The 55,611-nt window shown below is 67.5% G+C and carries 55 protein-coding genes and 1 tRNA gene (2 of these 56 only partly in view); 29 read left to right on the top strand and 27 right to left on the bottom strand.

The annotated features are described in order from the left end of the window. Together ACFVVI_RS21385 and ACFVVI_RS21380 are read left to right on the top strand one after the other, a co-directional pair. Nucleotides 1-998, top strand: partial view of an NAD(P)H-dependent flavin oxidoreductase gene (locus tag ACFVVI_RS21385; RefSeq protein ID WP_387446450.1) — the 3' portion only. Its footprint begins 49 nt before the window's first position; the window shows 998 of its 1,047 coding nt (coding positions 50-1,047); its start codon lies off the left edge, out of view; the stop codon is at nt 996-998. Nucleotides 999-1,067: 69 nt separating this feature from the next. After that, nucleotides 1,068-1,460 (top strand): SCO5389 family protein, encoded by a 393-nt coding sequence (locus tag ACFVVI_RS21380; protein ID WP_378632123.1) that lies wholly within the window; start codon nt 1,068-1,070, stop codon nt 1,458-1,460. A 53-nt stretch (nt 1,461-1,513) separates the two neighbouring features. Here ACFVVI_RS21380 and ACFVVI_RS21375 read toward each other — a convergent pair whose 3' ends face one another. The 3 genes from ACFVVI_RS21375 to ACFVVI_RS21365 all read right to left on the bottom strand — a co-directional run bounded on the left by ACFVVI_RS21375 (nt 1,514) and on the right by ACFVVI_RS21365 (nt 4,351). After that, on the bottom strand, nt 1,514-3,148 hold the full coding sequence (locus ACFVVI_RS21375) for a long-chain fatty acid--CoA ligase (RefSeq protein WP_378990437.1): 1,635 nt from the start codon (nt 3,146-3,148) through the stop codon (nt 1,514-1,516). 114 nt (nt 3,149-3,262) lie between these two features. Continuing rightward, a complete protein-coding gene (locus ACFVVI_RS21370) occupies nt 3,263-3,640 on the bottom strand; it encodes an ArsR/SmtB family transcription factor (RefSeq protein WP_387446449.1) in 378 nt (125 codons plus the stop codon). A 111-nt stretch (nt 3,641-3,751) separates the two neighbouring features. Further along, nucleotides 3,752-4,351: a TetR/AcrR family transcriptional regulator gene (locus ACFVVI_RS21365; protein WP_387446447.1), complete on the bottom strand. Its 600-nt coding sequence runs from the start codon at nt 4,349-4,351 to the stop codon at nt 3,752-3,754. 71 nt (nt 4,352-4,422) lie between these two features. Here ACFVVI_RS21365 and ACFVVI_RS21360 point away from each other — a divergent pair, with 71 nt between their 5' ends. The 3 genes from ACFVVI_RS21360 to ACFVVI_RS21350 all read left to right on the top strand — a co-directional run bounded on the left by ACFVVI_RS21360 (nt 4,423) and on the right by ACFVVI_RS21350 (nt 6,582). Next, entirely contained in the window at nt 4,423-5,565 is a 1,143-nt protein-coding gene (locus ACFVVI_RS21360) for an acyl-CoA dehydrogenase family protein (RefSeq protein WP_378990440.1), read from the top strand. Nucleotides 5,566-5,659: 94 nt separating this feature from the next. Next, nucleotides 5,660-6,436: a DUF1542 domain-containing protein gene (locus ACFVVI_RS21355; protein WP_387446445.1), complete on the top strand. Its 777-nt coding sequence runs from the start codon at nt 5,660-5,662 to the stop codon at nt 6,434-6,436. Between the two features lie 73 nt (nt 6,437-6,509). Then, nucleotides 6,510-6,582, top strand: a tRNA-Arg gene (locus ACFVVI_RS21350). A gap of 627 nt (nt 6,583-7,209) precedes the next feature. Here ACFVVI_RS21350 and ACFVVI_RS21345 read toward each other — a convergent pair. Both ACFVVI_RS21345 and ACFVVI_RS21340 read right to left on the bottom strand, forming a co-directional pair. Then, nucleotides 7,210-7,872, bottom strand: coding sequence for a pentapeptide repeat-containing protein (locus ACFVVI_RS21345; RefSeq protein ID WP_387446443.1), 663 nt, complete (start codon nt 7,870-7,872; stop codon nt 7,210-7,212). A gap of 12 nt (nt 7,873-7,884) precedes the next feature. Beyond that, nucleotides 7,885-8,772, bottom strand: a complete 888-nt coding sequence (locus ACFVVI_RS21340; RefSeq protein WP_387446442.1) for an exodeoxyribonuclease III — start codon at nt 8,770-8,772, stop codon at nt 7,885-7,887. A gap of 651 nt (nt 8,773-9,423) precedes the next feature. On the opposite strand from ACFVVI_RS21340, the gene ACFVVI_RS21335 reads away from it, so the two are divergent. The 3 genes from ACFVVI_RS21335 (at nt 9,424) to ACFVVI_RS21325 (ending at nt 15,404) form a co-directional block, all read left to right on the top strand. Continuing rightward, complete coding sequence (locus ACFVVI_RS21335; RefSeq protein WP_387446441.1) at nt 9,424-10,794, top strand: toll/interleukin-1 receptor domain-containing protein; 1,371 nt, start codon at nt 9,424-9,426, stop codon at nt 10,792-10,794. Next, complete coding sequence (locus ACFVVI_RS21330) at nt 10,791-14,414, top strand: hypothetical protein (protein WP_387446440.1); 3,624 nt, start codon at nt 10,791-10,793, stop codon at nt 14,412-14,414. The genes ACFVVI_RS21335 and ACFVVI_RS21330 overlap by 4 nt, the downstream gene beginning before the upstream one ends. A 66-nt stretch (nt 14,415-14,480) precedes the next feature. Then, nucleotides 14,481-15,404 (top strand): esterase/lipase family protein, encoded by a 924-nt coding sequence (locus ACFVVI_RS21325; RefSeq protein ID WP_387446438.1) that lies wholly within the window; start codon nt 14,481-14,483, stop codon nt 15,402-15,404. Between the two features lie 20 nt (nt 15,405-15,424). Here ACFVVI_RS21325 and ACFVVI_RS21320 read toward each other — a convergent pair whose 3' ends face one another. Then, on the bottom strand, nt 15,425-16,567 hold the full coding sequence (locus tag ACFVVI_RS21320) for a serine hydrolase domain-containing protein (protein WP_387446436.1): 1,143 nt from the start codon (nt 16,565-16,567) through the stop codon (nt 15,425-15,427). A 378-nt stretch (nt 16,568-16,945) separates the two neighbouring features. Between ACFVVI_RS21320 and ACFVVI_RS21315 the strand changes: the two genes are divergently transcribed. The 3 genes from ACFVVI_RS21315 (at nt 16,946) to ACFVVI_RS21305 (ending at nt 18,652) form a co-directional block, all read left to right on the top strand. Further along, complete coding sequence (locus ACFVVI_RS21315; protein WP_387446435.1) at nt 16,946-17,413, top strand: DUF4232 domain-containing protein; 468 nt, start codon at nt 16,946-16,948, stop codon at nt 17,411-17,413. Nucleotides 17,414-17,451: 38 nt separating this feature from the next. Beyond that, entirely contained in the window at nt 17,452-17,880 is a 429-nt protein-coding gene (locus ACFVVI_RS21310) for a hypothetical protein (protein WP_378990452.1), read from the top strand. A 61-nt stretch (nt 17,881-17,941) separates the two neighbouring features. Next, nucleotides 17,942-18,652 (top strand): helix-turn-helix domain-containing protein, encoded by a 711-nt coding sequence (locus ACFVVI_RS21305; protein ID WP_387446434.1) that lies wholly within the window; start codon nt 17,942-17,944, stop codon nt 18,650-18,652. On the opposite strand, the gene ACFVVI_RS21300 is transcribed toward ACFVVI_RS21305, so the two are convergent. Further along, nucleotides 18,634-19,209 (bottom strand): dihydrofolate reductase family protein, encoded by a 576-nt coding sequence (locus ACFVVI_RS21300; protein ID WP_378990454.1) that lies wholly within the window; start codon nt 19,207-19,209, stop codon nt 18,634-18,636. The genes ACFVVI_RS21305 and ACFVVI_RS21300 overlap by 19 nt on opposite strands. 184 nt (nt 19,210-19,393) lie before the next feature. On the opposite strand from ACFVVI_RS21300, the gene ACFVVI_RS21295 reads away from it, so the two are divergent. Continuing rightward, on the top strand, nt 19,394-19,957 hold the full coding sequence (locus ACFVVI_RS21295) for a chloramphenicol phosphotransferase CPT family protein (protein ID WP_387446432.1): 564 nt from the start codon (nt 19,394-19,396) through the stop codon (nt 19,955-19,957). 142 nt (nt 19,958-20,099) lie between these two features. Here ACFVVI_RS21295 and ACFVVI_RS21290 read toward each other — a convergent pair whose 3' ends face one another. The 4 genes from ACFVVI_RS21290 to ACFVVI_RS21275 all read right to left on the bottom strand — a co-directional run bounded on the left by ACFVVI_RS21290 (nt 20,100) and on the right by ACFVVI_RS21275 (nt 22,039). Continuing rightward, nucleotides 20,100-20,267, bottom strand: a complete 168-nt coding sequence (locus tag ACFVVI_RS21290; RefSeq protein ID WP_082843603.1) for a DUF4236 domain-containing protein — start codon at nt 20,265-20,267, stop codon at nt 20,100-20,102. A 39-nt stretch (nt 20,268-20,306) separates the two neighbouring features. Continuing rightward, nucleotides 20,307-20,603 carry a hypothetical protein gene (locus ACFVVI_RS21285; RefSeq protein ID WP_387446430.1) on the bottom strand — a complete coding sequence of 99 codons (297 nt, stop codon included), beginning with the start codon at nt 20,601-20,603 and terminating at the stop codon, nt 20,307-20,309. A 117-nt stretch (nt 20,604-20,720) separates the two neighbouring features. After that, nucleotides 20,721-21,158 carry a DUF6194 family protein gene (locus ACFVVI_RS21280; protein WP_387446429.1) on the bottom strand — a complete coding sequence of 146 codons (438 nt, stop codon included), beginning with the start codon at nt 21,156-21,158 and terminating at the stop codon, nt 20,721-20,723. Between the two features lie 56 nt (nt 21,159-21,214). Then, nucleotides 21,215-22,039, bottom strand: a complete 825-nt coding sequence (locus ACFVVI_RS21275) for a helix-turn-helix transcriptional regulator (protein ID WP_387446427.1) — start codon at nt 22,037-22,039, stop codon at nt 21,215-21,217. Nucleotides 22,040-22,167: 128 nt separating this feature from the next. Between ACFVVI_RS21275 and ACFVVI_RS21270 the strand changes: the two genes are divergently transcribed. Then, complete coding sequence (locus ACFVVI_RS21270) at nt 22,168-22,632, top strand: hypothetical protein (RefSeq protein WP_387446426.1); 465 nt, start codon at nt 22,168-22,170, stop codon at nt 22,630-22,632. On the opposite strand, the gene ACFVVI_RS21265 is transcribed toward ACFVVI_RS21270, so the two are convergent. Continuing rightward, nucleotides 22,614-23,597 (bottom strand): NAD(P)-dependent oxidoreductase, encoded by a 984-nt coding sequence (locus ACFVVI_RS21265; protein ID WP_387446543.1) that lies wholly within the window; start codon nt 23,595-23,597, stop codon nt 22,614-22,616. The genes ACFVVI_RS21270 and ACFVVI_RS21265 overlap by 19 nt on opposite strands. 138 nt (nt 23,598-23,735) lie before the next feature. Here ACFVVI_RS21265 and ACFVVI_RS21260 point away from each other — a divergent pair, with 138 nt between their 5' ends. Then, complete coding sequence (locus ACFVVI_RS21260) at nt 23,736-24,722, top strand: adenylate/guanylate cyclase domain-containing protein (protein WP_379313137.1); 987 nt, start codon at nt 23,736-23,738, stop codon at nt 24,720-24,722. Between the two features lie 97 nt (nt 24,723-24,819). Then, entirely contained in the window at nt 24,820-25,587 is a 768-nt protein-coding gene (locus tag ACFVVI_RS21255) for an RluA family pseudouridine synthase (protein ID WP_379313139.1), read from the top strand. 5 nt (nt 25,588-25,592) lie between these two features. Here ACFVVI_RS21255 and ACFVVI_RS21250 read toward each other — a convergent pair whose 3' ends face one another. After that, nucleotides 25,593-26,201, bottom strand: a complete 609-nt coding sequence (locus ACFVVI_RS21250; RefSeq protein ID WP_387446424.1) for a TIGR03086 family metal-binding protein — start codon at nt 26,199-26,201, stop codon at nt 25,593-25,595. Nucleotides 26,202-26,274: 73 nt separating this feature from the next. Here ACFVVI_RS21250 and ACFVVI_RS21245 point away from each other — a divergent pair, with 73 nt between their 5' ends. Both ACFVVI_RS21245 and ACFVVI_RS21240 read left to right on the top strand, forming a co-directional pair. After that, a complete protein-coding gene (locus ACFVVI_RS21245) occupies nt 26,275-26,718 on the top strand; it encodes a MarR family winged helix-turn-helix transcriptional regulator (RefSeq protein ID WP_387446422.1) in 444 nt (147 codons plus the stop codon). Between the two features lie 151 nt (nt 26,719-26,869). Then, entirely contained in the window at nt 26,870-27,649 is a 780-nt protein-coding gene (locus ACFVVI_RS21240; protein ID WP_387446421.1) for a phosphodiesterase, read from the top strand. Here ACFVVI_RS21240 and ACFVVI_RS21235 read toward each other — a convergent pair. Continuing rightward, nucleotides 27,595-28,542 (bottom strand): LysR family transcriptional regulator, encoded by a 948-nt coding sequence (locus tag ACFVVI_RS21235; RefSeq protein ID WP_378990464.1) that lies wholly within the window; start codon nt 28,540-28,542, stop codon nt 27,595-27,597. The genes ACFVVI_RS21240 and ACFVVI_RS21235 overlap by 55 nt on opposite strands. 84 nt (nt 28,543-28,626) lie before the next feature. Between ACFVVI_RS21235 and ACFVVI_RS21230 the strand changes: the two genes are divergently transcribed. The 5 genes from ACFVVI_RS21230 (at nt 28,627) to ACFVVI_RS21210 (ending at nt 34,004) form a co-directional block, all read left to right on the top strand. Next, nucleotides 28,627-29,547, top strand: a complete 921-nt coding sequence (locus tag ACFVVI_RS21230) for a DMT family transporter (RefSeq protein ID WP_387446420.1) — start codon at nt 28,627-28,629, stop codon at nt 29,545-29,547. A gap of 81 nt (nt 29,548-29,628) precedes the next feature. Then, on the top strand, nt 29,629-31,758 hold the full coding sequence (locus tag ACFVVI_RS21225; protein WP_387446419.1) for an ABC transporter ATP-binding protein: 2,130 nt from the start codon (nt 29,629-29,631) through the stop codon (nt 31,756-31,758). Continuing rightward, nucleotides 31,755-32,495 carry an energy-coupling factor transporter transmembrane component T family protein gene (locus tag ACFVVI_RS21220; RefSeq protein ID WP_379313145.1) on the top strand — a complete coding sequence of 247 codons (741 nt, stop codon included), beginning with the start codon at nt 31,755-31,757 and terminating at the stop codon, nt 32,493-32,495. The genes ACFVVI_RS21225 and ACFVVI_RS21220 overlap by 4 nt, the downstream gene beginning before the upstream one ends. A 159-nt stretch (nt 32,496-32,654) precedes the next feature. Next, entirely contained in the window at nt 32,655-33,311 is a 657-nt protein-coding gene (locus tag ACFVVI_RS21215) for an ammonium transporter (protein WP_387446416.1), read from the top strand. Nucleotides 33,312-33,362: 51 nt separating this feature from the next. Next, complete coding sequence (locus ACFVVI_RS21210; protein ID WP_379220223.1) at nt 33,363-34,004, top strand: cysteine hydrolase family protein; 642 nt, start codon at nt 33,363-33,365, stop codon at nt 34,002-34,004. Nucleotides 34,005-34,143: 139 nt separating this feature from the next. On the opposite strand, the gene ACFVVI_RS21205 is transcribed toward ACFVVI_RS21210, so the two are convergent. The 5 genes from ACFVVI_RS21205 to ACFVVI_RS21185 form a co-directional block, all read right to left on the bottom strand. Next, nucleotides 34,144-34,314 carry an antitoxin gene (locus ACFVVI_RS21205; protein ID WP_379318498.1) on the bottom strand — a complete coding sequence of 57 codons (171 nt, stop codon included), beginning with the start codon at nt 34,312-34,314 and terminating at the stop codon, nt 34,144-34,146. Between the two features lie 77 nt (nt 34,315-34,391). Then, on the bottom strand, nt 34,392-36,674 hold the full coding sequence (locus ACFVVI_RS21200; protein WP_387446415.1) for an ATP-dependent DNA ligase: 2,283 nt from the start codon (nt 36,672-36,674) through the stop codon (nt 34,392-34,394). 48 nt (nt 36,675-36,722) lie between these two features. After that, on the bottom strand, nt 36,723-36,968 hold the full coding sequence (locus ACFVVI_RS21195) for an antitoxin (protein ID WP_301904870.1): 246 nt from the start codon (nt 36,966-36,968) through the stop codon (nt 36,723-36,725). Between the two features lie 27 nt (nt 36,969-36,995). Further along, entirely contained in the window at nt 36,996-38,129 is a 1,134-nt protein-coding gene (locus ACFVVI_RS21190; RefSeq protein ID WP_379316791.1) for an MBL fold metallo-hydrolase, read from the bottom strand. Continuing rightward, a complete protein-coding gene (locus tag ACFVVI_RS21185; protein WP_387446412.1) occupies nt 38,129-38,857 on the bottom strand; it encodes an enoyl-CoA hydratase in 729 nt (242 codons plus the stop codon). The genes ACFVVI_RS21190 and ACFVVI_RS21185 overlap by 1 nt, the downstream gene beginning before the upstream one ends. Nucleotides 38,858-38,889: 32 nt before the next feature. Between ACFVVI_RS21185 and ACFVVI_RS21180 the strand changes: the two genes are divergently transcribed. Next, the gene (locus ACFVVI_RS21180) at nt 38,890-40,071 is read left to right on the top strand and encodes an NAD(P)-binding domain-containing protein (RefSeq protein WP_378990477.1); all 1,182 of its coding nucleotides are present in this window, start codon (nt 38,890-38,892) and stop codon (nt 40,069-40,071) included. Here the strand turns inward: ACFVVI_RS21180 and ACFVVI_RS21175 are convergent. Both ACFVVI_RS21175 and ACFVVI_RS21170 read right to left on the bottom strand, forming a co-directional pair. Further along, entirely contained in the window at nt 40,052-40,906 is an 855-nt protein-coding gene (locus tag ACFVVI_RS21175; RefSeq protein WP_378990478.1) for an aldo/keto reductase, read from the bottom strand. The two genes, ACFVVI_RS21180 and ACFVVI_RS21175, sit on opposite strands and share 20 nt — an antisense overlap. Before the next feature lie 101 nt (nt 40,907-41,007). After that, nucleotides 41,008-42,519, bottom strand: coding sequence for a carboxyl transferase domain-containing protein (locus ACFVVI_RS21170; RefSeq protein ID WP_378990480.1), 1,512 nt, complete (start codon nt 42,517-42,519; stop codon nt 41,008-41,010). Between the two features lie 106 nt (nt 42,520-42,625). Between ACFVVI_RS21170 and ACFVVI_RS21165 the strand changes: the two genes are divergently transcribed. Together ACFVVI_RS21165 and ACFVVI_RS21160 are read left to right on the top strand one after the other, a co-directional pair. Continuing rightward, on the top strand, nt 42,626-42,904 hold the full coding sequence (locus ACFVVI_RS21165; protein WP_364578900.1) for a helix-turn-helix transcriptional regulator: 279 nt from the start codon (nt 42,626-42,628) through the stop codon (nt 42,902-42,904). Then, the gene (locus ACFVVI_RS21160; protein ID WP_387446411.1) at nt 42,901-43,434 is read left to right on the top strand and encodes a hypothetical protein; all 534 of its coding nucleotides are present in this window, start codon (nt 42,901-42,903) and stop codon (nt 43,432-43,434) included. Before ACFVVI_RS21165 ends, ACFVVI_RS21160 begins: the two co-directional genes overlap by 4 nt. 76 nt (nt 43,435-43,510) lie before the next feature. On the opposite strand, the gene ACFVVI_RS21155 is transcribed toward ACFVVI_RS21160, so the two are convergent. From ACFVVI_RS21155 to ACFVVI_RS21140, 4 genes are read right to left on the bottom strand one after another with little or no spacing between them, the layout of a single operon-like run. Next, nucleotides 43,511-44,113, bottom strand: a complete 603-nt coding sequence (locus ACFVVI_RS21155; RefSeq protein ID WP_174551063.1) for an ATP/GTP-binding protein — start codon at nt 44,111-44,113, stop codon at nt 43,511-43,513. Next, entirely contained in the window at nt 44,094-44,468 is a 375-nt protein-coding gene (locus ACFVVI_RS21150; protein WP_056818578.1) for a DUF742 domain-containing protein, read from the bottom strand. The genes ACFVVI_RS21155 and ACFVVI_RS21150 overlap by 20 nt, the downstream gene beginning before the upstream one ends. 7 nt (nt 44,469-44,475) lie before the next feature. After that, nucleotides 44,476-44,889 (bottom strand): roadblock/LC7 domain-containing protein, encoded by a 414-nt coding sequence (locus ACFVVI_RS21145; protein ID WP_011207200.1) that lies wholly within the window; start codon nt 44,887-44,889, stop codon nt 44,476-44,478. Then, nucleotides 44,886-48,761, bottom strand: coding sequence for an ATP-binding protein (locus ACFVVI_RS21140; protein ID WP_378990483.1), 3,876 nt, complete (start codon nt 48,759-48,761; stop codon nt 44,886-44,888). The genes ACFVVI_RS21145 and ACFVVI_RS21140 overlap by 4 nt, the downstream gene beginning before the upstream one ends. Nucleotides 48,762-49,080: 319 nt before the next feature. On the opposite strand from ACFVVI_RS21140, the gene ACFVVI_RS21135 reads away from it, so the two are divergent. From ACFVVI_RS21135 to ACFVVI_RS21125, 3 genes are all read left to right on the top strand, one after another. Beyond that, a complete protein-coding gene (locus ACFVVI_RS21135; RefSeq protein WP_378990484.1) occupies nt 49,081-51,126 on the top strand; it encodes an AMP-binding protein in 2,046 nt (681 codons plus the stop codon). 157 nt (nt 51,127-51,283) lie between these two features. After that, on the top strand, nt 51,284-51,979 hold the full coding sequence (locus ACFVVI_RS21130) for a response regulator transcription factor (protein WP_101464499.1): 696 nt from the start codon (nt 51,284-51,286) through the stop codon (nt 51,977-51,979). Further along, nucleotides 51,976-53,346 (top strand): sensor histidine kinase, encoded by a 1,371-nt coding sequence (locus ACFVVI_RS21125; protein WP_387446410.1) that lies wholly within the window; start codon nt 51,976-51,978, stop codon nt 53,344-53,346. Before ACFVVI_RS21130 ends, ACFVVI_RS21125 begins: the two co-directional genes overlap by 4 nt. Before the next feature lie 51 nt (nt 53,347-53,397). Here the strand turns inward: ACFVVI_RS21125 and ACFVVI_RS21120 are convergent, their stop codons facing one another. Both ACFVVI_RS21120 and ACFVVI_RS21115 read right to left on the bottom strand, forming a co-directional pair. Continuing rightward, a complete protein-coding gene (locus tag ACFVVI_RS21120) occupies nt 53,398-53,544 on the bottom strand; it encodes a hypothetical protein (protein ID WP_378990486.1) in 147 nt (48 codons plus the stop codon). Nucleotides 53,545-53,641: 97 nt separating this feature from the next. Then, on the bottom strand, nt 53,642-54,304 hold the full coding sequence (locus ACFVVI_RS21115; protein ID WP_378632017.1) for a hypothetical protein: 663 nt from the start codon (nt 54,302-54,304) through the stop codon (nt 53,642-53,644). A gap of 276 nt (nt 54,305-54,580) precedes the next feature. Here ACFVVI_RS21115 and ACFVVI_RS21110 point away from each other — a divergent pair, with 276 nt between their 5' ends. Continuing rightward, nucleotides 54,581-55,611, top strand: partial view of a hypothetical protein gene (locus tag ACFVVI_RS21110; protein ID WP_387446409.1) — the 5' portion only. Its footprint extends 127 nt past the window's final position; 1,031 of the gene's 1,158 nt are visible here — the first part of the coding sequence; the start codon lies at nt 54,581-54,583; the stop codon falls past the right edge of the window.

Raw genomic sequence — 55,611 nt, 5'->3', positions numbered from 1 at the left:
GCGGCCCGTCCACACCCGAGTTGGTGGTCGCCGTCGCGGCCGCGGGCGGGTTCGGCCAGCTCGCCGCCGGATACCTCGGCACCGAGGCGGTGGCAGCGCAGATCGAGGCGACCAGAGCCGCCACCACGGCGCCGTTCGGGGTGAACCTGTTCGCGCCCGGCGCGGTGGCCGATCCGGCCGCCTACGCCACCTACCTCGCCGAACTCGGCGCCGAATTCCCGATCGGCACCCCTGAGCACGACACCGACGGATGGGACGACAAGCTCGATCTGCTGGTCGCCGATCCGGTCGCCGTGGTCTCGACGACCTTCGGCTGCCCCAGCGCGGTGGAGGTGGACCGGCTGCACGCGGTCGGCTCGGAGGTGTGGGTCACGGTCACCTCCCCCGCCGAGGCGCTGATCGCCGTCGAGGCGGGCGCCGACGTGCTGATCGCCCAGGGCGCCGAGGCGGGTGGGCACCGCGCGAGCTTCCTCGACGATCCCGCCGAGGACCCGATCGACCCGCCCGGCCTGCTCACCCTGATCCAGCTGCTCACCGCCGTCACCTCCCGCCCGCTCGTGGCGGCGGGCGGGATCGCCACCGGCGCAGGCGTGGCCGGGGTGCTGGCGGCCGGTGCGTCGGCGGCGCAGATCGGCACCGCGCTGCTGCGCTGCCCGGAAGCCGGCACCAACGCCGTGCATCGTGGTGCGATCGGGACGCCGGAACCGACGATGCTCACGCGCGCGTTCACCGGACGTCGCGCGCGCGGGATCCGCAACCGTTTCCTCGTCGACCACACCGCCGACGCGCCCGCCGCGTACCCCGAAATCCATTACGCCACTGCCCCCTTGCGGGCGGCCGCGCGGGCGGGTGGCAACACCGACGAAGTGAATCTGTGGGCGGGGCAAGCGCACTCGCTGAGCACCGGGCAACCGGCAAGCGAACTGGTCACCGATCTCGCCGCCGACGCGAAAAGCGCACTCCGGAAAGCACTTTCGGAACGAATTCAGGGTTATTGACAACGGATTTCGTTTAGACTCGGACCTGGCATCGCGTCCCGCCGACCACCCCCAAGCAGGAGGAGAGCCATGTCCCTCGATGTTCCCGCCGCATTACTCGAACGCGCAGAACAAGGCAATATCGACGACGCCGAATTCGTCGAATGTGTCCGTACCTCCCTGCCTTACGCGTGGGAGGTGGTGAGCCGGGTGGCCGAAGACCTGCGCACCGGCACCGACGAATACGCCGACAACCGGATCCCGCCGCCGGACGAGGTGGCTCGCGGGCAGCTGCTGCGCGCCCTGGCCTCCGACGCCATCCGCGGCGGCCTGGAACGGCATTTCGGTGTGAAGCTGGCCTTCCAGAACTGCCATCGGGTCGCGGCGTTCCCGCTGTCGGCCGTCGGCGGGGAGACCTACACCACCTACATCAGCCCTCGCGCCCAGCTCTTGAATCAGAGCCCCGAGCTGCGCAACTGCTGATCGACGAAAAAGGCGGGCGTGGAAGCAATTCCACGCCCGCCTTGTCGTTTTCGCTACACCGTGACGACGTCCAGCTCGCCCTCGGCGTACTGGGCGCGCAGGCGCTTCTTGTCGAACTTGCCGACGCTGGTCTTGGGCACCTCGGCGATGAAGGTCCAGCGCTCGGGCAGCTGCCACTTGGCGAACTTGTCGGCCAGGTAGTCGCGCAGCTCGGCCGCCTCGGCGGCAGCGCCCTCGGCGAGCACGATGGCGACCAGCGGGCGCTCGTCCCACTTCTCGTCGGGCACACCGATGACCGCGGCCTCGGCGACGGCCGCGTGGCCCATCACCGCGTTCTCGAGATCCACCGAGGAGATCCACTCACCACCGGACTTGATCACGTCCTTGGAGCGGTCGACCAGGGTGAGGTAGCCGTTGGCGCTGATCTTGCCGACATCGCCGGTACGCAGCCAGCCGTCGTCGAACTTGTCCGGGTCGATCTCCGCGCCGGTGGGCGAGTAGTAGGAGCCGGTGATCCACGCGCCGCGGACCTCGAGCTCGCCGAGCGACTCACCGTCGTTCGGGACGACCTTGCCGTCGTCGCCGACCAGCCGGGCCTCGACGTTGGCCGGGAAACGACCCTGCGTGTAGCGGTACTCCCAGGCATCGTCGTCGCTGACGCCCGCGGGCGCGTGCGCGACGCTGCCCAGCGGGGAGGTCTCGGTCATGCCCCACGCGTGCAGGATGCGCACGCCGTGCTTCTCCTCGAACGCGCGCATCATCGCGGGCGGCACCGCGGAGCCACCGACGACCGCGGTACGCAGGTGCGAGATGTCCTGCGGCGCGGCGGCCAGCGCGGCCAGCACGCCGCCCCAGATGGTGGGCACCGCGGCGGCGAAGGTCGGCTTCTCGGCCGCCATCATCTCCAGCAGCGGGCCGGGCTGCAGGAAGCGGTCCGGCATCAGGACGTTGGCGCCCGACATCAGCGCCGCGTACGGCAGGCCCCACGCGTTGGCGTGGAACAGCGGCACGATCGCCAGCACGTAGTCCGAGCCCTGGAAACCCATGCCGTTGGGCGAGTTCACCTGCATCGCGTGCAGCCAGTTGGAACGGTGCGAGTAGACGACGCCCTTCGGGTCGCCGGTGGTGCCGGAGGTGTAACACATCGCGGCGGCCGAACGCTCGTCGACGACCGGGAAGTCGAAGTCGGCGGACTGGGCGTCGAGCAGCTCGCGGTAGGAGTGCACGGTGACGCCTTCGGGCGCGGTGAGCGCGGCCGGATCGCCGTTGACGACGATCACGTGCTGCACGGTCTTCAGGTTCGGTAGGTACTGCGCGAACAGCGGCACCAGCGTGCCGTCCACGAGCACGACCTTGTCCTCGGCGTGGTTGGCGACGAAGACCAACTGCTCGGGGAACAGCCGGATGTTGAGCGCGTGCAGCACCGAGCCCATCGCGGGCACCGCGATGTAAGCGACCATGTGCTCGTTGTTGTTCCACATGAAGGTGCCGACGCGGTCGCCCTCTTCGATGCCGAGACCCCGCAGCGCGTTGGCCAGCCGGGCCGAATCGGCGCCGAGCTCACGGTAGGTCATGGTGCGAACACCGTCACCGGTCCATGTGGACACAGTCGAATCGCCCTGGAAAGTTGCGGCATAGTTGAGCAGTTTGGCCAGCGAGAGCTGGTCGTCCTGCATGGTGCTCAGCATCGGTGCTCCTTCAAGTCCCTGCCGTGGCATGAGCCACGTCACAACGGATGCTACCGAAAGGTTTGAGGCTCGCAATCGTTTCCTCCGACAACATTCCTGCAGGTCGGATCGTCATCACGCACCGGGCGGCAGCGCGTGCGGCGGCTGACCATCGGGCCCCCTATGGTGCGATGGCACTCCGGGACCGGCATGTTCGGCGTTGTGTACCGCGTCGACGACCAGGCTGCGGACATGGTCGTTGTCGAGGCTGTAGTAGATGGTGGTCCCCTCGCGACGAGTACGCACGAGCCTGGCCATCCGCAGTTTCGCCAGATGCTGGGACACCGAGGGGCCCGGCTTGCCCACCCGGCTCGCCAATTCGTTCACCGAGAGTTCTTGATCGGCCAGCGCCCAGAGGACTTGCACCCTCGTCGGATCGGCCAGCATTCGGAACACCTCGACCACCAACCCCACCTGATCCTCGGCCAGAGGCGAGCGGGCATCTGCATTCATGCGCAGATAATAGATCGCCGATGCCGGTTCCCCCGTAGGCGCCGCTCCGGACGTTGGTCAGGCCGACATCCGAGTGCCGAGGCAAGCGCCGGACCGAGGGCCGGAATCCGCTCAGCGCAACGCGATCTCGGCGAGCGCGGTCCAGTCGGCCAGCACCTTTTTGCGACGAACGCGATCACGGCCGACCATCTCGTCGAGAGTGGCGCCACGGACCAGGTTTATGGTGAGCCAGAAGGTGCTCTCCAAGCGCTCACCGGTGATGGCGGGGTCGATCAGCCCGGCACAGCGGTCGAGCAGCTCGACGGTGAGTTCGTGCTGTACCCGCAACATTTCACGGCGTAGCGCCGCGTCGTTGGCGATTCCCACATACAGCTCCACCGCGGCACGACCGAGCTTGCCCGCGAAGGTAGCGGTGACCAACTCGACCAGTACAGCGCCCGCCGACCTACCGTCCGGCACCGCTTTCGCCTTACGCAGCATGGCTTCTCGCTGACGATCGGTGAGATGGCCGATCGCCTGAGCTAGAAGTTCACCGCGCGTGTGGAACTGATGCAGCTGCGCGCCACGCGTCACCCCCGCCCTGGCCGTGATATCGGCGATAGAGGCACCCGCATAGCCGACCTCGGCCAGGCTCTCGATGGCGGCATCAAGCAGCAGCGTCCGGGTCCGCAGACTCTTCTCCTGATGCTTGTTCGGTGGGAGCGCAGGCATCACTCCAGTATAGGGCTACAAAATTACATGTCACATTGCACGCAATTCAGTGCTCGGCGTACTGTCATGACATGGCTGTAGACCGGATGTTGCCCACCGCCGAGGCACGTGAGCTGATCGAACTGACCCGCGACATCGCCGACAAGGTGCTCGAGCCGCGTGTCACCGAGAGCGAGAAGACCGGCGTCTTCCCGGACGGCGTGTTCCCGGCGCTCGGCGCGGCCGGGCTGCTCAGCCTGCCGTATCCGGAGGAATTCGGCGGCGGCGCGCAGCCGTACGAGGTGTACCTCCAGGTGCTGGAGGAAATCGCGAGCCGCTGGGCCGCCGTCGCCGTGGCGGTGAGCGTGCACGGCCTGTCCTGCCACCCGCTGTTCACCTACGGCACCGACGAGCAGAAGCAGCAGTGGCTCGACGGCATGCTCTCGGGCGAAACCATCGGCGCCTACAGCCTTTCCGAAGCGCACGCCGGTTCCGACGCGGCCGCCCTGCGGTGCCGGGCCACCCCCGTCGACGGCGGCTACAACCTCAACGGCACCAAGGCCTGGATCACCAACGGCGGCCGCGCCGACTTCTACACCCTGTTCGCCCGCACCGGCGAGGGGTCGCGCGGCATCTCCTGCTTCCTCGTCCCCGCGGGCACCGAGGGCCTGAGCTTCGGCAAGCCCGAGGAGAAGATGGGCCTGCGCGCCATCCCCACCACCACCGCCGCCTACGACGACGCGTTCCTGCCCGCCGAACGTCGCATCGGCGAAGAGGGACAGGGACTTTCGATCGCGTTCAGCGCGCTCGACGCGGGCCGCCTCGGCATCGCCGCCGTCGCCACCGGTGTCGCCCAGCGCGCGCTCGACGAGGCCGTCGCCTACGCCAAGGAACGAGAAGCCTTCGGCCGCAAGATCATCGACCACCAGGGCCTAGGGTTCGTCCTCGCCGACATGGCTGCCGCCGTCGACACCGCCCGCGCCACCTACCTCGACGCCGCCCGCCGCCGCGATGCTGGCCTGCCGTATTCGCGCCAGGCTTCGGTCGCCAAACTGGCCGCCACCGACGCGGCCATGAAGGTGACCACCGACGCGGTCCAGGTCTTCGGCGGCTACGGCTACACCCAGGACTTCCCCGTCGAGCGCTACATGCGCGAAGCGAAGGTCATGCAGATCTTCGAGGGAACCAACCAGATCCAGCGCCTGGTCATCGCCCGCCACCTCGCCGGTAGCTAATAGGCAACGCGCTGATCAATAGGGGTCAGCGCGTTCGGGCAACCGATCAGTAAACTGGACGGCATCTCGACACCTCGACGAAATGAGGCGCGCGATGCTGTGGTGGTTGATCGTGATCGTGATCGTGTGCGTCGGTGCTCTGCTGTACCTGCGTGCCGAACAGAACAAGCGCAACGCGCGCGAGCTCGAGGAAGCACAGGCCGACGCGCGGGTGACCATCGAGCGGCTCGGCGGACAGGTCTACCAGCTGACTCCGCGCAACGAAGCCGCACGACAGGCCCTGGCCGACGCATCCGAACGGTACAACGCCGCGGGCGGCCAGATCGACCGCGCCGGCTCCTCCGCCCAAGCCCGCCTGGCCAAGCAGTCCGCCCTGGAGGGCCTCTATTACATTCGCGCCGCCCGCACCGCGATGGACATGGACCCCGGCCCTGCGATCCCGGCCATCGAGGGCCAGGACATCGCCGGCCAGGTCGACGAGCAGCGCACCATCGCCCACAACGGCCGCTCGATCACCGCCTCCCCCGCCCCCTCCGCGGGCACACCGAACTATTTCCCCGGCGGCCGCGTGGCGGGTCGCCCCGTCCCCGCCGGTTGGTATTCCGAGCCGTGGTGGAAGCCCGCGCTGATCGCCGGCGCCTGGGGCGCGGGCTCGGCACTGTTGTTCACCACGCTGTTCGCCGGAATGGGCGGGGTCAGCTACAACGCGCAAGCCTTCGAGGACGGCACCGGCGAAGCGGCCGTCGATCCCGGCACCGACCAGGGCGGATTCGACCCCGGCGACACCGGCGGCGACTTCGGCAACAGCGGAGGTTATGACACCGGCGGCGGTTTCGACAGCGGCGGCGGCGGCGATTTCGGCGGCTTCTGACCCCGCCCAACGGGCCTCTGCCACCGACCCCGGCCCCACGCTATACTCAGCTCGGCCAGCCCAGCCTGGCCACGCCTTCGTAGCTCAGGGGATAGAGCAACCCTCTCCTAAAGGGTAGGTCGCAGGTTCGAATCCTGCCGAGGGCACAAACCTGCGACACTAATTTCGCAGGTCAACGGCCGTTTCCTCGCGATTCCGACAAAGTTCGCACACGAAAGTCCAGGTCAGGCGCGTTCGTCCCTCTGGAGTGGCAGGGCACAGCGAACATGGGAATGCACGCATCGGTACACGGGATATCGGCGACCGGGCCTCTCACCGGCACCGGTTAGTCCCGGCACCATGTCCTTCGCGGCGCGCAGCGGCCGGTTCCACGGACTTGGCCATCTGGCCGCCACCGGTTCCGACTCCCCGCCCCGTCACAGGCGTCATCGACGCTGCACCTGCGGAACGAGTACAGCAACCGTCCCGGTGATGGGGAAAGCGATGAGCTGTGGTCGCAAGATGGAGCACCCGTCGCCGATCGAATCCGACTCGACGGACTTCGAGCCGGATTGCCGACCAGACTTCCCGGCGCACCTACCCGTAAAGATGCCGAAAAGACCCGCATGCACCGCAAACCGGAACGATCCGCCGAGACAGCCCGCACCGAATCCACCGCCGCGCGGCCGACGAATGGACTCACGGAGGATTCTGGGCGCGCTGCCGGTCACAGCCCCGATACATGCCACGATCGATGTCGATCCGACCAGGCTTGGGAGTCAATGACAGCCGGGTCACGATCGAATGGTGACATCCACAGCTCCATTTTCGCTGAACCATTTCTTGAGCTCGAGACCCGCGAGAACCATAGCCGATTTCACTCCGACATCCACTGGACCAATTATGGACCCCGAAGCGCCTGCCACCGAACATCCGCCCATTCGTGCGTCCGAAAAGTCTGTCGAAGAAAACTCGCAGCCTCGCAGATCGGCGGATCCGAGATCGGCATCCGCAAAGCTTGCGCTCCGCAAGTCAGCACCGACCAGATTTGCACGCCGGAAGTCCGAATCCTCGAAGACCGCGCTCTGAAGACGGGCATCACAGAAAATACCACCAGTTGCCGAACAGCCACGACCTTCGACCTTGCGGAGATCGCTACGACTGAAATCAGCATTACGCAAATCGGCCGAGATCATCCACGCTGTATACAGATCCACATCGGATACACATGCCGAAGTCAGATCGGCCCCATTCAAGGACGCGCCCTCCAAGAACAAACCCGATACATCAGAGCGGGAAAGGTTCAGACCGTCCCCATTGAAGAGATTCGACGCCGACATCGACATCGACACCGGTGGCAATTGATCCAGGTAGAGCCCCAGAGCCACTTGAGCCGCAGGGTCAGAAGGCCAACGCTTGACATCGCTCCTGGTCCGGCCATAAATCAACTGCCCCATACTACTTTTCCTTCAGTCAGGCATTGCCGAGTAGGTCACCACGAGTGGGGCGTGATCGGAGAGGCGCTCGGCGGGTGACGGTTCCTTGTCGACGACGACAGACGTGGCGAGGCGGGCGAGACCGGGTGTCGCGAGTTGGTGGTCCACGCGCCAACCCACATCCTTGGCGAACGATCGACCCGCCCAACTCCACCAGGTGAGTGGACCCTGGCGATCGCCGTGCACCTGTCGCACCACGTCGACGAGTCGGCGCGTGCCGAGAATCGAACTGAACCACTCGCGGTCGGCAGGCAGGAATCCGTCCATCGTGCGGGCGGCACGCCAGTTGGTCACATCGTGCCGGGTGTGCGCGATGTTCAGATCCCCGGTGAGGACGAACTCGCGTCCCGCGCTCAGCGCCGCGAGCCGGTTCCGATGCACTTCGCGGGCGAACGCCGCGAGGAACCTCTGCTTCCGTTCGTACTTGACCCCACCGTCGGGCTGTTCGCGCATAGATCCCGGGCGCTGGAGATGCGAGGGCAGACCACCCTTGGGCAGATACAGACAGGCCACCGTCACCGGCCGGTCGGCCAGGTCGACCTCGATATAGCGTCCCTGTGCGGCGAACTCACCGAGTCCGCGGGCCCGGGGTGGGTGGGTCACCCACGTCCGCACGGCAGCGGCGCAAACCCTCGTCAGTACGGCCACACCGTTACGACCGGCCACCGAACCCACGTCCACCGCCGCCGAATAGCCCGGGAAAGTGCCCACATCAGATGCGGGACAACGCAACTCCTGCAACGCGACCACGTCGACCGACCGCGCCCGCAACCACTGGTCGAATCCACGACGACGTGCCGCGCGGATTCCGTTCACGTTGAATGTGGCGACAGTGAGAGAATCAGCGACCGACGAACCCATGGCAACACTGTGCCGGAGTCCCCCGTCACCCGCTCGGGCAGCTCCGGTACGCGACCTCGGTGGGGCCGGGGAGATCGGCGAACTGGTTTTCCCTCGCGCAAGCCGATGGAGGGGACCGTGTGTTCTCACCTCCCCCAACGGCACTCGGTTTATCGACGCCGAAGCACCGGCAGCTCAGACCGAATATCTCGGTGCGCACGCCGCCACGGACACGAGATGTGAAGGCCAGGCAGGAAGCCGAGGCCGAAGCTGAGCGAGCACGGACTGGACCCCGCCGATCAAGCTCTGATGTCGTCACGCCCGTTTCATCTCGGATGTACGCCGCCCAGGATACGTCCAAAAGTTGGAGCAGCAGGCGACCTGCCACACCAGGGCGATAGACTCAGATCAGACAATGACCAACTATGACCAGGCGTTTTCCGGTTGTCTGTGTTTTGTGTGTCCTGCCGAGGGCACCACAGCGCACTGCGGCTCCAGCCCGGTGACCTGATGCTCGGCGAAGTTCGAGTAGCCGACTACTCTACGACGCGATTACGTCGGAGCCTACTGTTGATTCGGTACTGAACGCGTTCTCGGGACATTCCACGCTGGTGCTGCGCCACCCGGCGTGGCCGGGCGTTTTGTGGCGCAATCCGGATCGAGTGTTTGGGCATGAACGACGATTTCTGGGACGATCTTCTCGCGCATATCCGGCAGCGGGTTCTGGTGCCGGTTGTGGGGCCCGACGTGACCAGGGTCGATATCGGCGACGCTGATCAGACATTCACCACACTCATCGGCCAGCGCCTGGCCGAACGCTGGAACCTCTCCGTGCCGCCCGGACCGACCACCATGGATGCGGCGGTGGCGGCGTTCCTGCGCGAGCGCGGCCAAGACGAGATAGAGCGGTTGTATCGCGTCATCAACGACATCATCGTGGAGGTCGATCCAGAGCCCGGCGACGCACTTCGAAACCTCGCCGCGATCGATGACCTGCGCTTGTTCGTGAGCACGACGCCCGACCGAGTACTCGCGAAGGCAGTGAACGAGGTCCGTTTCCAGGGAAGGCAAGGCGCGCGGGAGATTTCGTTCTCTCCCAATCAATCCACCAGTGAACAGTCGCGAAATGCCCAACCGGCCACGCCCGCCGATACCGTCGTTCTGAATTTGTACGGTCAAGCGGCCTCCACCCCTCAGTATGCGATCCATGAGGAGGACCGGCTGGAGTGGCTGCACGCATTACTCAGCGAAAAGGCGAGCCTTCCCGACTGGGTCGGTTACCAACTGAAGGAACATCCCCTACTCTTCATCGGCTGCGAGATCCCCGACTGGCTCGGACGGTTCCTCCTGCGGATGTCCAGCAATACCCGGCTGTCGCTGGAACGCATTCCATTCTTTCTCGCCGGCTGCTCGGCGTCACGAGAACCTTCCCTGTCGAGTTTTTTCGCGACGTACTGCCGCAAGACGCTGGTCCAGCAACTGGACATCGACCCGGCGACCTTTGTCGCGGAACTACGCGCGCGCTGGGTGCAGCAGACCACTCCGAGGCGCCATGACGCGGTTGGCGACGCCCTTCGCCCGCTTCCGGACGCTCCGACGATCTTCATCAGCTATATGCGGGAGGACGCCGACGCGGCCAAGCGGGTCTGTGACGCCATCACGAGTCTCGGCGGTGACGTGTGGCTCGACGAGCGGCGGCTCAGCCCAGGAGATGCGTGGGAACACGAGATTCTGTGCAGCATCCGCCGAACCGTCCGTCTGTTCGTCCCGATCATCTCCGCGAACACCGAGCACGCGGAGGAAGGCTACGTTTTCAAAGAATGGTACGAGGCGGCAGATCGCGCACGCTCCATCCCGAGCCGCCGCTTCATCGTGCCCGTGGTTATCGACGACAACTACGATCTCAACCCGAGCCGTTACCGGCAGATGCCGGACAGCTTCGGGCGCTTGCACTTCGGCAGGGCACCCGGCGGTGAGCCGGATGCGGGGCTCATCGCCGTGCTGAAGGACGAAATCCGCGCGATGCGGCGGACAGCGGCATGACTGCCGTCACGCGAGCGGGGCAACTCGACAGCGAGAACCCGTGGCCGGGCCTGGAGTCCTTCGAGGAAAACGGGCAGGCGTTCTTCTTCGGGCGCGACCGTGAAGCGGAGTCCTTGCTGAACCACGTCCGCGATGCCCCGGTCACGATCTTGTACGGGCGGTCCGGTCTCGGAAAGACCTCGCTGCTGCGAGCCGGCCTCTTTCCGGCACTGCGCAACGAGCACTTCCTGCCGATCTACATACGCTTGGATCTCACACCGAACGCGGCGGCACTGTCTCGCCAGCTACACCGATCGGTGCGCGACTCGATCCGGGCCGAAGCGCCCGATGCGATATTGCCCGGCGACGATGAATCGCTCTGGGAGTATCTGCATCGCAAAGACTTCGAGCTCTGGAGTGCACAGAACTATCCGCTCACGCCGGTGATCGTTCTCGACCAGTTCGAGGAACTCTTCACCCTCGGTGAGCGCGTTCCAGATCTCGTCCGGGAATTCATGCACGACCTCGGCGACCTCGCGGAGAACCGGATTTCCGACGATGTGGCTGCCCGGATCGACAACGATGAGGCCGAGGCAGGCCGGTTCCGGTTGCGGTCACAAGACTTCAAGTTGCTGATCACGTTGCGGGAGGACTTTCTGCCCAACCTCGAGGAATGGTGCCCGCTCATTCCCGCGCTGGGACGGTCACGGATGCGGCTGCTTCCCTTCCGCACCGATGCGGCGTTCGAGGCGGTCCACAACCCGGCCGAGCATCTGATCACCGATGCTCTCGCGCATCGAGTGGTCAGCATCATCGCCGGCGAGGACCTTCACCTCGGCCGGGATACCTCGTGGGTCGACATCGATGACAACCTCGCGGCCTCCGACGTGGAGCCCGCGCTGCTGAGCCTGTTCTGCCGCGAGCTCAACGAAGAGCGCAAGCGTCGTGGGCGCGCGCACTTCGACGAGCAGCTGGTCGAGGATGCCAAGCGCGACATCTTGTCGAACTACTACGCGTCGTGCGTGCGTGATCTGTCACCGCGAGTCGCGGAGTTCATCGAGTCGGAACTGATCACCGAGAAGGGTTTCCGCGACAGCTACGCCCGTGAGGACGCGGTGCCGTCACGGCTGACAGACGACGAACTCGCTCGGCTGATCGGCTCGCGCCTGGTGCGGCTCGAGGAATACCACGGCGCGCAACGGATCGAACTGACCCACGATGTGCTCACGGGCGTCGTACGCGACCACCGCGACCGGCGACGCGCGGAGGAAGTGCGCGCGGCGCAGGCGGCCCATGCGGAAAGGGAGAAGCGAGCCCTGCTCGACGCTGCCGCCCGGCGTGAGGCCGAACTCGACGACGAGCGGCGGGCGGGACGGCGACTCAGGCGGCTGTCAACTGTCCTGGCAATGGTGTGCGTCGTATCCGTCGTGCTCGCTGTCCTGGCCGCGATCAATTGGCGATCGGCCGACATCGCCCGCGATGATGCCGCTGCTCGAAGCAGAGAGGCACTCGCCGGGCGACTGACCTCACAGGCGCAGTCGATGCTGGCCGGCGGCCAGCCCGGCAGCGAGCTGGCGGCACTCGACAAACTGCTCGCAGCACAGCAAATCTCGACCGATCCCGACCTCGGCGCGCTGGTGACGACATTGCGGAACGAGGCGCGATTGCACAAGGTCATCGACCTGTCTGCGCAGGGCGGCGTGCTCAGTGCCGATGGCCGGTGGATTGCCACACCTACACCGTCCGGAATCAAGCTGGTGGATACGGAGGCGGGGAAGCCGCGCGGAGAGCCGTTCGTTGCCGACGGCACACTCGAGGCCGCAAGCCCGGACGGGCGGTATCTCGCATTGAACGACCGAAACGACATCGTTCGGATCTGGGACTCGGCCGAGGGCAAGCCGATCGGGCCGCCTCTAACGGGCGGAGCGGACTGGCTGCCGACCGCTGTCGTCAGTCCGGATGGTGGTCGGGTCGCCGCGAGCTATGGAGATCACGCGCGTTTGTGGGACGCCCGGACCGGACAGCAGATAGGTCCATCGCTGAGCGGGCCCGGTGCGAAGGTGTGGGCGCTGGCGTTCAGCCCGGACGGGAAGCGTCTGGCGTCCGCGGGTACCGAGCGGACTGTAAAGCTCTGGGACGCCCATAGCGGCGCGGCACTCGGCGAAACGGTACCTGTCGGCGACCCGCGCATCGCCGAGGGCGAAGCGATATGGAGCCTGAGCTTCAGTCCCGACGGACACTTCATCGCCGCCGGCGGACACACCGTTGGCCTCGGTACATTGTTGAGCGCAGGCACACCGTTGCGGATCTGGAACGCCGATACCGGCGCCGCAGTCGGGAACCCGGTAACCGGCAATTTCGGCGCCGTCGATTCAGTGGCGTTCAGCCCGGACGGGGGCCGGGTCGTTACGGGTGGCAGCGACAAAACCGTAAGAATGTGGGACCCGAACACCGGTCAGCCGGTCGGCAATCCGCTCGAACTCAAAGCAGCCGTCCACTCCGTCGCCTTCACCCCTGACGGCAATCGGATCGTTGCTGTAGCCGACAACACCGCCCAGGTATTCCACACCGATCCCGATGCCGCGCTGGCCACCGAGTTAGGCGGCAGCAGAGCGGTTGAGCTTGCGGCGCTGGGGAGCGGCTACGGAATGGATAACCACGCGGATCAGCCGCGAATCGTGATCCTTCGTGACAGCGCGCTACGGCGGCTGGACGCCGACACCGGTGAGCAGGTTGGGGACGCGATCGTTTCCGAGGCCCTCCGGGGAGGCGCCCAGCTCTCCTTCAGCCCGGATGAACGCTGGCTCGCGGTTGTGGGCCGGGACAACGATATCCGAGTCCTGGATGTAGCGAATGGGCTGCAGCGTGGAGCGCCGATGAAAGGGCACCAGGACACGATAGAAACGGTCGACTTCAGCCCGGATGGGAAGACACTCGCGACTGGAAGTAGTGACAATACGGTCCGGCTCTGGGACTGGGCCGAGGGGCGGCAGATCGGTGATCCGTTGACAGGGCACAAGAATCGCGTGCACGAAATCGCGTTCAGCGAGGACGGCCGTCGCTTGTATTCCCTCAGCAGCGATTCCGTCCGCATCTGGGATACCGCTACGAGGCAATCGGTCGGCAAGGTAATGAAGGGCTCCTTCACGAGCATGACGCTCAGTCATGACGACCGGCGCATCGCGGTCGCAGACAACAAGACGATCCGCCAATGGGACGCCGAAAGCGGCGACCCCGTCGGGCTGCCTTTCGAAGGCCACGACAAGCGCGTTGATTCTGTCGGCTACAGCCCCGACGGCAAGTACCTCGTCTCCACCTCGAGAGACCGCACGCTGCGGTTCTGGGACACCGACACCGGACGTCAGATCGGCGAACCGATCGCCACCATCCCGGCCGGCTCGACCCCCATTCTTGAATTCAGCAAGGACGGACGTCGTGTTTTCGTTGTTTCCCAACGGGTCTCCTTGGACGGCAAGCCTCCTTTCGTGGGCGGTGGGATATGGCAGCTTCCGGCGCCCGCCGCGTGGTGGGACGCGCTCTGCGACAAACTCACCTCGAATCCCAGCGACGAGCAATGGAAGAACTGGGTTTCGGACGACCTACCGACCGCCGAGCTGTGCTGGGGCAAACCCCAGGCATGATCCTGATTCCACGCTAAAGTCACCCCGAAGGACAGAATTGAAACACGTTCTAATGGGGGCTTCATCATGTCGAGATGGCGAATCAGGTCGTTGCTGTGCGCGGCAGCAGTGACGGTGGGTGTGGGCGCCGGGCCCGCGCAGGCGGAACTACCGGTGGAATACAGCACGTGGAGTGGCATTCGTGCCGAGCTGGCTCATCCCGGCGGCTCGCTGCCCGGCAGCAATGACTGGGACTGCAAACCCACTGCGGCACACCCGAATCCAGTGGTGATGGTGCACGGCGGAGCCGGCGCCGGCGCCCAAACCAATTGGGGCACCATCGTTCCGCTGCTGGTGAACGAAGGCTACTGCGTCTTCGCGCTGACCTACGGCGCTCTCGACCTGCCATGGCCGGTTTCGGCGCTCGGCGGGATGACCGGCACCCCGGAGCAGAACGCGCGCACCATCGGCGGTTTCATCGAGCGGGTACAGGCGGCGACCGGCGCCGAGAAGGTCGATATCGTCGGCCATTCCCTGGGCACGCTGCTGCCGAACTATTACGCGAAACGATTCGGGGGTGCGTCCCTGATCGAGAACTACGTCTCCTTGGCTCCGGTATGGAGTGGCACCTTCGGCGATCAGTTGGCCACCGCCCGCGAATACGCCGCCCAGCTCGGTGTCGGCCCAGCCCTCGAAGCGGCGTTGGCCGCCCAGCCCTCCGGGAAGGAAGCCCAGACAGGTTCGCCACTGATGGTCGACCTGCATTCCGACGGCATGTATGTCCCCGGCATCAGCTACACCAATATCGTCACCATCCACGACCAGGTCGTCCTGCCCTATACGTCCGGCCTGCTGCCCGGCGACGGGGTGACGAATATCGTTCTGCAAGAAGGCTGTTCGCAAGACAGGGCCGATCACCTCGGTATCGTCGCCGATCCCCGCGCAGCCGCCTACCTGCTCAACGCCCTCGATCCACAACACCCTCGCCCGGTGCCCTGCCCGGCCGGATAATCGGCCCGAAGGCCGCCGGTCTATTTCTCGCAGAGCGCGTGGTCCACCAGCTCGCCGACCGTCCGCAGTTGCGCGAATCCCTTGCTCTGCGTGACATCCTCACCGACAGCGAGCGTGGCAGACAGTGAGACCACGACGCTTCGGCCACCGTCATCGGTCACTCCGGCGTTGGTGAGAAATCCCGTCTGACCGCCGTTGTGCATCCAATACGCGCCGCCGCACGACAGCGGCACCGCGAACAGGCCGAGGCCGTAGCTCGCGCCGGGCCAGACCAGCCCGGTGACGCCCTCGACCGGCACCGTGGTCCGCATCTGAGCCAGCTCTTCGGGTCGCAGCAGTTTTCCGCCGAGCAGACTTCGGTAGAAGGTGCCGACATCGGCGGTGGTGGAGACGTAGCCGGCGGAGGCGTCGGCGTCCACCAGTTCGGTGACATCGATCAGCGGACCGTCGACCTCGAATTGCTGATACCCGTTCGCGTGCGGGTCGGGCAACGTCGGTGCGTCGCCGGGCCAGCGGGTGTCACGCAGTCCGAGTGGTTCGAGGATCCGTGCGGAGATCTCGTCGTACCAGGGCCGGTTTGCCACCTGCTCGATGATCAGGCCGAGCAGGACATAGCCGACGTTGGAGTACGACCACCCCGCACCCGGCGCGAAATCGGGTGCGTGCCGCATGGCAGCCGCCACCGTGTCGCGCGGATCACGCACCTGATAGCGGAGCCGGTAATAGTCCTCGGCAGTGGCCATTTCGGGCGGGCTCTCGTGAATACCGCTGGTGTGCTGGAGAAGGTGCCGAACTGTGATTTTCGCACCGTCATTTCCGTTGCCGCGCACCATATCCGGCAGCCAGTGCTGAACGGTGTCATCGAGCGAGAGACGACGTTCACCGACCAGCATCAGGACCACGGTGGCGACCATCGTCTTGGTCAAGCTTCCGATCCGGAAGTATCCCTCGGGCGAAACCGCTTCTAGGGCAGAAGCATTCGAGTGACCCGCCACCGCGGCCTGATGGGTCCCGACGCCCACGACCCTGGCCTGCACTCCCGTAGTTCCCAGCGCCGCGATCGCCTCGACGTCGCGTCGCAAAGTGTCCGCGCGGGGTTCGGCGTCGCACCCGCAGACCGTCGAGACCAGCGCGAGCACCGCGGCCAGGATCGTGTATCGCATCGTTCCCCTTTCGCATCACCGGGAACCTATCGATGCCGAACACCCCTCGACATCCCACTGCGGTACGGCAACGCACTCACCCCGCGGTATCGACTCGGCGTTCGCGCGCCGGCCGAGTCACGGCGCGAGCGCGTCGGCGAGATCGGCGAGGTCCGGTCCGCATCGTCGCTATCCGCACATCGCTGACACACTCGGGTGACGGCGGATTCGGTGCATGACCGAGTCACACCCCCCGGGTTATCCACACCGTGTATGGGGAACATCGTTAGCGAGGTTAACGGACAAGCTCGACGTCTCGATCTACCCACGTCCCGAATCGAAATCTGCACGAAAGGAAACTCCACGGTGAGAACGAAGCGAGCGATAGCGGTTGTGGCAGTGGCAGTTCCGGCGATGTTCATGGTCCCGGCCATCGGTTCCGCACAGCTGCCGATCTGTTCGGCCGAGATGTTGACCGCGACCACCCAGCACGACTCGGCGCCCTCGACCCAGCAGAACACCCTGCGGATCGTGCTCACCAACACGTCCCAACAGAGCTGCCTGGTCCAGGGCTACCCGGGCGTCGACCTGGCCGGGCCCGACCATCCGGCCTACGGGCCGAACTACTCGCTGCCACGCCAGGAAACCGGTTTCGCCCCCGTGACGGTCGCCCCCGGCGCGGCCGTGAGCAGCGAACTCACTTATCTCTCGGACGGACCCGAAGGCTGGACACCCACCACGATCGTCCTGACCCCGCCCGACACCACCACCCAGTTGCAGGTGCCGTGGCCGCAGGTCGGCAGCGTCGTCCGTCAAGACGCCGCCACCCACGCGGGTACCTTCATCGGCCCACTGCGGCCGGCCTGATCATGCGAATGTTGAACCACGCGCAGAAGGGAAATCCCATGAATCTTCCGATTCGCCGATTCGGCATCGCTGTGATGCTCGGCGCCGTGCCCGCCATGCTGACCGCCGCACCGAATGCGACCGCGGCAGTGACCGGAGTGAGTGTGGAGCAGCCTGCCGAGGGCCTGCGCACCGGCTGCGCTTACACGGTCACCGTCGGTGTCGACGCACCGGTTTCCGAGGCCGGCGAGGTGACCATCGGCATCAGCGGTGGTTCGGTGCCAGGGAACGGCAAGCAGCTCGGGGTCGCCGTCTACCATCCGGAGAACGGCACCGCGACGTTCGACTGGACACCCGAGTACACCGGTCGTCAAAACCTTGTCGCCCAGCAGTTCAAGCCCGGGCAGTACACCTCCACGGACTACATCACGGTCGAGGTCGTAGGGCGCGGTCTGAATACCGGAAGCTCCTGCCTGCCGCTCCCGTAGAACTCACCGACCAGGCCGACTTCACCTGAATCCGGCAACCCGCGCGATTAGGATCGCGATGGTGGGATTGGTGTTCGAGACCCGACTATCGGACTCGCCCTGGGTGGAGTCGGTGTGGACCTGCCGCAGTGAGCAGGTCGCGGAGATGACATCCGTGGCGACCGAGACCTGGGGATTGGTGTTCTGGGAGCAGCAGGGTGTGCCGTTCGCGGCGGTCACCGGGCCGGAAGTCGCCACCAGCACCGCACCCGTTCCCGAGGGGGCCGACTTCGTCGGAATCCAGTTCGCCGTCGGCACCTCGCTGCGCGCGGTGACCGCGACAACCCTGGTCGACAGTGGGATCGTCCTGCCCGATGTGACCGCACGCGGGTTCTGGCTGGACGGCGACCGATGGGAGACACCGCGCCTCGACGACGCGGAAGCGCTGGTCGAGCGGCTGGTCGGCCAGGGCGTCGTGGTCCGTGATGCCCTGGTCGCCGACACGCTGCGTGGTCTGACACCCGCGATCACCGAGCGCACGCTCGAGCGTCGCTTCCGGGCGGCGACGGGCCTCACCCAGGGCGCGGTCCGTCAGATCGAGCGGGCCCGCACCGCGGCGGTGCTGCTGAGCGCGGGCGAGACGCCGGGCGATGTCATCGACAAGCTCGGCTATTACGACGAGCCCCACCTCGCCCGCGCGCTGCGCCGCTTCGTCGGCCGGACGGCGGGGCAGCTGCGCGAGGGTGCCAGTGGTGCGATCGCGCTGGACCTCACTCAGCGCACCACGTCGTAGACCATCTTGGCGACGCCGTTGGAGTATGTCGCCGAGTCGCGCAGGCGCAGCTGCTGTTTGGGTCGGTCGGCCCGGCCGAACAGGCTCTTGCCCGCGCCGAGCAGCACCGGGAACACGAGCAGATTGTATCGATCGATCAGGTCGGCGTCCGAAAGTCGCTGTGCCAGTTCGGCGCTGCCGTGGATGTAGATCGGGCCGCCGTCGGTCTGCTTCAGCTTTTCGATGTCCTCGGTCGAGCGCAGGATGGTGATCTCGCCCCAGCCCTCGATCAGCGCGTCGTCGGTGAGCGAGGAGGAGACAACATATTTGGGCAGCTCCTTGTAGGCGGCGTGATCCTCGGAATCGCGCCAGATCGGGGCGAACGCCTCGTAGCTGCGGCGACCGAACATCAGCGCGGTGGTGTCGGCGAGTTCCTCACCCTTGAGCGAATACGCCTCCGGCACGAACTCGGTCTCCATCACCCACCCGCCACTGCGATGCCCCTCGACCTTCCCACCGGGCGAGTCCACCACGCCGTCGAGCGACATGAATCCCGTGTAAACCAGTTCGCGTGCCATCACAATCCTCCTGAATACGAGCGTCGGAAACTGCCTGCGGCCAGCCTAGGGAACGCTCCCCCACCCTGTCTTGGACGAAACCGACACGAGCGTTCGGAGGGCATAACCGGCGCAAGGCCGACGAAATCGCCAGTTTCCTTTCCCGTTCTGCTTGGCTGGACGGATGCCGGTTTCCTGGGGTCGTATGGAACGGCCCGGTCAAGTCGTTCTTCTCAATGGGGTATCGAGTTCGGGCAAGTCGAGCATCGCGCGGCAGTTGCTGGCCGACCTCGAACGGCCCTTCTTTCACATGGGCGTCGACATGATCGGCGCGATGCGGTCGGAATCGCGGACCCATGAGCTGGATCCAGCCGAACTCGCCGTTGTCCTGCGACGGACCCGAGCGGGGTTCCACCGCGCCGTCGCCGCGATGGCTTCGGCGGGCAACGACATCGTCATGGACCACGTCCTGAGCGAGCCGTGGCGGCTGCGCGATTGTCTGACGGTCATGCACGGCATCGACGTCGTCTTCGTCGGCGTGCACTGCTCACTCGACGAACTACAACGCCGAGAACAGCAACGGGGCGATCGCCGCGTCGGCACCGCGGCCGGCCAGATCCATTCGGTTCACGCCCACCGGACCTACGACCTGGAACTCGACACCAGCACCGGCACTGTCGAGAACTGCTCGGCCCAGATCACCGCGTTCCTCGACCGTGCCCCCACACACCGAGCATTCGATCGCCTTCGCGCCGAACTGACGAGGTGAGATGCGTTGCGACCCGACGCCGACTGCACCCAGCCCTCGACCTCCGCGCGCCTTGCGTGGACAGGCGTTGCGGTGGGCGGCACTACGGGCCGAGCGGCGGCTTTCGGCCGGTGGGCACACCAGCAACGCGGGCGGCGCCCGATCAGCGTTGGCGCCAGCTCAGGGGGCCGGGGAGGTCGACGCTGTTCTTGCGGGTGCGGGAGTTCCAGGACCAGGGGCCGATCTTGATCCCCCAGGACGACAGGCCCGCTTGGGTGAAGTTGAACTTCAGCGGTCCGAAGGATTTGCGCTGACGAAACTTGATGGGCATGAGCAGCCTCCCTGATCGCCACCAGGATAGCCGATCCGGTTACGCCCCACCGGTTTCCGCAGGTCGCCAGGACGAACCGGAACGTCGGCGACGACGAGCGATGGCGAACATGGTGAGGGCGACGATGATCGCGAGGGCGATGGCGAGGGTCAGCAGGATCAGGGGGGCGCTGGGGTGGGTTCGGCCCGCGCCGCTGCGGCGGATCAGCAGCGCGGCGATCAGGGGGCCGACCATCGTCAGCGCCGCCGCTGTCGACAGCAATCCGCCGGTGATCAATTCGACGGGTCCGAACCTGACGCTGGACAGCGAACGCACAGGCCGGAGATGTACTGACATGACCTCCCCTTTCGTTGGTATCTGAAAGGTACCGCGCCGGAGGGAATAAACCGCGACCATGCGACCGGGCCGTCGCAACCATGTCACCAGCAAACCAAGAGCGACTGCCGAGTCCGGCTATTCGGCCGCGCGTCGCTCGGATCGGGTGCGTGCCAGGTCGTGGGCCTCGCGCAACAACTCGCGAACCGTCGCTTCGGTGGCAGTCGACGGATTCACCACCGCGAGCCAGTTCGCGGCCGCGTAGAGGGGGTGGGCGACGACGGTGTCCTCGATGCTCGCGTCGGTCGGGGCGGCCGCTGCGGCGAAGGTCGTCTTGCTCACGGCGATATTGACGCGGAAGCTGCCGGGGCGGTTCAGGTCGGATGTCTCGTCGCCGGGGTAGTCCTTGGTCACGATGGTGGCGAAGGGCTGACCGGCGGGAACGACGCCGTCGGGGGCGTAGTAGAAGAAGGTGTCGCCCCAGCTGATCTCGGGAGCCTCACTCCCCTCGGTCGGCCGCAGCACCAGCACTCCGCCGAGGCCGGTCACGTAGTCGGTTACTTCCTCGATCGTCATGCTTCGAGCGTCTCATTCGCGAGCAAGCGGTTCCAACCCCGGTGTGAACTGCCCGGTCAGCTGGCGCCGACCAGTTCCCGCGCACCCAACGCGGCGACCGCCTGGCTTGCCGCCGAATCCGGGTGCACGGTGTACACCACCAGCAGCTGATCCAGATCACCCGGCAAAGCCAATGTCTCGTAACCGAATTCGATCCGGCCGACCAACGGATGCTGGATCAGCCTGTCGCCGTGCGTATTGCCTGCCGGGGTGTGGATCGACCAGATGCGGTGGAACACCGGGTTGGCGGCGGTGAGTTCGTCGATGAGTGAGGTCAGCCTGCGATCGCGCGGGCAGCGGTCCACCTGGCGACGGAGATAGGCGGCGGTCTCCGCGGCAACCGGTTCCCAGTCGGGATAGAACACGCCCGCCGCGGGGTTCAGCACCGTGAAGCGAGCCAGATTGCGTTCGGGGTCGGTGACCGCGTCGAAGCCGAAGACCTTGTCGCCCATGTCGTTCCAGGCCAGCACTTCCATGTGGCGCCCGAGCACGAACGCGGGCGTCGTGATCGAGTGGAGCAGCAGCCGGGTGCCGGGGCGAACGGTCGGGGCGTAGTTGTAGTCGGGGTCGGCGGGACGAACCAGCGTGTAGAAGTGGTCGCGCTCGGCAGCGTCGAGACGTAGGGCGCGGGCAACGGAGTCGAGCACCGAATCGGGGTAATCCTCATCGCGCCCCCGCTCCAACCGGGTGTAGTAATCCACACTCATACCGGCCAGCTGCGCCACTTCCTCGCGACGCAATCCGACCATCCTGCGGCGACCGTATTCGCTCAGTCCGACGGCGGCGGGTTGGATGCGGGCGCGCCGGGTACGAAGGAACTCGCCGAGAGCGGGTGACGACATGGCAGCCAGCGTAGAAGGTAGCGGCGGATACGCGTGCATCGCATCATGCGAAGGGAATTGTTCGGTTGGTTAACGAGGTGCGTCGGGGCGGCGAAATACCGGGTACAACAAGTCGAGGGAGGACGTCCATGTTGATCCGATCCGCACTCACCGTTCTGTCCGGGGCCGCGCTGGCCGCCGGTTTCCTGGCCGCGGGACCGGCCGCCGCGCAGTCGGGACTCGGTGACTACACGCCGGTAGACCCCGTCGACTACCAGGTTCCCGAACCCGAATACGCGGGCACCGTCTTCTTCACCACGCCCGATGGACGGCACTGCGCCATCTACTGGAACAACGGCCCGGCCGGGTGTGACGCGGTCCCGATCGACGCGCCCGCGGGCACCGACCAGCTCCGGGTCGGGATCCTCGAAGCGGCGCACTTCGTCGACGCCGACAGCCCGATCTTCACCCACCCGGCCGCGAAGGTGCTCCCCGAAGGTCACCGGATCACGCGGGAGAACACCACCTGCGGCGTCGGCTATCAGGGGACGGTGAGCTGCGAGGTCGGCGAGCACGGCTTCACCCTGTCGGCCACCTACAGCGTGCTGCGCTGACGCGCCTTCAACAGCTCGATCACCGCGGTGATGCTCTGCGCGCCGTGCCCCGCGGTGACCGCGCGGTCCAGTAGCTCGTGCATCGGGGCGTGCCAGGACAGGTCGACGCCCGTTTCGGCGCCGAGCCGCACATCGTCGGCGACGGCGGTGTGGAACAGCTCGACCGAGGAGCCGAGGCGGGTGTAGTCCCTGTCGTCGATCTCGCCCGCCAGCACCGGGAGCAGCGACTCGATCATCTGCAACCACTTCACCGAATAGGGCACCATCGTCGACGCGGCCAGTCCGCGCGAGGCCAATACCGCCGCGCCTTCGAGGAAGCCGAGCAGCGCGGGGAGCAGGGTCGCGCCGACGGCGGATTCGTAGAGCGCGGCCAGATCCGGTTCGGCACCGAGGAATTCGAGATCGCCACCCAGTATCCGCAGGGTAGCGGCGTGCGTGTCGAACACGTCGCGATCGCCACCGAAATACAGCAGCGTCTGCGGATCACCTACGGCCGCAGGTACATTCTTGATCGCACCGCCGAGAAAGCGTGCACCTGAGCAATGCGCGAAATGCGCGAATTCCCTTGCCCGATCGGGTGTTCCGCTGTTCAGGGTGATGAGGTCGCGGCCCGCCAGCGCGTCGACGCCGAGCAGGCTCTCTCGGGTAGCGGCGAAGGTGGTGAGGCAGGAGATGATCACCGGGCTCGCGGCGACGGCATCGGCGATGTCGGCGTGCGCGGTCGCGCCCGCGTCCACCAGGGGCGTCGTTCGTTCGTGGCTGCGGTTCCAGACCTGGGTGCGGTAGCCCGCGGCGAGGAAGGCGGTGGCCAGCGCGCTGCCCATCGACCCGGTGCCCAGCACCGTCACCGATTTCTTGATCATGTCCACTCCTGTCCGCGAGGTCGATCGGACGACCCGCCTGGACCGAGTGTCGATTCGGGTCCGCAGGCGGACAAGTACGCACTTACGCCATCCGTTGCGCACCGGCAGGTAAGCGACCAGGTCACGGGTTACCAGGCAGGACGGCGTTGTGCCAGGTGTCACCGACCCGGATTTATGAACGTTGCCAATGTGGAGACGAGGATGCCTGTCACTCGCGCGGCGCAGTCGTAGAGTCTGAGTATGTCGGAGCCCGAGATGACCGAATTGGTGCAGCGCAGTATCGAGGAAGCGCTGCTCGGTGGGCCGCGTCGATATACGCGCACGCAGGTGGCCGAGCAGTCGGGGGTGCCGGAGTCGGAGTCGCGGCGGCTCTGGACGGCGCTGGGTTTTCCGGCCAATGAGGACGACGAGGTCGACTTCACGCAGACCGATATCACCGCGGTCACCAACTTTCGGAGTATGAAAGTTGTTGCCTCGTCCGATATTCGGCAACAGGCCGCGGCCGCGCGGACGATCGGCCAGGGCATGGCGCGGCTGGCGGAGTGGCAGGCCGACCTGGTGCTGGCCGAGATCAAGGCACGCGTCGCCGCGGCCGATCCCGCGATTCCGCTGACGGAACGGATCAGCGCCGCAACGGAATCCACCATGGCGAGCATCGACCAGTTGCAGTCGTACGTGTGGCGCAGGCACCTGGCGGCCGCGGTCGCCAGGTCGAGCGAGGCGCAGGGCGAAGGTTCGATGCGGACGCTGGCGGTGGGATTCGCCGACATGGTCGGCTTCACCCGGCTCACCAGGCACCTGCACCCCGACGAATTGTCCACGCTCCTCGAAGCTTTCGAATCGACCACCACCTCGGCGATCACCGACAACGGCGGCTGGGTGATCAAGAACGTCGGCGACGAGGTGATGTTCGCCGCCGAGACCGCGGCCGCCGCCGCCCGCATCGCGCTGGCCATCCAGGAGTCGACCATGCTCGTCGGTGGCACGCCGGAACTGCGCGTGGCGTTCGCCTACGGCGAGGTGCTGCAACGCTTCGGCGACCTCTACGGCTCGGTGGTCAATATCGCCGCCCGCCTGACCGGCGTTGCCCGGCCGGGCAACATCCTCATCGACGACGCCGCGGCTTCGGCCCTCGACGACCACCCCGAATTCGCCATCCGCCACCTGCGCAGCGTCCGCGTTCGCGGTTTCAACCGCCTACGCCCCCACCGCCTGCGGCAGGCATGATCGCGACGTGCACAGCTTCGAGGTGCACAGCTCCGGCGGGGCGGCCCGCTGACCAGCCGTCGAGCGGCGCCGGCACACCGTTGCCTAGGGTGTTGTAGTGGACTTGGATTGGCGCAGCGTGCGCGAGGAGTACACCGTGTTCGCCGATGACGCGGTGCTCGCGTTGAACAAACCGTCGGGGATCTCGGTGACCGGGGAGCGACACGACACCGATCTGGTGGAGTTGGCACAGGCGGCGGGAACGCAGTTGTATCCGGTGCACCGGATCGACAAGGTGACTTCGGGACTGGTCCTACTGGCTACCGATCTGGCCGCGCACGGACCGCTGACCAGGCAGTTCAACAATCAGACCGCGCGCAAGGCGTATCTGGCGATCGTGTCGGGCGCCGACCTGCCCGATGGCGGTGAGATCGATCTGCCGTTGAGCGTGGGGCGCAAGAACCGGGTGCGGATCGCGGCGCCACGGGAGGCGATCCAGCGCGAGGGTGACCGGTGGTTCGTCGACGAGGCGGATCTGCTGCCCGCGAAGAACTATCCGTCGCGCACCTTGTTCAGCACGGTCGCCCGGCACGGCGAGCACGCACTGCTCGCCCTGCGGCCGGTGACCGGGCGCCGCCATCAGATCCGCGTGCAGCTGGCCTGGATCGGCCACCCGATCCTGGGCGACCCGCTGTTCGACCGCACCGCCGCGCTGCCCCGCACCCACCTGCACTCCTGGCGACTCGGCCTCGACGCCGACTGGCTCACCCCACCGCTGCTCGATCTGGAAGCCACCCCCGGCCCCGATTTCTGGGAGCCGTTCACGTCCGACCCGGACGAGAGCGCCCGGCTTCTCCACACCGCCGCACAACTGATTTCCGGCTGACACCCTCACGCCCGGCTCGGCAGCCACTCGGGCGCACGGCCGAGAACGCGCAAGATGCGGTCCAGAGTTGCCGTCGTGTCCGCGACCTCGAGCGCGGGGCCGAACGCGGCGCCGGGGCGCCGGCGAGCCGTGCCGGTGGGGACCGCTTCGGCGATCCGCAGAGCGGTCGGGGCCAGGTCGGGGTCCAGGTCGATCGCTCGGCCTACCGACCGGGCGACATCCCAGGCATGGACGACGCTGTCGATGAGATGGAAGCCGAGGGCGGTCGCGACCGGGAACTCGCCCGGTGGGATTTCGGGGAGACGCAGGGTGCGGGCCTGGCAGGCGGCGAAGGCCGCGACGACGTCGTGGGCGGACCGGATGTAGTCGCCGATCGGATCGATCGCGGGGCGCACCGCCCAGACCGCCGGGGCGTTCGCACCGCGAGCGGCGGCGGCGAAACCACGATTCTGGGTGCCCATGTGGTCCAGCAGAGCACGTAGATCCCAACCGGCACAGGGCGTTTCGGTCGACAGTGCGGAATCGGACGCCGCCTCGACCGCGTCGATACTCAGCCGCACCGCGCGCTCGTGCCGGACCAGGAGAAGTCGATCTTCCTCAGAGATAGTACGCATATGCTGACCGTACGCTCATGCTTATGATCTGCCAAGGGTCATCGACCGACCCGTCCGGCGGTAGATTTCGACCATGCCGAAAGCGACCCGGCCGGATCTCGCGGCCATGCTCGTCCCGCTCGGCCGTGCGCTGACGGAGGCGGAGCGGCCCGTCCTCGACCGGCACGGGCTCACCATGTGGGCCTACGTGGTACTGCTCGGACTCGACGAAGGGCCCGTCCACACCCAGGCCGCGCTCGCCAAGACGATCCGGGCGGACAAGACCCGGATCATCCCGGTCCTCGACGACCTCCAGCAGCGCGGCCTGATCCTGCGCGACCCCGATCCGGCCGACCGGCGCGTCAACCTGATCCGGCTCACCGCCGACGGCGCGAAGCTGCGCGACCGCGCCCAGCACGACATCCAGGAACAGGAGAAGCGACTACTGGCCGACCTACCCGCCGCCGATCGCCACACTTTCCTGCGCGTACTACAGCTGCTCGCCGACCGCACCCGAACCGCGAAATCACCCGGGTGAGCGGTGACACAGACCACCTCGTGGGTTTCGGTCCGTGGCACGGCTCATGAAGACGAATAAACGCAGGTCATCTAGCCTGGAGAGGTGCCGATGAGTCATACCGGCGCACTCTGACGCAACGGAGCGATCCCAGAGAAGAAAGCGACTGCCGATGATCCTGGCGGCTCAGCTCAGCGATACCCACTTCGACCTCAGCGCGCGCAACGCCGAACGGGTGGAGGCGGTGATGGGCTACCTGGCGGACCTGCCACGCAGGCCCGACGTCATCCTGGTGACCGGCGACATCACCGACTCCGGCACGCCGGAGCAGTACGCGCAAGCACGCCTTGCCCTGCAAGCGGACATCCCCGTGTACCTGCTGCCCGGCAACCACGACGACCGCGCGAACTTCCGCACCGCACTGCTGGGCGAGCCCGCCTCGACCACTCCCGTCAACAGCGTCCACCGCGTCGGGCCGCTCACCGTCGTCATGCTCGACTCGAGCATCCCCGGTGAACCCGCGGGCCTGCTGGGCGAGGACACCTTCGACTGGCTGCGCGCGACGCTCGCCGAGGCGCCGGACGGGCCGATCCTGGTGGCCCTGCACCATCCGCCCAAGCACGTGTTCAGTCCCGTGGTCGATGTCATCGCGCTCGCCGATCCCGGCCGGCTGGCCGCGGTGGTGGCGGGCGATCCACGCATCGTCGGCATTCTCACCGGCCACGCCCACGCCCCCATCGCGACGATCTTCGCGGGCAAACCCATGATCACCTGTCCCAGTACGGCTTCCGTCCTCGGCGGCGAATGGGAAGTGACGCCACCTCACCGCGTCATGGACTACGCACCCGACCCGGCTATCGCGCTGCATGTCATCGACGAGAACTTCGGCCTGACAACTCATTTCCGGACAGTCGCGATGGGCGGCTGGCTGTCCGAGCCCCCACCCGACTGACCGCCCGGCAAGCCCGCGGCCACCCGCAGCAACTCCATCGTCCGGGTGACGACCGGGTTGCACGACTCGGAGTCCTTGATGTGCGCGCAGATCGTGCGGCGCGGCGTCGGGTTGGTCAGCTCCAGCGCGCGCGAACCGGGCGGCAGGTCCGTGGCGCCGAGACGGGGAACGACGGTGATGCCGACACCGCGCGCCACGAATCGCAGGGCGGACGGGTAGTCGGTGGTCTCCACCACGAACCGAGGCGTGAAACCCGCTGCGGCGCAGGCGTTCAGCATCGCCTGCCTGCACGGTCCGTGGCTGGTGTCGTTGTCGATCCAGCGGTATCGCTCGAGTTCGGCGACGTCGACGGTGGTACGTGTCGCCAGTTCGTGGTCGGCGGGGACCACGGCGACGTAGGGCTCGGTCATCAGGTCGCGGTGGGTGTAGCCGGTGATCTGCGCCGGTTTGCCCAAGCGCACCGTGAGGGCGATATCGGGACGGTTGCCCGACACCGGGGCCAGTTCGTCGACGATGCGCAGGCGAACCCTGGTGTCGGGGAATTCGTGGGTGAGGGTGGCGACCACGTCGGGCATCCAGTTGGTGCCCGCCGAGCTGAACGAGTTGATCGTGATCCGGGTGGCCTTGCCCGCGCGCAGGTCCGACACCGTCGACCCGAGCGCGGTCAACTCGTCGAGCACCTTGGCGGCCTCCCCCGCGATCACCCGGCCCGCCGGGGTCGGCACCACGCCGCGACCGACTCGTTCCAGCAGCTGCAAGCCGGTCTCGCGCTGGAGTGCGGTCAGGTGCTGGGAGATCGCCGACGGCGAGTAACCGAGCGTCGAGGCCGCCGCGGCCACCGAGCCGGTCGCGACCACGGATCGGAAGATCATCAAGCGGTGCGTGTCGATCATGCGAATTCCTCGATTCAGTTCTACTGAATATTAGATGGCGAATACCCGCTTGTGCTTACCTCTTCACGGGTCCACCGTAGAGGAATGAAGTCACGCCTGCCCGCTCTCGCCCTGGTCGCCGTGATGCTCGCCTGGGCATCGTCGTTCGTGATCATCCGCGGCATCGCGCCCTACGTATCGCCCGCGGCGATGGCATCCGGGCGGCTGCTCGTCGGCGCTGTCGTGCTGGTGCTGGTGCTGGCGTTTCGCGGCGGCCGGATGCCGCGCGGCACGGCGCTGTGGCTCACGATGGCCTACGGCGCGCTGTGGTTCGGGCTCTACACCGTGCTGGTGAACGCCGCCGAACAGCATCTCGACGCGGGCACCACCGCCCTGCTGGTGAACATCGCGCCGATCGTGGTCGCCGTATTGGCCGGGTCGTTCCTGAACGAAGGCTTCCCGCCGCTGCTGGTCGTCGGCATCGCGGTCAGCTTCACCGGCGCCGCGATCATCGCGTTCACCGGACCAGGACAGCGCGACCGCATCGGCGTGCTGCTCGCGGTAGCGGCCGCCCTGCTCTACGGCATCAGCGTGGTGGCGCAGAAGCTGGTGCTGCGGTCCACCGACCCGCTGACCGCGACCGCCCTCGGCGCGGTCGCCGGAGCCGTCGTCCTGCTGCCGTGGGCACCGACAATGACACAGGAACTGGCACAAGCCCCGCTCTCCGCCACCATCGGCGTCGTATACCTGGGCGTCGTCTCGACCGCCCTCGCCTTCCTGCTGTGGGCCTACGCCCTGGCCCACACCCCCGCGGGAGTCACCGCGTCGTCGAGTTACGCCGTTCCCGCCCTCGCCATCGTCATGTCCTGGATCTTCCTCGCCGAGGTCCCCACGGCCACCGCACTCCTCGGCGGCGCCCTGTGCCTGACCGGCGTCGCGATCGCGCGCTTGCGGCCGAGCATGTTCCGGCGACGCCCACAGGTCGCCGCCGTGCGCCAGGACGACGCCGCCCCTGCGCTTCGATAGCCGACACGCCTGCCGACAACCCCACACAACCTCCACATCAGCCCCACACCCGCACACCCGACCCCCTGGCAGACTGGACACGTGAGAGACAAGCCCGCGGGTCTGCCCAGCGGTCCCCTGCGCCCGATCGAACTGGCGAGCGGCGCGGTGATGGCCGGGCTCACCGTCGGCCTCATCACCGTCGGCTCACTCGTTCCCATGGCGGCCGCGTTGCAGCTCGTCGCAGCAGTGCCGTTGGGCCTGCTCGCCCAGCGGTATCGGTTACGAGCACTGGTCACGGCCACAATCGCGGCCACGCTGGTCACCTTCGTGGCGGCCGGCGTGATGCCCGCGCTCGGCGTCATGGGCGCGGCCACCCTGGCGGGAATCATCGGGACCGTGAAGCGCCGGGGCGGCGGATTCCCCACGGTGTTCGCGCTCGGAATCGTCGCCGGTGTGGGCTGGGGGGTGTTCTCCGTCGGCAGTCTGCTGCTCTTCTCACGAACCAGAGACCTGTTCTTCGACGCGATCCGCAATACCGCGAAGGGCATCGAGAATCTGGCGGGCCGGTTGCCCGCGCTGGAGCCGCTCGGCCGGATGGCCGCCGAAGCCGTCGACGTGGTGCTGCGCTGGTGGTGGATCTACGTCGGCGGCACGGTGGCGCTCGGCGTGCTGGTGAGCACGGTGATCTCCTGGTTCGTGCTCGGGGCGGTACTCGATCGCCTGGCGTGGTTGCCGGGCAGCGATCGACTCGACGCGCCGCTCGACGATCGGCCGGTCGGGCCGCTGCCGGTATCCCTGCACGGCGTCGGCTACCGGTACGAGGGCACGAATGTCGACGCACTGGCCGACATCGACCTCACCATTCGCCCGGGCGAGTTCGTCGCCGTCGTCGGCCACAACGGCTCCGGCAAGTCGACCCTGACCCGGGTCCTGGCAGGCAGGCCGCCGACCACGGGTGCGGTGGATCGTCCGGGATCGGCAGGCTTGGGCGCGCTCGGCGGGACAGCACTGGTCCTGCAGCGACCCGAGAGCCAGACTCTCGGCGTCTCGGTCGCCGACGATGTGGTGTGGGGGCTTTCGGCGGAGTCTGCCGCCGAGGTCGACGTCGACGCGCTCCTCGCCGAGGTCGGCCTCGCCGACATGGGCGCCCGCGAAACCGCCACCCTCTCCGGCGGCCAGCAACAGCGTCTCGCCGTGGCCGCCGCGCTCGCGCGCCGCCCGGCGCTGCTCATCGCCGACGAAGCCACCTCGATGATCGACCCCGACGGCCGTCGCGAGCTCGTCGCCCTCCTGGCCGAGCTCCCGCGCCGGCACGGCACCGCCGTGGTCCTGGTGACCCACCACGAAGCCGACGCGACCGCCGCCGACCGGGTGATCCACCTCGCCGACGGCCGGATGGTCGACCACCTCGCGAGCTGGCCCCATCCGGCCCGCGACCAGCGCCGCAGGCCGATGGGCGCCTCCGTCCTCGAACTCGCCGACGTGCGCCACACCTACAACCGCGGCACGCCGTGGGAAGCACCGGCCCTGCACGGTGTCGACCTGTCGGTCCGCAAGGGCGAGGCGCTGCTGATCGTCGGCGGCAACGGATCGGGCAAATCAACGCTCGCCTGGATCATCGCGGGCCTGATCGCGCCGAGCTCGGGACGCTGCGAACTGCGCGGCACCGCGGTCGACAAACAGGTCGGCGGGGTGGCGCTGGCCTTCCAGCATTCCCGCTTGCAACTACAGAAGCAGACAGTCGGCGCGGAGATCGCCGATTGGGGCGGGCGGGCCACCGGGTCCGGTGCGGTCGGGCAAGCGCTGGACGCGGTGGGGCTCGACCGCCGCCTCGCCGCCCGTTCGGTGGAGGAACTCAGCGGCGGACAGGCCAAGCGGGTGGTCCTCGCCGCGATGGTGGCGAGCCGGCCGCAGGTTGTCGTCCTCGACGAACCGCTGGCGGGCCTGGATCCACAGGGGCGCGCCGAGATCGTGGAACTGCTCGCCCGGCTGCGGGATTCGGGACTGACGTTGATCATCATCTCGCACGATGTCGCCGAGATGGCGATGGTCTGCGACCGCACGGTGCACCTGGACGACGGTGTGGTGGTCTCGGCCGACGGTCACGCGATCCCGAGAACCGAACGCGCACTGGAGAAGCCGGCCTTCGTGGCCGGCCTGCCCCTCGGCCGCCGCGGCGACGAGGGCGCGACGGCCCACACCAGCGCACCGAAAGGCACGACCCCATGAGCACAGTGCTGCTGCGTGAAGTCCCGGTCGACAGTGTCGTGCACCGCCTGTGGGCAGGCACGAAGATGATCGCCGCGTTCCTGATCAGCCTGCTGCTGATGTTCCTGCCGACCTGGCCGGTGCTCGGCGTGATCACGGCCTTCCTGGTACTGATCTGGGTACTCGCGCGGCTGCCACTCGGCGCGATCCCCCGGCTGCCGTGGTGGTTCTGGGGACTCGTCGTGCTCGGCGGCCTGATCAACGCGCCGATCGGAATGAAGGCGGTGCTCGGCTACACACAGATCTTCGTCTTCGGAATGGTCCTGGTGGCCGCCTCGTTCCTGATCGCCTTCACCACGCCGATGGGCGAGATCGCCCCCGCCCTCGCGAAACTCGGCGCGCCGCTGCGCAAGTTGCGACTGCCGGTCGACGAATGGGCCGTGGTCGTGGCGCTCACCCTGCGCGGATTGCCGCTGCTGTTCGACGAGATCCGGGTGCTGCGCGCCGCACGCCGACTGCGCCCCAAGGACAACCTGATGCACCGCGCCGCCGACAACCCGCTCATCGACATCCTCACCGCGTGCATGGCGGTGTCGTCGCGGCGCGCAGGCGAACTCGGCGAGGCGATCACCGCCCGCGGCGGCACCGGCATGCTGACGGCGCATCCGAGCGCGCCGCACCGCCGCGACGCCATCGCACTCGGCGTGGTCGTCGTGGTCTGCGCGGGCGCCGTGGCGCTGAGCACCATCATCGGCTGAGCGCAATACCCCGAATTCACTGTCCCGAAACCCTGGTGCAAGCTATGGTTCCTCACAGAAATCGAGCTAGGCAGCTTCACGCGCCGGTCACGAAACTTTCTCGGGGGGAAGTCATCATCACGGCGCCTGTTCGAGCACCTCACACCTGATGAGATCCAGATGGGAAATGTTCACATGATCATCCGCAAAATCGCCGCGGCCGCTGTTCCGATGCTCGCCGCCGCACTGGTGGGAGCCGGAGTCGCCGGAGCCGACCCGGTGACGCCGAATGTCGACTACCGCACCGAGGTCGTCGGCAACACCCTCATCACCACCCTCACCCACGGCACCTTCGCCGTCACCGGCGGTACGGTCGAGATCCGCGACGAAGCAGGCGCCACCCTGGTGTCGATGCCGCTCTCGGTCCGCGACGGCAAGTTCGAGTACCCACTGCCGCACGCGGTTCGCGACGACGGCCACGTACTCGAGCTGACCGCGGTGAAGGACGTCGCCGCGGCCAAGCCCAACCTCACGCCGGTCGCCTCACCCGCCGAAAACTATGCCGCACAGGCGAACTTCGCATCCACCTTCGGTCTGGCCACCGCCGTCGGCAGCTTCGTCGGCATGGGTCTCGGCGCGGTGATCGGCCTGATCGTCGGCGGTGTCCTCATCCCCGGTGTCGGCGCGATTCCGGGCTTCGTCACCGGCGCCAGCGTCGGCGGCATCATCGGCACGATCATCGTCGGTGGACCCGCGCTGGTCATCGCGGGCATGGATCTGATCAACACCCTCCAGGCGCCGGCAGGTACCACGCAGTGGGCCCAGCAGACCAAATAGTGTGCGCCACAGTTCGATTCCTCCCTCGCACCGGCGCCTACACTGGCGTCGGTGCGACAAGGAAACGGACTCGACATTCCCGATAGCCTCGGCGATCTGTGCGCGCCCGACCGGATGGCGCTGATCGTCTACGACATGCAGGTCGGGGTTCTCGGCCAGCTGCCCGACGGCCAGGAGATCACCGAACGCGTCGTGCGGGTGGTCGAAGCCGCCCGGCGCGGCGGCTATCCGGTGATCTTCCTCCGGCACTTCTTCCCGCCACGGCGACTGACCGGGGTGTACGGGATGCGGCTGCTGATGAGCTGGCAGAACGCCGAATCCGTCGACGACGTGGCCTTCATTCTGCAACGCGACACGCCCTCGTTCGAGCTGGTGCCCGAGCTGGTGCCGCGCGAAGACGAGTTGGTCTTCGACAAGATGTCGATGTCGGCCTTCGAGGGCACACCCCTCGCTACTCTCCTGCGCGATCTGCGGATCGGCTCCTACGCCATCGCCGGCGTCGCACTCGAGATCGGCATCGCGCCCACCGTCACCCACTCCACCGATCTGGGTTTCGTGCCCGTGGTGATCGGTGACGCCTGCGGCGGTCGCGACAAGGAAGCGATGGCGCGCGCCTACGACGACTTCGCATTCCAGGGCAATGCCCTGGTCACCGATGTCGACACGATCTCCGCCCTGATGACCGGAAACTGACAGCCCGGCGAACTCCCAGCACTGGGTTTTCGGCCGCCTCGGATCCGAGGGGCGAGACGGAACGCCGAAGGCGCAGTATCGCCCCTCGGATTCGAGGCCCACAGGGCCGAAAACCCCGCGGCGCCAGCCGCCAAGAAATTCAGCGGATGGCGTTCTTGGCTGCGTCCTGTGCGGAGTCGACCTGGCCGCTGAACTTGCCGCCGGTCTTCTCGTCGACCACGTCACCCGCCTTGTCGATCACGCCGTCGACCTTGTCCGCATGCTGGGCAGCCAGGTCCATCGCCTTGCCCGCCAGGTTCTTGAAATCCACCGCGCACTCCTTGTTGATTCGATACCGGGTCCAACGCGATTACCGTAGCAACATCACAGCTTTCACGGTGGGCATCATCATGGCGAGCTCGTCACACCGTCCCATACGGGATGCCAGAGCCGTCCGGTATCGGTCCACGCCTGGAAGCGGACGGTGCCGGTGAGCTTCGGGGTAACCCATTGCGCGTCGTGGCGTTCGTCGGCGGTCATCTCGTTGGTGAACGGGGACGTCTCGCGCCGCAGTCCGTCGAGTTCGGCCGCGATCCGACGCGACTGTTCGTCTCCGAATCCGGTACCCACCCGCCCGACGTAGATGAGGCCGTCTTCGTGCGGCATGCCGAGCAGCAGCGACTTGAACGGCCGTTTGTCGCTGCGCCGCCACCCGCCGACCACCACTTCGCGCGAGCGCCAGTTGCGCTGCTTGAGCCAGGTCTGGCTGCGTTTGCCCGGCTGATACACCGATTCCAGCCGCTTGGCCACCACCCCTTCCTGCCCCTGCGCGCGGCTGGCGTTCATCGCCTCGGCGCCCGAACCCTCCAGCAGCGCGGTGACATTCATCGACGGCGACAATCTGCCCAGCGCCTCGAGCACCGCCCGGCGGTCGGTGTACTTCTTCCGCAGCAGCGAGGTGCCGTCGAGGTAGAGCACGTCGAAGGCGATGAACACCGCCCGGGCCGAATCTGCTTGCAGCGCAGAGATATCCGAGAGCCCGGCGTCGTCGAGAACCACCGCTTCGCCGTCCAGGACCACCTGATGCCCGGCCAGCTCCTCGCCGAGGGCGGCCAGGCGCGGATAGCGGGCGGTCACCGTGTTGCCGGCGCGGCTGCGGACGGTGACGGTGCCGTCGTGGATCTCGACGATCACCCGGAAACCGTCCCACTTGGTTTCGAAGCCCCAGTCCACGGGGGTCAGCGATTCGATTTCGCCCGCGGTGGCCAGCATGGGCGACAGTCCGCGCGGGAAACCGGTGTCCACCAAGGGCTCTCGACGGGTCTGGTCGCGCATGTAGTGCATCAGCCACTGGTCGCCCTTGGTCTGGATGAGGGCGTAGCGGCCGGACACCCGCTCTCCGTCGAGCTCGACGATCACCTCGTCGGAGCGCCATTTCTCGGTGACGTAGGTGCCCGAATCCCAGATCGTCATCTCCCCCGCACCATATTCGCCCTGGGGAATGGTGCCGTGGAAGTGCAGGTATTCGAGGGGATGATCCTCGGTGCGCACCGCCAGCCGATTGTGTTTCGGCTCGGTCGGCGGACCTTTGGGCACCGCCCAGGAGGCGAGGACGCCGTCGTGCTCGAGCCGCACGTCCCAGTGCAGGCGGCGGGCGTGATGTTCCTGGATGACGAAGCGATTGCCGGGTCCGGGCTCGGGGGTCGCCTCTGGGACGGGCTCGGGCGTCCGCTGCGCGTCGCGCATGCTGCGGTATTTGGTGAGGGAATCGCGGCGGGCGGTAGGCCGGCCGGCCTCGGGGTCGGCGGGAAGCGGCGGATCGAGTTCGGCCAGCAGGTCGCCGTCGGCCTTCCAGCGGGCAAGCACCTCGTCGAAACGTAACTGACGCAGCGTGTCCGAGTCCTCGATCTCGGCCCAGGTGCGCGGGGCGGCGGCATTCGGCTCGGCGCGACCGCGCAGCGAATAGGGGGCGATGGTGGTCTTGGCGGCGTTGTTCTGACTCCAGTCCAGGAACACCTTGCCCTTGCGGGCCGCCTTCGCCATGGTCGCCGTCACCAGATCCGGGTGCAGCGCTTCGAGATTGGTGGCCACCTGCTTGGCGACAGTGGACGCGCCACCCGAACTCAGCGGCCGATCCAGCGGCACATAGACGTGAATCCCCTTGCTACCACTGGTGACCGGGAATGCCCGCATGCCGATGTCGGCGACCATGTCGCGCACCGCGAGCGCCACTAGCGCGCAGTCCGCCAGACCCGCGCCGGAGCCGGGGTCGAGATCGAACACGATCCTGGTGGCCGGGCCGCGCTCGTCCGCGTCGAAACGCCATTGCGGCACATGGATTTCCAGTGCCGCCTGCTGCGCGAGCCAGGCCATCCCGGCCTCGGAATCGATCAGCGGGTACACCACCCGGCGGCTGGAATGCTCGATCGCGGACCGGTGGATCCACGCGGGCGCGTGCTCGGGCAGGTTCTTCTCGAAGAAATCGGCATGGTCGACCCCGTTCGGCCATCTTTTCCTGGTGACCGGACGGCCGGCGAGATGGGGTAGTGCCGCCTCGGTGATCGCCGAATAGTAGGCGATCACTTCGCCTTTCGTCGTGCCGGTCTCCGGGTACAGCACCTTGTCGAGGTTGCTGAGCTCAACCTCGATGTCCGGTTCACCCGGCGCGCCCCGAAATTCCCGGCGGACCATCGACGCGATCGGACGGCGGGGACCTTCTACCGGTCCCCGCGCACCGAATCAGGCCTTGGGTCCCGGATCTGTCGGAGCGGGGCCGCCGGGGGCAGTGCCGGGGCCTGCCTGCGGGGGCACGACCTTCTTGGCCGCGTCCTTGCCCTTCTCGATCTTGTCGCTGTACTTGCCCTTGGTCTTGTCATCGATGAAGGTGCCGGCCTTGTCGACCGCCTCATTGATCTTGTCCGCGTTCTGTTCGACCGCAACCTTGCCCTTACCGAGCAAGCCCTTCAAGGTATCCACGAGACTCATCTGCCGATGTTCCTTTCGCGAGGAGGGTCATTCCACATCTTCCCACCACGAATCCCGTGGTGGGAGGTCATTCGGAACCACCCTCTGGCCCGGCTTGGGCACTACCACCGGAGTACCCGCATCCGCGGCCGCCGACACCAGGCGCCGGACGGGTTCGGACCAGCCGTGGAAGGCCAGGTTGAACGTTGCCCAGTGGATCGGGACCAGCAGGCCGTAACCTGCGTCGCCGAGGCACAGGTCGGCGTGGGCACGCACCGCCTCTTCGGGATTCATGTGCACATCGGTCCAGCGCTCGTCGTACGCGCCGATGGGCAGCAGCGTGAGATCGAAGGGGCCGAGCACCGCACCGGCCTGGGAAAACGCCTTGGTGTAGCCGGTGTCGCCGCCGAAGTAGACCCGCTTGGTCGGGCCGGACAGCGCCCACGACGCCCACAGCGTGGTGTTGCGGACGAGCCCGCGGCCGGAGAAGTGCCTGGCCTCGGCGCAGGTGATGGTGAGGCCACGGTCGTCGGCATCGCGACCGAGCGAGACCGAGCCACCCCAGTCGAGCTCGATGATCCGGTATTCGGGCACGCCCCACTGCCGCAGGTGCGCGCCGATGCCGGTGGGTACGACGAACGGCGCGAGCTGGGTGCGGACGAGTTCGTCGACGGTGGCCTTGTCGAGGTGGTCGTAGTGATCGTGGGAGATGATCACGGCGTCGACCTGCGGCACCTGCGCCAGCTCGCCGGGGACAGGATGCAGGCGGGCGGGGCCGACCACCGGGGACGGGGAAACCCGTTCACTCCACACCGGGTCGGCCAGCACTCGGTAACCGTCGAGTTCCACCAGGGCGCTGGCGTGCCCGTACCAGGTCACCGCGAGCTCGGCGGCCTGCTCGGGAACCGCGGGGGTGACCAGCGGGACGGGATTGGCAGGGCGGCCGATACGTCCCTTGGTGAGTCCCGACCAGATCAGCGACGGCGCGGCACCGGCGGCGAGCATCGAGCTCGGCTCGGTGTTGTGGAAACGGCCGTCGCGATAGGAGGACTTGCCGATCGCGGTCGGCGCGATCGCCGAGGGGCCCGCACCGATCGAGGTGGGCAGGCCCCACACCGCGCGGGCCATCCAGGCGAGACCGAAGGTACTCGCCAGCGAACCTGCCAGACGTGTGATCCGCATCAGCGCCCCACGAACTTCGCCGGGCGCTTCTCCTGCCGGGCCAGGCGGCCCTCTTTCGCGTCGTCGCTGCTCCACGCGGCTGCCAGCGCGGCTTCCTGCTGCGCGCTCGCCGGATCGCCGGTGCCGTCGTCGTTGAGCATCAGTTTCATGGCCTGCAGCGACAGCGGCGCCAGCGCGGCGATGGACTTGGCCCAGTCCTTGGCGTCGGCGAGCGTGCCGAGCTTGTTGGCGAAGCCGTAGGCGTAAGCGTCTGCGGCGGAGACGGATTCGGCGCCGAGCAGGATCGTTCGGGCCGGGCCGCCACCGATCAGGGCCGCCAGCCGCGACACCGTCCAGCGATCGACCGAGATGCCGAGCTTGGCCGCGGGCACCGCGATGTAGGCGTCGGGCTCGATCACCCGCAGATCCGAGGCCAGCGCCAGCTGCACGCCCGCACCGAGCGCACCACCGTTGATCGCCGAGATCACCGGAACCGGCACGGATTCGATCGTGTGCAGCATGTCGAGCAGGCCGCTCAGGAACGACTCGGAGTACACCCCCGACAGATCGGCGCCCGCGCTGAAGATCGGCCCGCGGCCGGTGAGCACGATGGCACGCGCACCCTGCGCCACCGCGTCGAGCATCGCGGCGCGCAGTTGCCCGACCAGGTCCTCGTTGAGCGCGTTGCGCCGTTCCTCGCGCTGCAATTCGATGGTGATCACGTCACCATCGCGGGTCACGCCGAGCATGCATCCTCCCCAGAATCTCCCAGATTTCGTGGATGTTCACACTCTGCCACAGCCCGCCGACAACGCCCGGCAAGGCGATAGCATCGACGGCTGTGGCGAGGACGGATTTCGGCATCCTGGTGATCGGCGCGGGTCAGGCAGGGCTTTCCGCCGGTTATCACCTGCGCAAGCTCGGGCTGGTGCCCGAACGCGATTTCCGCATCGTCGACCACGCACCCGGCCCCGGTGGCGCCTGGCAGTTCCGGTGGCCGTCGCTGACTCTGACCACCGTGAACCGGGTGCACGACCTGCCGGGGATGTCCTTCGCCGAGACACTGCCGGCGGGATCGGAGTCGGCGCGAGCCGCCAGCGCGGTGCCGCACTACTACGAACTCTACGAAAAGCGCTTCGACCTGCAGGTTCAACGGCAGGTGACGGTCAAAGTCGTCTGCGATCGGACCGCCGACGGGCAGAGCTGCGCGGGCCGAGGCGAGGTATTGCAGGTCGAAACCGAGGGCGCGGGCACTCTTCGCACGCGAGGTCTGATCAACGGCACCGGCACCTGGGAGCACCCGTTCATCCCCCGATATCCGGGCGCCGACACCTTCGCGGGCCGCCAGTTGCACACCCGCGACTACCGCACGGCCGACGAGTTCGCGGGCAAACATGTCGTCGTCGTCGGCGGGGGCATCTCGGCGGTGCAGTTACTCGACGAAATCTCGCTCGTGACCTCCACCACATGGGTCACCAGGTCGGAGCCGCGCTGGCGCGAAACGCCGTTCGCCGAGCAGGACGGACGCGACGCGGTGGCACTGGTGGAGGACCGCGTCCGGGCGGGTCTGCCGCCGGGGTCGGTCGTCTCGGTGACGGGCCTACCGCTCGACGACCGTTTGCGCGCCGCCCGCGAGCGGGGTGCGCTGCGACGGCTGCCGATGTTCGAGCGGATCGAGCCCACCGGCGTGCGCTGGGCCGACGGCAGTTTCCAGGCCGCCGACGTGATTCTGTGGGCAACCGGTTTCCGCAGCTCACTGGATCATCTGGCGCCCTTGCGGCTGCGCGGACCCGGCGGCGGGATCACCATGACCGGGCGGTTGGCGACGCAGGTGGCCGTCGACCCGCGCATCCATCTGATCGGCTACGGGCCCTCGGCCAGCACGATCGGCGCCAATCGGGCGGGCCGGGCGGCAGCCCGCGAGCTGACCGGTTTCCTCGGGCTCAGTCCAGACCGGCACTGAACGTCGACGGATCGGCGCCGACCCGCTTGCCCGAGTCGAGGCGGCTGATCGACTCCATCGCCTCGGCGTCGAGTTCGAAGGTGAACACATCGAAATTCTCGGAGATCCGCGACGGCGTGACCGACTTCGGGATGACGATATTGCCCAGCTGCAGGTGCCACCGGATGATCACCTGCGCCGGGGTGCGGTCGAGCTGCTCGGCGATGTCGACGATGGTGGGGTTGCCGAGCAGCGTGCCCTGCCCCAGCGGGCTCCACGCTTCGGTGGCGATCGCGTGATTGGCGTCGTATTGCCGCAGGTCACGCTGGGACAGCGTGGGATGCAGTTCGATCTGGTTCACCGTCGGGATCTCGCCCGCGTCGGCGATCAGGGTCTCCAGATCGATCACCCGGAAGTTGGAGACACCGATCGAGCCGATCCGGCCCTGCGACTTCAGCGCCTGGAACGCGCGGAACGTGTCGACGTAGCGGCCTGCCGACGGAACCGGCCAGTGGATCAGATACAGGTCCAGATAATCCAGGCCGAGGCGCCCCATGCTGGTATCGAAGGCGCGCAGGGTGCTGTCGTAGCCCTGGTCGGCGTTCCACAGCTTGGTGGTGATGAAGAGTTCGTCGCGGGGGATCCCCGATTCACGGATGGCGCGGCCTACGCCTTCCTCGTTGCCGTAGACCGCGGCCGTGTCGATACTGCGGTAGCCGACCTTCAACGCCTCGGCCACCACCCCGGTGACGTCTTCCGCGGGCACCTGGAACACACCGAAGCCGAGCTGTGGGATCACGTTCCCGTCATTGAGCACGATGGTGGGGACAGGGCTGCTCTCGCTGCGGAAGGTCACCCTCTCGAAGGTAGAAGTGGTTGGGTGCGGCGTCAACGACGGCGCGTCGCGTGTTTCCCCGTACCGAGAAGCGGGGCGCTGGTCAGGGGATTGCCCGCGATTCAGTACACAGCTCCGGCCAGTCCGATTCGCCGGTATCGGCGCTGCCTCAGCGTTCGCAGTTCGGCGGGCTCGTAGGTGCGCAGCGCCGCCAGTTCGGCGGCGATCGCCAGGACCGTGCGACGGGCGAAGGCCACCGGTTCGTCGGCGGCATCGGGGTACTCCTCCACGATCCGGTCCACCACACCGTCTTCGAGCAGATCAGCCGATCTGATGCCTTGTGCGGCAGCCATTTCCGGTGCGTGCGCGATATCGCGGAAGACGATGGCGCTCGCCCCTTCCGGCGGCAGCGGAGCCAGCCAGCCGTGCCTGGCGGCGAGCACCCGGTCGGCGGGCAACAGCGCGAGCGCGCCACCGCCGGTGCCCTGGCCGAGCAGCACGGAGACGGTCGGGGTGTCGAGGGTGACGAGATCGGCCAGACAGCGGGCGATTTCGGGGGCGAGCCCGCGTTCCTCGGCCTCCTTGGACAGGGCGGCGCCGACGGTGTCGATGACCAGCACCAGCGGCAACCGCAGTTCCCGCGCCAGGACCATCGCGCGCCGTGCCTCGCGCAGGGCGGCCGGGCCCATGGTGTGCTCGCCCTCCTGACCGGATCGGTCGTGCCCGAACACGACACACGGTTGACCGGCGAACCGGGTGAGGGCGAGCAGGACAGTGCGATCGGACTCACCACGGCCGGTTCCGCTGAGCGGAACCCGTTGCGTCGTATGGCGAAGCAGGTCCCGAATGCCCGGCCGGCCGGGCCGCCGCGAACTGAGCACCGAATCCCAGGCGCCGGCAGCCGGATTCGACGGGGTCGACGGACTACGCACCGGCGCAGCCCAACCCGGCTCGGTGGTCATCGGAACGACAGCGCCCGCGGCGACGCTCATCGCCCGGTGCGCGATCCGCCGGAACACCTCCACCGTCACCACACCGTCGATCACACCGTTGCGATAGAGGTTCTCCGCCGTCTGCACGCCGGGCGGAAACGGCCTGCCGTACAAGGCTTCGTACACGCGAGGACCCAGAAACCCGATGAGCGCGCCGGGTGCGGCGAAGGTGATGTGCCCCAGCGACCCCCACGATGCGAACACCCCACCCATCGTCGGATCACGCAGATACACCAGATACGGATGCCCCGCCGACTTGTGCACGGCCACCGCACCCGCGATCTTCACCATCTGCACGAAAGCGACTGTCCCCTCCTGCATCCGCGTGCCGCCGGAGGTCGGCGAGGCGATCAGCGGCAGCCCGAGTTCGGTGGCGCGCTCGACGGCACACACGATCCGCTCGGCCGCTGCCACCCCGATCGATCCGGCCAGAAACGCGAACTCGCAGGCGATCACGGCCACTCGCCGCCCGCGCAACAACCCCTCCCCCGTCAGCACCGCCTCATCGGTCCCCGCCCGATCGGCCGCCGCGATGAGGTCCTGGCGATACCGCGGTGACACGGCGGGCTCGATCGGCGCCCGGTCCCAGCTCACGAAAGAGCCCGCGTCGAGCAACTGGCCGAGTAAGTCATCCGCCGACATCCGCACGCTCCGAGCGTAGCCGGACAGGTTCGGCCACAGTCACGAGATCGCAGCAGAGCATTGGGACATCTTGACAAGATGTTGTGTTTTTACAACACTTCATTAGGTGAGCCCAGTCAGACGAGGGGAAACCCTGCCGATCTTCAATCGCATCGCGGTGTTGCGCGCGGAGCATCGGATGAGCCGGGCGGCGCTTGCCGAGGCCGTCAACGTGAATGTCCAGACGATCGGCGCGCTCGAGCGTGGCGATCACTATCCGAGTCTCGATCTGGCGATGCGCATCTGCGATGTGTTCGCGCTACCGATCGAAGTCGTGTTCTCCCGCAAGGAATTCGGGCCGTTGTCGGCCGAGCTCTACCCACGCACGAAAGGCGAGACGCCATGACCACCACGCTCATCGACCGCTACCAGAACTATCGGGTCCGGCGCTGGCTCGTGCAGGAACACCGGACAGCGGGGATGCTGAAGAGCTGGCGGTCGCTGCGTCGACGGCGGATTCTCGTGGTGATCGTGACGATCGCGCTGCTCGGGATCGCGGTCGCCGGCGTGATGCGCGCGCTCGACCTGTTCGGGGCGCCAGGGGTCGCGCTCGTCTCGGCACTGGTGTTCCTGCCGAGCTGGACGATGCTGCGGATCGCGTCAGGCGGCCAGGATCACGCACCCGACCGGATGCTCGACGAACTGGAGATCTCCGAGCGCAACAAGGCCCGCTCGGCGGGACTCGCGCTCACCCAGTCGCTGACCATGGCACCGTTGGCATACCTGATCTTCGGCAGCGCGTTCTCACCGGGGGCCGACGCCTATCGCATCGCCTACGCGGGCGGATTGATGATGCTGGCCACGATCATGGCCGGCGGCTGTGCACCGGCGATGATCCTCGGCTGGACCCGGCCCGACCCCGAACCGGAGTCCTGAAACCCTGGTCCTGAACGAAGAGCGGGGCTGCGGCCTTCATCGCAGCAGCCCCGTCCATCAGTGCAGAGACTCGAGCTCAGTAACCCTGCATGACCTTGCGCAGCGCGTACTCGGTCAAGGCGACCAGGGCCTGCTTGGCCGGTTCCCGGCGACGGGCGTCGATCGACATGATCGGCACGTCGGCGGGAACCGCCAGGGCCTGGCGGATGTCCTCGAGCGGGTACTTCGGCGCGTCGTCGAACTCGTTGAGCGCCACCAGGAACGGCAGCCCGCGGGCCTCGAAGTAGTCGACAGCGGCGAAGCTGTCTTCGAGCCTGCGGGTGTCGACCAGCACCACGGCGCCGATGGCGCCGCGGATCAGGTCGTCCCACATGAACCAGAACCGGTACTGGCCCGGCGTACCGAACAGGTACAGGACCAGGTCGTCGGCGAGGCTGATACGGCCGAAGTCCATCGCCACCGTGGTGGTGGACTTCTGCGGAATACCGGTCAGGTTGTCGATTCCGGTACTGGCGTTGGTGACCAACGCCTCGGTGCGCAGCGGAACGATCTCCGACACCGCGCCGACCATCGTGGTCTTACCCACACCGAAGCCGCCGGCGACCACAATCTTCGCCGAAGTCGGCTTGGCCGTGCGGGTATCGACCTGCGCCGTCGAATCAAATACGCCGGAGTCCACTGAGAACCCTTTCGATCAGCTCGCGACGTTCATCGTCGCTGGAATCGTCTTTCAAAGTTGCCGAAACCCGGACGTGGCCGGCCTCGATCAGATCGGCTACGAGTACCCGGGCCACCCCGATCGGGATGTACAGCTGGGCAGCTATCTCGGCAACGGACGGCGATTGCCTGCACAACTCCACGATGGACGTTTCGAGGTTGTTCAGTTCGTACTGCCGCTCCATGGCGACCGGATGCGATGCGACGAGTGCCTCCAGCGCCAACTCGACCGCCGGCCTGGTGCGGCCGGCAGTCAAGGAGTACGGGCGGACGAGGCTGGGCTCGGCGCTCCCCATGCGGTGATCGTCTATGTCCATCCCACCATCAGGAACCCATCGTGACGCGCGGGGTGGCCTGGACCGTCTGGCCAACGCGCTCGACCAGAAGTGCCATTTCGTAGCCGACCTGACCGATGTCACACGAGGTGTTGGTCAGGACCGCTAGGTAGGAGCCGTCGCCGACTGCCATGAGCAGCAGGTATCCGTGCTCCATCTCCACGACGGACTGGAGTACCGTACCGCCTTCGAACAGATTCGACACGCCGACGGAAAGGCTCGCCAGTCCGGCGGTCACCGCGGAGAGCTGTTCTGCGCGGTCGACCGGGAGCTGAGCGCTCGCGGCCATCAACAGTCCGTCAGCCGAGACCAGGACGGCATGGGCTACGCCAGGAACCTCGTTGGCGAAGTTCGAAACCAGCCAATCCAGCTGACGGTTCGTACCACCTAGATCGGGGTTCATCGGTCTCCTTTATCTCCGGTTAGGTTCATTGCCTTCATTGCGCGGCCATCCCGGACACCCTGCTGGTGACGACTCAGGCTGTTCCGGATCGTGGCGGGATCGCGTTGCTGCGGGGTGCGATCAGCGGTGCCGCTCACACCACCCGGCACAAGCCTTCCGCCCGGACTGCGCTGAGGCAAGCCGGCGGCGGTACGCACCTCGGACTGAGCTTCGCTGGCCGCGCGTGCAGCCTGCCAACCCTCGTCACCCGGTGATTCGAAGGCGGCAGCCATCTGGTTCCGGTCGGAATTCTCGTCCGTGAGCCACGCCGACATCATCTCGGCGAAGATCGGTGTTCCGCCCATCACGGAATCACCTTCCGGTGCCGGCTGCAACCTGGTCTGGAAGAACGACGCAGCCTTGACCGGATTGGACCGGAAGCTGTGCCGACCCGGATCACGCCCTGCCGACGCAGCGTTATCCGGCCCCGCAGGGTCCCGATCCCGTTGCGGCAGAGCCACTCCTGGCCCGGCGTTCGCCTGCGGTACAACACTAGCCCCGGGATCGCGCTGCGGCAGCCCATTCGGCGCAGCCGCGCGTTGGGGCAGGCCGTTGGGCGCGTCCCGCTGCGGTTGACCCGCGGCCGGAGCGCGCTGGGGCAGACCGTTGTCGGCCGAATCCTGCTGCGGCGCAGGGGTTGCGCGCTGGGGCAGACCATTGGCCGGACGGGCGGGCTGGGCACGCTGTGGAAGTCCGTTGGCCGGATCACGCTGCGGCAGACCACCGGTCTGCTCACGCTGCGGCAGACCATTGGACGGATCACGCTGCGGGAGGCCACCGGTCTGCTCACGTTGCGGGAGACCGTTGGACGGGTCGCGCTGCGGCAGACCGCCCGTCTGGTCCCGCTGCGGTAGGCCGGTCGACGGATCACGCTGCGGCAGGCCACCGGTCTGCTCACGTTGCGGGAGACCACCGGTCTGATCGAGCCTGGGCAAACCACCGGACTGATCCCGATGCGGCAGGCGCGGCGCGGGATCGCGCTGCGGCAGACCGCCGGAGGCGTTGCCCCGCTGCGGGAGTCCGGTCGACGGGTCACGCTGCACGGGCTCGGAATCACGCTGCGGCGCAGCGCTGCCCTGACCACGCTGCGGCAACCCGGTCGACTGCGCCGGATCGCGCTGGGCGTTCGCGGCATCGCGCTGCGGCAGACCCGTTGCCGGGTCACGCTGCGGCAGGCCACCGGTCTGTTCCCGCTGCGGGAGGCCGGTCGACGGATCACGCTGCGGCAGACCCGTTGCCGGGTCACGCTGCGGCAGACCGCCGGTCTGCTCCCGCTGCGGTAGCCGCGGCGACGGATCGCGCTGCGGCAGACCGACCGAAGGATCACGCTGCGGGGCGCCATTGGCGCCCGGCGAACGCTGCGGCAACCCACCGGGGGTGCTCCCCCGCTGCGTCTGTGCCGAATCGCGCTGCGGCGGTGCCATATCGCGCTGGGGCGGTGCCGCGTCACGCGGCGACTGCGCGGAATCCCGCGACGGCGCGCCGTTCGCACCCGGCTGACGCTGCGGCAGCCCACCACCGGCCTGCGGCGGTCCACCGGGCTTCTGCTCACCCGGGCCCTGCTGGCCCGGCCCGGCGGGCGGACGCTGCGGCCCACCCGGCGCCAGGTTGCGCTTGGGTAGGTTCGCCGCGGCGAGCTTGCCGCGCTGCGGCACGTTCCCCTGGCCCGGCGCGGGCGGACGCAGCGACGGCGACGACTGCTCGTTCGCGTCCTGGGCCACGCCCGAAGCCATCGAGTTGCCCGGCTGACGTTGCGGCAGCCCACCACCGGCACCCGCCGGCGGCCCGCTGGTTCCGGGATCCACGGTGACCATCACGTTGCCACCCGGGGTGCGGGTGATCGCGCGGGTCTGCATGGTGCTGCTCGGCTGCTGCTGCTGCGGGTTCGGTCGCTGCTGCTGCGGTGCGGGCGCGTTCTGCTGCTGCACCTGCTGCGGCGGCACCACCGGGCCACCGGCACCGGCGACGATGAGGCCGACCGGCACGTGCACGGTGACGGTGACGCCCGGATCGCGCGCGGTATCGAAGGTCGGACGCAGGCGCACGGTGAGACCGTGGCGCTCGGCCAGCCGGCCGACCACGAACAGACCCATGTGGCGGGCGGTGTCGGGACCGGGCTCCGCGGTCTGCTCGAGCCGGTGGTTGATCTCCGACATCTCGGCAGGCGGCATACCGATGCCGCGGTCGGCGACCTCGATCAGCAGACCCTGGTCGTGTGCCTGGGCGAAGGTGAACTTGACGTCGGTCTCCGGCGGGGAGGCCCGCAGCGCGTTGTCGAGCAGCTCGGCGAACAGGTGCGCCATATCGGAGGCGGCCGGTTCGACCAGCGAGCCACGCGGTGTGGCGCCGAGCTTGACCCGCTCGTAGTCCTCGACCTCGGAGATCGCGGCACGCAGCACGTCGGCGATCTCGACCGGGGCCGACTTGGTGCGACGCTGCTTGGTACCCGCGAGAATCAGCAGGTTGTCACCGTTACGGCGCATGCGCGCGGCGAGGTGGTCGAGCCGGAAGAGGTTCTCGAGCAGGCGCGGGTCCTTCTCGTCGTACTCCATCGCCTCGATGAGGGTGAGCTGATGGTCGACGAGCGACTTGGACCGGCGGGCCAGCGTCTCGAACATGTCGTTGACCTGCGAACGCATCTGCGCCTGGTCGCTGGCCAGACGCAGCGCCTGACCGTGGATATCGTCGACGGCGCGGGCGAGCTGGCCGATCTCCTCGTCGGAGCGCACCGGCATCGGCTCGAGCGGCACGTCCTCGGGCGCGGCACCGTTGCGGAGCTGGGCGACCTCGTGCGGCAGATCGGACTCGGCGACGCGCAGCGCGGCCAGCCGGAGGCGGTGCAGCGGCACGATCATCGAGCGGGCGACGAACACGGCGAGCAGCAGCGCGGCCAGGATCGTCGCGATGACGACAGCGGTATAGGTCCAGGCACCGGTGGCGGCCGCATCGGTGAGCTCGTCCATCGAGACCTCGATGGCCTTGGTCGCCTCGTTCACGACGCCTTCGTAGGCCTGCAGACTCGAGTAGAGCGAGGTACGCAAGTCGCCGACAGGCAGCTTGCCCGCGGACACCTCGGGACTGCTGATCAGGTTCGCCCGGATATCGGCCTGAGCCTTGAGGTCGGCGATCACCCGATCGCCGTCGGGGAAGCGGTTGGACAGCACATCGAGCAGATGGCTCTCGGTCGCGACACCGGTGAGGAAGGTCTGCGCCCCGGTGTCCTGCCCACGCAGCATCCCGGCCAGACCGGCGAGCTCGTCGACGAGCACCGAACGCGTGTTGAGCGAGTCGACCAGACGCAGCTTGGCCGTGTCCATCACCGGATCGCTCACCTGAGCGATGGTGGACTCCACGATGCTGACGCTGTCCTGGGTCATCTGCTCGACCCCGGAAAGTACCGGCTCGGCGGACGTCGACAGCGCCTTACCCTGCGCGCGCACGTTCTTGGCCTGCTTGACCATCCGCTCCAGCGCGCCGTGCGCGGCAGGCAGATCGGTCAGCCGACCGAGCGAGGTCTCGGCCGCGGCGACGGCGGCGTCGAGATCGGCGAGGTCCTTGTCGGTGACCAGGGTGACCCCCGGACCGGCCGGCACCAACTGACTGCCGGCCACCTTCGCCGTGCCTGCACTCAGCGCGGTGACCGTCGGAATCGTGTCTACCTGCTCGTTGATACTGGAGAGCCGGTTGGCCTCCGAGAACTCGGAGGTAATTCTCGACACGCCGAGCCCGACCGCGACCGCGAGTGGCACGGCAAGCACGGCCGTAACCTTCCAACGCAGGTCCCAGTTGCCGAGCGCCCAGCGTTTGCTGCCGGACCTAGCGGCGTCACGCATCTCCCACTCACTTTCCAAACTGGCCTCGTACCGTACGCCTGAGGCGAACCTCCACAGGCGCGATGGTGGCTCGCCAGTGGCTGCTGGCCGAGAACTACGGCTGGCCGAGAAATTGCGTCTACGACTGCCCGAATAAGTGACATCGGATTCTAACGGATCAATAACTTCTTGGCTGACTCCCGGTAGAGGTCCGCTCGATGACCAGCCCGTTGTAGGCAAAACCAAAGGTCGCGGCACCCCCTCGGGTGTCGCGTGAAGTCTGCCACAATCATCTGGATCTATCGAGCGGGCATCGAAGCGAGGCTAGGGAGTCACGGGGTTGGACACCGAACACGAGTACCGGCCGGTCTATCAGACCAGCCTGGTCGACCCAGCCGACTTCTGGTCCGCCGCAGCTCAGGGCATCGAGTGGGATGTCGAACCGCAGCAGATCGTCGATGCCGCCGATAAGCGGTCGGCCCGGTGGTTCCCCGATGCCCGCCTGAATACCTGCGTGAACGCCCTCGACCGCCACGTCAGAGCGGGCACTGTCGACCAGGGTGGACACGCCGATCAACCCGCCCTCATATATGCCTCCGCTATGACGGACACCACCACGATTTACACCTACGCCGAATTGCTCGACGCGGTGGCCGAGTTCGCGGGAGCCATGCGCGATCTCGGAGTGGTGGCCGGTGATCGGGTGGTGATCTATCTGCCGATGATTCCCGAAGCGGTGATCGCGATGCTGGCCTGTGCCCGCATCGGCGCGGTGCACTCGGTGGTGTTCGGCGGGTTCGCCGCACCCGAGCTGGCCGCCCGCATCGACGATGCCGAGCCGGTCCTGATCATCACGGCCTCGGGCGGGCTGGAACCCAACCGCCGCATCGACTACCCGCCGATCGTGATGGCCGCGCTCGATCTCGCCGAGACCGCGTCGGTACGCACGGTGATCGTGAAGCAGCGGCCCCAGTTCACGACGATCGAGTTCCCGGCCGCCCTGCCCGCCACCGACGTGCTGCCGTCCTCGGAGCAGACCGTCGCCGCGCGCTGGGTCGATTGGGACGACTGCGTCGACGGCGCGGCGCCCGCCGATCCGGTCTCGGTGGCCGCCACCGATCCGCTCTACATCCTCTACACCTCCGGCACCACCGGTAAGCCGAAGGGCGTGGTGCGCGACAACGGCGGACACGCGGTGGCGCTGGCCTGGTCGATGCGCAATATCTACGACGTCGGCCCTGGTCAGGTGTTCTGGGCCGCCTCCGATGTGGGCTGGGTCGTCGGCCACTCCTACATCGTCTACGCACCCCTGCTGGTCGGCGCGACGACGGTGCTCTACGAGGGCAAACCGGTCGGCACCCCCGACGCGGGCGCGTTCTGGCGGATCGTCGACGAGCACGACGTGCGGGTGCTGTTCACCGCGCCGACCGCGTTGCGGGCGATCCGCCGCGCCGACCCCGACGCCACCGCGGCCCACCGCCACGACCTGTCCCGGCTGCGCGCGCTGTTCTGCGCGGGCGAGCGCCTGGATCCGGCCACCTTCGACTGGGCGACGAACACCCTGCTGGCCGATCATCCCGACACCCCGGTGGTCGATCACTGGTGGCAGACCGAGACCGGCTGGCCGATCTGCGCCGACCCGCTCGGCGTGCAGGAACTGCCGGTCAAGCCCGGTTCGGCGAGTGTGCCGGTGCCCGGCTACCGGCTGCGCGTGCTCGACGCGAACGGCAACGCGGTTCCGGCCGGGACCGAGGGCAACATCGTCATCGGGCTGCCGCTGCCCCCCGGCTGCCTGACCGGGTTGTGGCGCGACCGGGATCGCTTCATCCGCTCGTACCTGTCGGCCTTCCCCGGCCATTACCTCACCGGCGACTCCGGCTACTTCGACGAGGACGGCTATCTCTACGTCCTCGGGCGCAGCGACGACGTGATCAACATCGCCGGGCATCGCCTGTCGGCGGGCAGCATCGAGGCCGCCATCGCCGGGCACGAGGCCGTCGCCGAATGCGCGGTGATCGGCATGCCCGACGAGCTCAAGGGCAGCCTCCCGCTGGCCTATGTGGTGCTCAAGCAGGGCGTCGAGATCGACCAGCAGCAGTTGCGCGCCGAACTCGACGACCGGGTGCGTGCCCAGATCGGGGCGATCGCCACCCTGCACGACTCGATCATCGTCACCGGCCTGCCCAAGACCCGTTCCGGCAAGATCCTGCGCAAGACGATCCGCCAGCTCACCGCCGGTGAACACGTCGAAACCCCCGCCACCATCGAGGACCCCCACGTCCTCACCGCCCTGGCGGACCGCATCCTCGCCAACCCACCACTGGGCAGCATCACGCCGACCGCCACCCCCGAACAGGACAACGATCCAGTCTCGCCGACCCCGTAGACATCCGAGGTCTTCGCAGCCCCGCAGGGGCGTCTCGGCCGCCTCGATCCGGACTGACCAGAGGGCGCGACGAAGGAGTGCCCGCCGGGAGGGAAGATCGAGGCCACCAGGCCGAGACCCCGCGGCGCCCGCGTTGCCAGAAATATAAGCTCACCACGTGACTTCCTCTACCGTTCTCGTCGTCGATGACGACGAGGACGTTCTCGCCTCGGTCGAACGCGGCCTGCGACTGTCCGGTTTCCGGGTGCTGGTCGCGCGCGACGGTGGTGCCGCGCTGCGCGCCGTCGCCGAGCAGGCGCCCGACGCGGTGGTCCTCGACATGAACATGCCGGTCCTCGACGGTGCCGGGGTGGTCACGGCCTTGCGGGCAATGGGCAATGACGTGCCCATCTGCGTGCTCAGCGCCCGTGCTTCGGTGGACGACCGGATCGCGGGTCTCGAGTCGGGCGCCGACGACTACCTGGTGAAACCGTTCGAGCTGGCCGAATTGGTGGCCAGGATCAAGGCCCTGCTGCGCCGCCGCACCGACACACCCGAGCCCGTGGCGCCCGGCGCGCTGACGGTCGGGCCGTTGCTGGTCGATGTCGCGGGGTATCGCGCACTACTGCACGGGCGCGAAATCGAGCTCACCAAAAGGGAATTCGAATTGCTGTCGACGCTCGCCCGGAATGCCGGTGTGGTGTTGACGCGAGAACGGCTGCTGGAATTGGTGTGGGGTTACGATTTCATAGCCGATACGAATGTGGTGGACGTGTTCGTCGGATACCTGCGCAGGAAACTCGAAATAGATGACACGCCACGGATTTTGCACACGATTCGCGGGGTGGGTTTCGTACTCCGGGAATCGAAATGATCTCCGAACAACCGCTGAAACGTCGTCGCAGACAATCGTTTTCGCTCCGGACAAGAGTCGCGGGGGCGGCTGCGGCGGGCGCCGTCATCATCGTCACGATCGCCGCTTTCGTGGGTTTTCAAGCAATCGAGCGCAATAATGTCACCCAAACCGATCAGCAACTGGAAATCGCTTCGCGCATCGTGCTGATCGAGCCCGTGCTGGCAACCGGGTTCGTCAACCTGACCGGATTGCAGAACACCATGGCGCTCACGGTGCGCGACGACGGCCAGGTGACCGCGTCGAGCTCGACCCAGCTGCCGGATCTACCCCCCGGCTCGCAGACCGTCGAGCTGAACGACCAGCCCTATCGGGTACTCACCACCACCGAGAACCAGCCCGCGGGTCGCACTGTCTCGCTGGCCATTCCGACCACCGAGGCCACCAAGGCCACCGACGACCAGCAACGCTGGGTCCTCGCGGGCGCGGCGATCGCGGTGGCGGCCGCGGCGGCGCTGGGCTGGCTGCTCGCCGGGCGTGCGGTCGGCCCGATCGTGAAGCTGACCAAGCAGGTGTCGGCCCGCAGCACGGGCGGTGGGCCGGACGAGCACGACCGCCCGGTCGACGGTTCCGGTGTCGACGAAGCGGTGAAGCTGGCCGACGCGGTGAACACCATGCTGGCCCGCGTCGACCAGGCCCAGGCCGAGACCGCCGCCGCGCTGGAAACCGCCCGCGACTTCGCCGCCGTCTCCGCCCACGAACTGCGCACCCCGCTCACCGCGATCCGCACCGACCTCGAGGTCCTGCGCACCCTCGACCTCACCGACGACCAGCGTCGCGAGATCCTCGACGACCTCGCCCGCAACGAGACCAGAGTGGAAACCACCCTGTCCGCGCTGGAACGGCTCGCCCGCGGCGATCTCACCGCCGAGACCGATCACGTCCCCACCGATGTCGCCGACCTGTGCGACCAGGCCGCCCACGACGCCATGCGCCACAACCCCGGTCTGGCGGTGCGCATCGACACCGACGCCGAGCTGGTGACCCGGGGCCTGCCCGCAGGCCTGCGGCTGGCCGTCGACAACGCGCTCACCAATTCGGTGAAGCACGGCGGCGCCACCGCCGCTGTCGTGTCGGCGCATCGCACCGCGCACGGCCGGATCGTCATCGCCGTCGACGACAACGGCACCGGCGTCGCGCCCGGCGAACGCGCGGCGGTCTTCGCGCGGTTCGCCCGCGGCGCCAACGCCACCAAGGGCGGTTCGGGCCTCGGCCTCGCGCTGGTGGCCCAGCAGGCCCAGTTGCACGGCGGGCTGACGTACTTCGAGGACAGTCCACTCGGCGGCGCCCGCCTCGTCATCGACCTGCCCGCGCGACCGGCCCGGTAGAAACACGAAAGCCCCGCACCCACGATGATCGTGGATGCGGGGCCGAGCTCGCTACTTGTCGCTCTTGAAAGCGTCCTTCACTCTGCCCGCCGCGCGCTCGGCAGCTTCCTTCACGTTGGCCGCTGCCTTCTTCGCTTCCGCCTCGATCTTCTCGCCCTCGGCCTTGGCCTTGGCTTTGACATCGTCGGTGTCGGACATCGAACCTCCACTCTCGTGAGTTCCGCGCCTGATCGGCGCGGGGTGAAGACACTCGCGAGAATACCGCACAGTTAACAACCAGCGACTGAAGCTGGAATCAGGGGAGAACCTGCGGGATCGACTCCGGGATGACCAGGCCGATCACCGCGCCGAGCACCGCGCCGGTGATCGCGAAGGAGACGCCCGAGGTGAACGCGCACAGGAAGTAGCCGATGATGAACGCGGCCAGGCCCGGGATGCACAGGATTGCGGCGGTCAGGAAGCCGATGGTGGCGCCGGCGGCCGCACCGTTCTGGACGGGGTCGTGGTTACCGGCCTCGGGGTTGGTGGCGATGCTCTTCAGCTCGTCGGTGGTGGCGGCGGACAGCTGCGGGGCGATCTGCAGCGTGCGGCCGTCCTCGGAGACGACCGAAGCCAGCGCGATGTTGTTGCCACCGACGGTGGTCAACGTCAGCGGCAGCTCGCTGACCTTGTCTCCGGTGGCGGAGATGACCGCGACGTTGGTGGAGTCGGGCGAGAGCACGAAGCGGCCGTTGTCGACGGTCGCGGAGACGGTGCGCAGGTCCGGCGAGACGGTGGTCTTGTAGCCGACGCCGTCGGCGGCGCCTTCGCCTGCCAGCCCAGCGGCGATCTCGGCCTGACGCGCGACGGTGACGTCAGCGGCCGCGGTGCCCGTGGTAACGAGCGACGCCGCGACGACCAGCGGCAGTGCGGCGAAGACCGCACGGCGACCCGCGCGAGTGATGTTGTGGCTGAACATGTTCGGTTCTCCCTCCCGATGCTTCCGAAGAATCCCCGAACCCCCCGGACGAATCGAAAAAATCTCGATGTCGATTGACTCGAGAGTTGTACCGAACCACTACGGTGTTGCGGAATATGTTGTGACACAAGGCATAGTTTGAACAGGTAGCTATCGATCGGCGATCGCGCGCAGCACTCGACCGGCATACCGGCAGCTACCTCGAACAGCCCTTCCTCAACGAACTCTCAGACATCTCCCACGTCCGGCACCGAACTCCGGGATACCGTCGCCGATGTGATCGACAAACGCGCTCGCCTGCTCTGCTTCACCACTGCTCTCGCGCTGGCGGGCGGTGCTGTCGCCTGTTCCGGCAAGGATGCCGCACCGACCGGGATCGCGCTCGTCAACGCTGATTCCGGGCCGACCGGCGAGCGTGTGGCCAAGGCGGTGCAGGATGCGGGTGGCTATGAGTGGACCGTCGCGAAGCCCGGTGAGATCGACGCGGGCGACTACGCCGCCGTGATCACCCTGCCCGCCGACCTCACCGCGTCGATGGCCACCCTCGCCACCCCGGAACCCAAGCGCGCCAGGGTGACCGTCGCCACCCACGACGGCGCCGACACGAACACGGTGAACGGCGCGGTCGACGTGGTGACGCACCGGATCGGCGCGTCCGGCGTCGACGCGGCGCTGGCCGCGGTCTCGCAGGCACGCAACCAGATGACCTCGGTCCAGTTCACCGCCCAACTGCTCAGCGCGGGCGTGAATGCCGCCGCCGACGGTGCGAGCCAGTTCAGTGGCGGTGCGGAGCAGATGCTCGGCTTCCTCGACTACGCAAAAGAGGGTGCGGGCCAACTCACTTCGGCGATCGAGCTGCTGAACCAGACCGTCGACGGCGCGGCGAAGCAGGCGACCCAGCTGGCCGATGCCCTCGGCGCCACCGGCGTCACCATCGCCGGCGTCCAGAGCAGCGCGGCCGCCATGGGCTCCGGCCTCGACCAGATCCTGCCCCTTCTGAAAGCCCTCCCCTTCGCGGGCGACCCTCAGCTCGCCGACATCATCACCAAACTCGAAGCGCTACGCGGCGTATCGACCCAGGCAGGCACCCAACTCGACGGCCTCAGCGAATTGACCGGCGCCGCAGTCGATCCCAACACCGACCTCGGCACCCTCCTGCGCACCGTCGTGGCCCGCCTCAACAGCGCCCGCGACCAGCTCACCCAGGGCGCCGAACTCGCCAAGGGCCTGCCCACCCTCGCCGAGCAGGGCGGCGCCCAACTCCTCTCGGCCGTCGAACAACTCACCGGCGGCGTCGGCGCCCTGCA

Source organism: Nocardia sp. NPDC058114 (genome assembly GCF_042884695.1).
Classification (GTDB): Bacteria; Actinomycetota; Actinomycetes; order Mycobacteriales; family Mycobacteriaceae; genus Nocardia.
The sequence above is the reverse complement of the archived record's forward strand: the minus strand, read 5'-3'. Positions and strand labels throughout refer to the sequence as shown.

What these genes read in the sequence shown, in the direction of transcription:
- ACFVVI_RS21380 (WP_378632123.1), top strand. Translation starts at nt 1,068, where the DNA reads ATGTCCCTCGATGTTCCCGCCGCATTACTCGAACGCGCAGAACAAGGC.
- ACFVVI_RS21375 (WP_378990437.1), bottom strand. Translation starts at nt 3,148, where the DNA reads ATGCTGAGCACCATGCAGGACGACCAGCTCTCGCTGGCCAAACTGCTC.
- ACFVVI_RS21370 (WP_387446449.1), bottom strand. Translation starts at nt 3,640, where the DNA reads ATGAATGCAGATGCCCGCTCGCCTCTGGCCGAGGATCAGGTGGGGTTG.
- ACFVVI_RS21365 (WP_387446447.1), bottom strand. Translation starts at nt 4,351, where the DNA reads ATGCCTGCGCTCCCACCGAACAAGCATCAGGAGAAGAGTCTGCGGACC.
- ACFVVI_RS21360 (WP_378990440.1), top strand. Translation starts at nt 4,423, where the DNA reads ATGGCTGTAGACCGGATGTTGCCCACCGCCGAGGCACGTGAGCTGATC.
- ACFVVI_RS21355 (WP_387446445.1), top strand. Translation starts at nt 5,660, where the DNA reads ATGCTGTGGTGGTTGATCGTGATCGTGATCGTGTGCGTCGGTGCTCTG.
- ACFVVI_RS21345 (WP_387446443.1), bottom strand. Translation starts at nt 7,872, where the DNA reads ATGGGGCAGTTGATTTATGGCCGGACCAGGAGCGATGTCAAGCGTTGG.
- ACFVVI_RS21340 (WP_387446442.1), bottom strand. Translation starts at nt 8,772, where the DNA reads ATGGGTTCGTCGGTCGCTGATTCTCTCACTGTCGCCACATTCAACGTG.
- ACFVVI_RS21335 (WP_387446441.1), top strand. Translation starts at nt 9,424, where the DNA reads ATGAACGACGATTTCTGGGACGATCTTCTCGCGCATATCCGGCAGCGG.
- ACFVVI_RS21330 (WP_387446440.1), top strand. Translation starts at nt 10,791, where the DNA reads ATGACTGCCGTCACGCGAGCGGGGCAACTCGACAGCGAGAACCCGTGG.
- ACFVVI_RS21325 (WP_387446438.1), top strand. Translation starts at nt 14,481, where the DNA reads ATGTCGAGATGGCGAATCAGGTCGTTGCTGTGCGCGGCAGCAGTGACG.
- ACFVVI_RS21320 (WP_387446436.1), bottom strand. Translation starts at nt 16,567, where the DNA reads ATGCGATACACGATCCTGGCCGCGGTGCTCGCGCTGGTCTCGACGGTC.
- ACFVVI_RS21310 (WP_378990452.1), top strand. Translation starts at nt 17,452, where the DNA reads ATGAATCTTCCGATTCGCCGATTCGGCATCGCTGTGATGCTCGGCGCC.
- ACFVVI_RS21300 (WP_378990454.1), bottom strand. Translation starts at nt 19,209, where the DNA reads ATGGCACGCGAACTGGTTTACACGGGATTCATGTCGCTCGACGGCGTG.
- ACFVVI_RS21295 (WP_387446432.1), top strand. Translation starts at nt 19,394, where the DNA reads ATGGAACGGCCCGGTCAAGTCGTTCTTCTCAATGGGGTATCGAGTTCG.
- ACFVVI_RS21290 (WP_082843603.1), bottom strand. Translation starts at nt 20,267, where the DNA reads ATGCCCATCAAGTTTCGTCAGCGCAAATCCTTCGGACCGCTGAAGTTC.
- ACFVVI_RS21285 (WP_387446430.1), bottom strand. Translation starts at nt 20,603, where the DNA reads ATGTCAGTACATCTCCGGCCTGTGCGTTCGCTGTCCAGCGTCAGGTTC.
- ACFVVI_RS21280 (WP_387446429.1), bottom strand. Translation starts at nt 21,158, where the DNA reads ATGACGATCGAGGAAGTAACCGACTACGTGACCGGCCTCGGCGGAGTG.
- ACFVVI_RS21275 (WP_387446427.1), bottom strand. Translation starts at nt 22,039, where the DNA reads ATGTCGTCACCCGCTCTCGGCGAGTTCCTTCGTACCCGGCGCGCCCGC.
- ACFVVI_RS21270 (WP_387446426.1), top strand. Translation starts at nt 22,168, where the DNA reads ATGTTGATCCGATCCGCACTCACCGTTCTGTCCGGGGCCGCGCTGGCC.
- ACFVVI_RS21260 (WP_379313137.1), top strand. Translation starts at nt 23,736, where the DNA reads ATGTCGGAGCCCGAGATGACCGAATTGGTGCAGCGCAGTATCGAGGAA.
- ACFVVI_RS21250 (WP_387446424.1), bottom strand. Translation starts at nt 26,201, where the DNA reads ATGCGTACTATCTCTGAGGAAGATCGACTTCTCCTGGTCCGGCACGAG.
- ACFVVI_RS21245 (WP_387446422.1), top strand. Translation starts at nt 26,275, where the DNA reads ATGCCGAAAGCGACCCGGCCGGATCTCGCGGCCATGCTCGTCCCGCTC.
- ACFVVI_RS21240 (WP_387446421.1), top strand. Translation starts at nt 26,870, where the DNA reads ATGATCCTGGCGGCTCAGCTCAGCGATACCCACTTCGACCTCAGCGCG.
- ACFVVI_RS21235 (WP_378990464.1), bottom strand. Translation starts at nt 28,542, where the DNA reads ATGATCGACACGCACCGCTTGATGATCTTCCGATCCGTGGTCGCGACC.
- ACFVVI_RS21230 (WP_387446420.1), top strand. Translation starts at nt 28,627, where the DNA reads ATGAAGTCACGCCTGCCCGCTCTCGCCCTGGTCGCCGTGATGCTCGCC.
- ACFVVI_RS21220 (WP_379313145.1), top strand. Translation starts at nt 31,755, where the DNA reads ATGAGCACAGTGCTGCTGCGTGAAGTCCCGGTCGACAGTGTCGTGCAC.
- ACFVVI_RS21215 (WP_387446416.1), top strand. Translation starts at nt 32,655, where the DNA reads ATGGGAAATGTTCACATGATCATCCGCAAAATCGCCGCGGCCGCTGTT.
- ACFVVI_RS21200 (WP_387446415.1), bottom strand. Translation starts at nt 36,674, where the DNA reads ATGGTCCGCCGGGAATTTCGGGGCGCGCCGGGTGAACCGGACATCGAG.
- ACFVVI_RS21195 (WP_301904870.1), bottom strand. Translation starts at nt 36,968, where the DNA reads ATGAGTCTCGTGGATACCTTGAAGGGCTTGCTCGGTAAGGGCAAGGTT.
- ACFVVI_RS21190 (WP_379316791.1), bottom strand. Translation starts at nt 38,129, where the DNA reads ATGCGGATCACACGTCTGGCAGGTTCGCTGGCGAGTACCTTCGGTCTC.
- ACFVVI_RS21185 (WP_387446412.1), bottom strand. Translation starts at nt 38,857, where the DNA reads ATGCTCGGCGTGACCCGCGATGGTGACGTGATCACCATCGAATTGCAG.
- ACFVVI_RS21180 (WP_378990477.1), top strand. Translation starts at nt 38,890, where the DNA reads ATGTTCACACTCTGCCACAGCCCGCCGACAACGCCCGGCAAGGCGATA.
- ACFVVI_RS21170 (WP_378990480.1), bottom strand. Translation starts at nt 42,519, where the DNA reads ATGTCGGCGGATGACTTACTCGGCCAGTTGCTCGACGCGGGCTCTTTC.
- ACFVVI_RS21160 (WP_387446411.1), top strand. Translation starts at nt 42,901, where the DNA reads ATGACCACCACGCTCATCGACCGCTACCAGAACTATCGGGTCCGGCGC.
- ACFVVI_RS21150 (WP_056818578.1), bottom strand. Translation starts at nt 44,468, where the DNA reads ATGGACATAGACGATCACCGCATGGGGAGCGCCGAGCCCAGCCTCGTC.
- ACFVVI_RS21145 (WP_011207200.1), bottom strand. Translation starts at nt 44,889, where the DNA reads ATGAACCCCGATCTAGGTGGTACGAACCGTCAGCTGGATTGGCTGGTT.
- ACFVVI_RS21140 (WP_378990483.1), bottom strand. Translation starts at nt 48,761, where the DNA reads ATGCGTGACGCCGCTAGGTCCGGCAGCAAACGCTGGGCGCTCGGCAAC.
- ACFVVI_RS21125 (WP_387446410.1), top strand. Translation starts at nt 51,976, where the DNA reads ATGATCTCCGAACAACCGCTGAAACGTCGTCGCAGACAATCGTTTTCG.
- ACFVVI_RS21120 (WP_378990486.1), bottom strand. Translation starts at nt 53,544, where the DNA reads ATGTCCGACACCGACGATGTCAAAGCCAAGGCCAAGGCCGAGGGCGAG.
- ACFVVI_RS21115 (WP_378632017.1), bottom strand. Translation starts at nt 54,304, where the DNA reads ATGTTCAGCCACAACATCACTCGCGCGGGTCGCCGTGCGGTCTTCGCC.